Origin of the sequence: Serratia sp. Ser99, from assembly GCF_024519545.1 — a bacterium.
GTDB classification, from domain to species: Bacteria; Pseudomonadota; Gammaproteobacteria; order Enterobacterales; family Enterobacteriaceae; genus Serratia; species Serratia liquefaciens.
In genome coordinates this window covers 139,108-196,564 of the sequence record NZ_JALJRT010000005.1, presented here as the reverse complement: position 1 = coordinate 196,564, position 57,457 = coordinate 139,108, and the positions used below count along the sequence as shown (strand labels likewise).

The window sequence follows — 57,457 nt, the reverse complement described above, 5'->3', positions numbered from 1 at the left end:
CACCGGCCACATCGGTGGTATCAAGCAAGCGACCTTTGAAGAGATGATTGCCCGCCGTCCTGAGCGCGTGATTGAAATCGCGGTTAAAGGCATGCTGCCAAAGGGTCCGTTGGGTCGTGCAATGTTCCGTAAACTGAAAGTTTACGCGGGCAACGAGCACACTCATGCGGCACAGCAACCGCAAGTTCTTGACATCTAATCGGGATTATAGGCAATGGCTGAAAATCAATACTACGGCACTGGTCGCCGCAAAAGCTCCGCCGCTCGCGTTTTCATCAAGCCGGGCAGTGGTAACATCGTAATTAACCAGCGCAGCCTGGAACAGTACTTCGGTCGCGAAACTGCCCGCATGGTAGTTCGTCAACCGCTGGAACTGACTGACATGGTTGGTAAATTTGACCTGTACATCACCGTTAAAGGTGGTGGTATCTCTGGTCAAGCTGGTGCTATCCGTCACGGTATCACCCGTGCACTGATGGAGTACGACGAGACTCTGCGTGCAGAATTGCGTAAAGCTGGCTTCGTCACTCGTGACGCCCGTCAGGTTGAACGTAAGAAAGTCGGTCTGCGTAAAGCACGTCGCCGTCCGCAGTTCTCCAAGCGTTAATTTTTTACTGCTTCGGCAGTGGAATTTACGCAAAAAACCCGGTGCTTCACCGGGTTTTTTTATGCCTGAAAATCACGTTGCTGCTACTAAAATCTTTGGTATATCAGACAATTCAATACGAATTCGCCGCACAGCCCCCACAAAACAAGCAAAATCTGGTAAACTATCATCCACTTTTGCGCCTGTTCGCCATGCAGCAGTTATCAGTTTACCTCCGAGGCCGGTTTTTAAGACCTAAGGTTTAGCTGCGAGTTGCTGGCCTGCGGTCAAGATCATTCAGGATAGCAGCCTGTCAGTGGGCTATTCGCAGTATTTTCTAGATAACTTGGAGGTTTTCATGGCTGTCGCTGCCAACAAACGTTCGGTAATGACGCTGTTCTCTGGCCCGACCGACATTTTTAGCCATCAAGTACGTATCGTACTGGCGGAGAAAGGTGTCAGCGTCGAGATTGAGCAGGTTGAGTTGGATAACCTGCCGCAGGATCTGATTGACCTCAACCCGTACCAGACGGTGCCTACGCTGGTCGATCGCGAACTGACCCTGTATGAATCCCGTATCATCATGGAATACCTTGATGAACGCTTCCCGCACCCGCCGTTGATGCCGGTTTATCCGGTCGCGCGCGGCGAGAGCCGCCTGATGATGCTGCGTATCGAGAAAAACTGGTATTCGCTGATGTACAAAATCGAGCAGAGCAACGGTCAGGAAGCTGAATCAGCTCGCCGTCAACTGCGCGAAGAGCTGCTGGCGATTGCCCCTATCTTTGGTCAGACGCCGTATTTCATGAGCGAAGAGTTCAGCCTGGTGGATTGCTACCTGGCGCCGCTGCTGTGGCGTTTGCCGCAGTTAGGCATTGAGCTGAGCGGTGCTGGCTCCAAAGAGCTGAAAGGCTACATGACCCGCGTGTTCGAACGCGATGCCTTCCTGGCCTCCTTGACCGAAGCCGAGCGCGAAATGCGCCTGCAGACTCGGGGCTAAGCGTCATGGATATGTCTCAGATGACACCACGCCGTCCGTACTTGCTGCGGGCGTTCTATGACTGGTTGCTGGACAATCAGCTAACACCGCATCTGGTGGTAGATGTGACGCGTCCTGATGTGCAAGTGCCGATGGAATTCGCCCGCGATGGACAGATTGTTCTGAACATTGCGCCGCGTGCGGTGGGCAATCTGGAACTGGGCAACGACGAAGTGCATTTCAACGCACGTTTCGGCGGTGTGCCGCGTCAGGTTTCTGTGCCAATGGCAGCCGTGCTGGCGATCTATGCGCGTGAGAACGGTGCAGGCACCATGTTCGAACCGGAAGCCGCTTATGAAGCGGAAGGCGCGTTTGAAGGCCTGGACAATGAGACGATCCCATCGGAAAGCCTGATGTCGGTGATTGATGGCGATCGGCCGGATCTGAGTGAAGATAACGATTCGGACGATGAACCGCCTCCGCCGCCACGTGGTGGCCGCCCGGCACTGCGCGTGGTGAAATAACCTCGCGGTAGTGAACACCAAAGGTCGCTTCGGCGACCTTTTTTATTGCCTGCGGTCCAGCTTGGCTTAGCTTTTCAATGAGGCGATACAGGCGTCACGCGGTGCACTGAGATCGCCGATACGGACGGTGGTGAGTGCATGGGTGGCGCGCTGCTTGAACGTGGTGATAGCGGTATCACCTTGCACTTCCGGCGGCGCGGTACAGATATCGTTGATCGGTAAGTTATTGCCTTTGTCGAGGGCATGCAGCACCGCCGCGGGGTTATAGACCAACGCGGAAGACAGGGCTGACTTCACGCCGGCAGTAAATGAGGCGTTACCGCCATTGGCCAGTTTAGGGGCCAGCGCGATCCAGTTATCGTCGCCCAGTTTGATGTTTTTTTCTACCGCGGCAAGCTGGCCTGCTTTAGCCAGTTGTGCGACCACCGACGCCGCACCGCGTGCCTCAATGTTATAACCCACTTCCTGAGAGTCGAGCGACATGGCCAGTGAATTGAAGCTGACAACCAGCAGTGCGCCAGTCAGCAAGGCAAAGGAGAATTTCATGGTTAGCTATCCTTATCAAGATATCAGACGCAGCAGCGCCCCTGAGTGATGCTAACTCAATACTATAGCGCGTTGGGCAAAAGGGGGGGTTACAAAGCGTGTGGGCTGCGGTGAAAAAACAAAGGCCCGGCAGTTTTGGCTGCGGGCCCTTGGGGGGAAGTCAGCGAAAAATTACACTTCCAGATAGCTCATTATGCCATCGGCGGCTTTACGCCCTTCGGCAATCGCCGTCACCACCAGGTCAGAACCGCGTACCGCATCGCCACCGGCGAAGATTTTCGGGTTGCTGGTCTGGAAGGCGTTATCGGTGCTTTCCGGTGCCACGATACGACCTTGCTTGTCGAGCTCGACGTCGTGGGCAGCCAGCCAGTCCATCTGGTGCGGGCGGAAACCAAACGCCATGACCACGGCATCGGCATCGATAACGTGCTCGGAGCCTGGCACCTGTTCTGCAACCTGACGACCATTGGCGTCTGGCGCGCCCAGCTGGGTACGAACCATTTTCACACCGGCGACGCGGCCGGCGCTGTTCAGTTCGATGCTCAGCGGCTGCAGGTTGAATTTGAAATCAACCCCTTCCTCACGCGCGTTTTTCACTTCGCGCTTGGAGCCTGGCATGTTGGCTTCATCACGACGGTAGGCGCAGATAACCTCGGTGGCGCCCTGACGGATAGAGGTGCGTACACAGTCCATCGCGGTATCACCACCGCCCAGTACCACCACGCGCTTGCCTTCCATGCTGACATAGGGCTCATGCTGCTCGGCTTGATAACCCATCAGTTGTTTGGTGTTAGCGATCAGGAACGGCAGTGCGTCGTAGACGCCCGGCGCGTCTTCATTCTCCAGGCCACCGCGCATCGACTGGTAGGTACCGACGCCGAGGAACACCGCGTCAAACTCACTCAGCAGCGTTTCCATGGTGATGTCTTTACCCACTTCGGTATTGAGCTGGAACTCAATGCCCATCTCGCTGAAGATGCCGCGACGCTTCACCATCACTTCTTTTTCCAGCTTGAAGGCCGGAATACCGAAGGTCAGCAGGCCACCGATCTCGGGATGACGATCGTAAACCACCGCTTTCACGCCGTTGCGGGTCAGCACATCGGCACAGGCCAGGCCGGCAGGACCGGCACCGATCACCGCCACCCGTTTGCCGGTAGGCAGCACATGGGACATGTCCGGCTTCCAGCCCATTTCGATCGCTTTGTCGCTGATATAGCGCTCGATGTTACCGATGGTCACCGCACCGAACTCATCGTTGAGAGTACAAGAGCCTTCACACAGGCGATCCTGTGGGCAAACGCGGCCGCAGACTTCCGGCAGGCTGTTGGTCTGGTGCGCCAGATCCGCCGCCTCCATGATGCGGCCTTCATTCGCCAGCTTCAGCCAGTTCGGGATGTAGTTGTGAACCGGGCATTTCCATTCGCAATAAGGGTTACCGCACGACAGGCAGCGGTCCGCCTGCGCTTTCGCCTGAGTTTCCGAAAACGGCTCGTAAATCTCTACAAACTCAATTTTACGGATCTTCAGCGGTTTCTTTGGCGGATCAACGCGCTGCAGGTCGATAAATTGATAAACATTCTGACTCATTTAATGACCTCTTACTGCGCCTGAACCCGCAGCTCGGCTGCGGAACGACTACGGTGACCCAACAATGCTTTGACATCACTGGACTTCGGCTTGACCAGAGCAAACTTCGGTGCCCATTCCGGCCAGTTGGCCAGGATCTCTTCCGCACGCGAAGAACCGGTCGCCTGCACGTGCTCGGTAATCAATCCGCGCAGGTGCTCTTCATGAATTGCCAGTTGGTCGACATCCAACACTTCCACCAGTTCTGGGTTCACACGTTTACGGAACTCGCCGTCTTCATCCAGCACGTAGGCGAAACCGCCGGTCATGCCCGCACCAAAGTTGATGCCGGTTTTGCCCAGCACGCAGACGATGCCGCCGGTCATGTATTCACAACCGTTGTCGCCGATGCCTTCTACCACGGTGATGGCACCGGAGTTACGTACGGCGAAGCGTTCCCCCGCACGGCCCGCAGCGAACAGCTTGCCGCCGGTAGCGCCGTACAGGCAGGTGTTGCCGATAATGCTGGCTTCATGACTGCGGAACGCGGAGCCAATCGGTGGACGCACGGCGATACGGCCGCCTGCCATGCCTTTGCCAACGTAGTCGTTGGCGTCGCCGGTCAGGGTCAGTTCTACGCCGCCCGCATTCCATACGCCGAAGCTCTGGCCGGCGGTACCGGAGAAGTAGGCCTTGATCGGATCGGCCGCCATGCCCTGGTCACCGTGCACGGTAGCGATGGCTCCGGACAGGGTAGCGCCCACTGAACGGTCGGTGTTGCGGATATCGAAGTAGAAGGCTTTGCTGCTTTTCGCTTCAATATGCGGTTCCGCCTGCGCCAGCAGATCCTTGTTCATCAACCCTTGGTCGAACGGCGGGTTGCTGCTTTCGGTGCAATACAGCGCCTTGCCCGGATGCGGCGTGGCGGTTTTCAGCAACGGCGACAGATCCAGCTTGTTCTGCTTGGCGGAGATACCGTCCAGTTCGGTCAGGAAATCGGTACGACCAATCAGATCCACCAGTTGGCTAACCCCTAACTGCGCCATGATCTCGCGGGTTTCGCGCGCGATAAACTGGAAGTAGTTGGTCACGCGTTCCGGCAGGCCGTGGTAATGATCGCGGCGCAGTTTTTCATCCTGAGTTGCCACGCCGGTAGCGCAGTTGTTCAGGTGACAGATACGCAAGTACTTACAACCCAGCGCCACCATTGGACCGGTGCCGAAGCCGAAGCTTTCCGCACCCAGAATTGCCGCTTTCACGATATCCACGCCGGTTTTCAGGCCGCCATCCACCTGCAGGCGAATTTTATGGCGCAGGCCGTTGGCCACCAACGCTTGCTGGGTTTCCACCAGGCCCAATTCCCACGGACAGCCGGCGTATTTCACTGAAGACAGCGGGCTGGCGCCGGTACCGCCGTCGTAGCCGGCGATGGTGATCAGATCGGCATAGGCTTTCGCCACGCCGGTGGCGATGGTGCCCACGCCCGGTTCGGAAACCAGCTTCACCGAGATCATGGCCTTCGGGTTGACCTGTTTCAGGTCGAAAATCAGCTGTGCCAGATCTTCAATCGAGTAGATGTCGTGGTGCGGTGGTGGCGAAATCAGCGTCACGCCCGGTACCGAATAACGCAGCTTGGCGATATAAGGGGTAACCTTATCCCCCGGCAACTGGCCGCCTTCACCCGGCTTGGCTCCTTGCGCCACTTTAATTTGGATCACATCGGCATTCACCAGGTAAGCCGGCGTCACGCCGAAACGGCCGGATGCCACCTGCTTGATGCGCGACACTTTGTTGGTGCCGTAACGGGCCGGATCTTCACCGCCTTCGCCGGAGTTGGAGAAACCGCCAAGGCTGTTCATGGCGATTGCCAACGACTCGTGCGCTTCCGGGCTCAGGGCACCGATGGACATCGCTGCGGTATCGAAACGTTTGAACAGCGATTCAGCAGGTTCAACCTGATCAACCGGAATTGGCGTGCCCTTCGGCGTGATGGCCAACAGGTCGCGCAGCATGGCCACCGGGCGCTCGTTCACCAGCTTGGCGTAAGCCTGATAGTCGCTGTATTTGCCGCTGTGCACTGCCGTTTGCAACGTGCTTACCACGTCAGGGTTGTACGCATGGTACTCGCCGTCGTGGACGAACTTCAGCAGGCCACCCTGTTCCAGCGGTTTACGTTTCAACCACGCACGCTTGGACAGGTTCTGCAGATCCTGTTGGATGTCGCTGAAGCTGGCGCCGCCGATGCGGCTGACCACGCCCTGGAAACACAAATCGGACAGATCGCGGTGCAGGCCGACGGCTTCGAACAGCTTGGCGCAGCGGTAAGAGGCGATAGTAGAGATGCCCATTTTGGACATGATCTTGTACAAGCCTTTATTGATGCCGTTACGGTAGTTCAGCATCACTTCACGGTATTTCTTGTCGATTGCCTGGGTATCTACCAATTTGGCCAGCGTTTCGTAAGCCAGGTAGGGGTAGACCGCCGTCGCGCCAAAGCCTAACAGCACGGCGAAATGGTGCGGGTCACGGGCACTGGCGGTTTCAACAATGATGTTGGCATCGCAGCGCAGGCTTTTCTCGACCAGACGGGTCTGGATCGCACCAACGGCCATTGGCGCAGGCACCGGCAGACGTTGGGGGGTGATGGCACGGTCTGACAGCACCAGCAGCACGGCACCGTCGCGGACTTTACGTTCCGCTTCGTCGCACAGCGAACGGATGGTCTGCTCCAGATCCTGCTCCGCTGGATCAAAGGTCAGATCGAGCGTGTCGGCCCGATAGTATTCGCCTTCCAGCGTAGTGAGCTGTTTGAAATCGGAGTACAGCAGGATCGGCGATTTAAAGCTTAAACGGTGCGCCTGGCCTTCGGCCTCGCAAAACACGTTCATTTCGCGGCCGATGCTGGTGGCCAGCGACATGACGTGCGCTTCGCGCAGCGGATCGATAGGCGGGTTGGTCACCTGAGCGAACTGCTGACGGAAATAGTCATAGATGATGCGTGGGCGGCTGGACAGCACGGCAAACGGGGTATCGTCACCCATTGAGCCGGTAGCTTCCTGGCCAATCTCGCCCAGTACGCGGATCACCTGATCCAGTTCTTCGCTGCTGTAGCCGAACTGTTTCTGGTAAGTCTCGAGCTGCGAGTCGTCAAGCTCACGACTGCCGACCTGATCGGCCGGCAGGTCTTCGAACGGCACCAGCCGCTTGACGTTCTTTTCCATCCACTCTTTATACGGGTGGCGGCTTTTCAGATCGTCGTCGGTTTCGGCAGAGTGCAGGATCTTGCCGCTGCGGGTATCGATCACCATCAGCTCGCCAGGGCCCACGCGGCCTTTCTCTACCACTTCATCCGGCTGGTAATCCCAGATGCCGACTTCAGAGGCACAGGTAATCAGCTTATCTTTGGTGATGACGTAGCGTGCCGGACGCAGACCGTTACGGTCCAGGTTACAGGCGGCGTAGCGGCCGTCGGACATCACGATACCGGCAGGGCCGTCCCACGGCTCCATGTGCATCGAGTTGAAGTCGAAGAAGGCGCGCAGATCGGTATCCATATCCGGGTTGTTCTGCCAGGCTGGCGGAACCAGCAGGCGCATGGCGCGGATCAAGTCCATACCGCCTGCCAGCAACAGCTCCAGCATGTTATCCAGCGAGCTGGAGTCGGAACCGGTTTCGTTAACGAAAGGCGCTGCCGTTTGCAGATCCGGGATCAGCGGCGTCTGGAATTTATAAGTACGTGCGCGCGCCCATTGGCGGTTGCCGGTGATGGTGTTGATTTCGCCGTTGTGCGCCAGGTAGCGGAACGGCTGCGCCAGCGGCCAGCGTGGCACGGTGTTGGTGGAAAAACGCTGGTGGAACAGGCAGATGGCCGATTCCAGACGCAGATCCGCCAAATCAAGATAGAAACGGGGCAGATCCGCAGGCATGCACAGGCCTTTATAGATCGTCACCAGATTCGAGAAGCTGCATACATAGAAGCTGTCGTCCTGGACGCGCTTCTCGATACGGCGGCGCGCGATAAACAGGCGGCGTTCCATATCGCGTGGGCGCCAACCGGCCGGGGCGTTAACGAAAATCTGTTCAATACGCGGCAGGGAGGAGAGGGCAATTTCACCCAAAACGTCCGGGTTGGTCGGCACTTCACGCCAGCCAACAACCGACAGCGTTTCGTTCTGCAGCTCTTCTTCTACAATGCGGCGGCTGGCACGGGCTTCCTCTTCGTTCTGGCTGAGGAACATCATGCCAACGGCGTAGTTCTTGGCTAAGCGCCAGCTGCGCTCTTCCGCGACCATGCGGAAAAAGCGGTCGGGCTTTTGTAATAACAGGCCGCAACCGTCGCCAGTCTTGCCGTCAGCAAGGATTGCGCCACGGTGCTGCATGCGGGCCAGTGCGTGAATCGCGGTACGCACGACCTTATGGCTAGGTTCGCCTTCTATGTGGGCGATCAGGCCGAAACCACAGTTGTCCCGCTCTTGGGATTTATCGTACAACATATCAGTGAACCTCCCCAGGCTCTGCGTGACTCTCACAACCGACTCACAAGCGGGCTTCTCAACGTCAGGCAGAAGTCCAATCAGCAAGCTGAATATCGCCGATCTGCTTTTCCGCCCTCCGTCAATGGCCTCTCGTGATGGTGCTCACAAGTGGTAAATGACTTGTTTTAAGAGGGAGTCTTAAATTACTGCATAAATATGACGAGACGTTTGCCCGTCCAGAAAGCTTCCAGCGGACTTCCAACTTAGCGAGAAAGAATACGCAGGTCAAATATAGGCCTAAGGGGGTTTTTTAATGAAATAACTGTATTTAATTATTTGATATTAATTGTTTTTTGGCGTTTTTTAAGCTTGCATGGAGGAGTGTCATCCCCCGAAGAAATGTGAGCTGTCTCACTATAGTGCAACGCCTGAATCTCTGCACCATGCTAGTGCGGGTGGGAATGTCAGAGTTTTATTCTAATAACTTATTCTTTTTTGTTTTTTACAACTATTTTTCATCGCTTTGTCATACTGGCGTTAACGGTTGCGTGGAAATAAGAAAAATTCATCTCGGCCAAGATGATTTTATTTGCATTTATAATGAATAGTTATGCTTGGTGAAGCCTTGCGGAGAAAGCGTTGATCTCTGTCATCGCGGGAAAAGCCGTTTTTTATTAGCATCACGGGCTTTGAGCACAGAGACCTCCAAGATTATGCAGTTGCCGCAATTAGTCAATATGTTTGGTGCCGACCTTCAGCGGCGATACGGCGAAAAGATCCATAAACTCACCCTGCACGGCGGGTTCAGTTGCCCGAATCGCGACGGCACGTTGGGGCGTGGTGGCTGTACCTTCTGCAATGTCGCTTCTTTTGCCGATGAACAGATGCAGCATCAAAGCATCGCCGAACAGTTGGCGCTGCAGGCCGGCAGGGTGAATCGCGCAAAACGCTACCTGGCCTATTTCCAGGCCTATACCAGTACTTATGCAGAAGTGAATCTGCTGGCGGAGATGTACCGCCAGGCGCTGGGACAGGCGGATATGGTCGGCATTTGTGTTGGAACCCGGCCGGACTGCGTGCCACCTGCCGCCCTGGATCTGCTGGCGAGTTACCGCGAAAAAGGCTACGAAGTGTGGCTGGAACTCGGGTTGCAGACGGCGCACGATAAAACGCTAAAGCGCATTAACCGCGGCCACAATTTCTCCTGTTATCAGCACACCGCCCGGCTGGCGCGCGAACGCGGGCTGAAGGTGTGCAGCCATCTGATTGTTGGGCTGCCGGGGGAAAGCGCCGCCGAACATCTGACCACGTTACAACGGGTGGTGGACAGCGGCGTGGATGGCATCAAGCTGCATCCGCTGCACATCGTGACCGGCAGCACGCTGGCGCGGGCCTGGCAGGCGGGTCGGTTGCCTGAACTGTCGCTTGAGGCATACGCCGCCAGCGCCGGAGAGGTGATCCGCCACACGCCGAAGGAGGTGGTATATCACCGTATTTCCGCCAGCGCGCGTCGGCCGACGCTGTTGGCACCGTTATGGTGCGAAAACCGCTGGAACGGCATGCAGGCGGTCGGCGGCTATTTGCAACGCCATGGCGGGCAGGGCAGCCGATTGGATGAAAAGCAGCAATATCGCCCTTGATCGCTGTTTTGATTTGCAATCTTTCCCACACTTCGACGTTTGCTTCCTTATCTCCTCGGTGTTTTACGGTATGATTTAGACGATTCTGTCTGATGGGAGCGGCTATGAAGCAAATCCGGGTGTTAGCCCAGTACTACGTTGATTTAATGGTAAAACTGGGGCTGGTACGCTTTTCGCTGCTGCTGGCGTCGGCGCTGGTGGTGCTGGCGATGGTGGTGCAGATGGCGGTGACCATGCTGCTGCGCGGCGAAGTGGAAAGCATCGACGTGGTGCGCTCAATCTTCTTCGGCCTGTTGATTACGCCCTGGGCAGTCTACTTTCTGTCGGTGGTGGTCGAACAGCTTGAAGAATCACGCCAGCGCCTGGCGCGGCTGGTAGATAAGCTGGAAGAGATGCGCCACCGCGATCTGGAGCTGAACCAGCAGCTTAAGGACAACATCAGCCAGCTGAATCAGGAAATTGCCGATCGTATCAAGGCGGAAGAAGAACGCCAGCAGGTGATGGACAAGCTGACGGAAGAAATGGAACAGCGCGAACTGGCGCAAATCGAACTGGGCCAGCAGTCGGCGCTGTTGCGTTCTTTCCTCGATGCCTCGCCGGATCTGGTGTATTACCGTAACGAAGACAAAGAATTCTCCGGCTGTAACCGGGCGATGGAGCTGCTGACCGGCAAAAGCGAAAAACAGCTGATTGGCCTTACGCCGTATGACGTTTACGGGCAGGAAATCGCCGAAAAGGTGATAGAAACCGATGAGAAAGTGTTCCGCCACAACGTTTCGCTGACCTACGAACAGTGGCTGGTTTATCCGGATGGGCGCAAGGCCTGTTTTGAGCTGCGCAAAGTGCCGTTTTACGATCGCGTTGGCAAACGGCATGGGCTGATGGGCTTCGGCCGCGATATAACCGAGCGTAAGCGCTATCAGGACGCGCTGGAGAACGCCAGCAGGGACAAGACCACCTTCATCTCCACGATCAGCCACGAGCTTCGTACGCCGCTTAACGGCATTGTCGGGCTGAGCCGCATTCTGCTCGATACCGAGTTAAACGACGAACAGCTGAAATACCTCAAAACCATCCATGTCAGCGCCATTACCCTGGGCAATATCTTCAACGACATTATCGAGATGGACAAGCTTGAGCGGCGCAAAGTGCAGCTCGACAATCAACCGGTAGATTTCACCGGCTTCCTGGCGGACCTGGAAAACCTCTCCGGCCTGTTGGCTCAGCCGAAAGGCCTGCAGTTTGTGATGGAGCCGCAGCAACCGCTGCCGCAGCAAATCATCACCGATGGTACCCGCCTGCGTCAGATCTTGTGGAATCTGATCGGCAATGCGGTGAAGTTCACGCCGCAGGGGCAAATCGTGGTCCGCGTACGCCGCGAAGAGCAGGATCGGTTGGTGTTTGAGGTGGAAGACTCCGGCATGGGGATTCCGAAGGATGAGCAGGACAAAATCTTCGCCATGTATTATCAGGTCAAGGACCAGCACGGCGGCCGTCCGGCGACCGGCACCGGCATTGGGCTGGCGGTTTCCAAGCGCTTGGCGCAGAGCATGGGCGGCGATATCACAGTCAACAGCGTGCAAGGGCACGGTTCTTGCTTCACTTTGACCATCCAGGCGCCGGCGGTGAAGGAAGCGGAAAGTGAAACGCAGGCGGAGGAGGCCCTGCCATTACCGGCGCTGCATATTCTGCTGGTCGAAGATATCGAGCTGAACGTGATTGTGGCGCGTTCGGTGCTGGAGAAGCTGGGCAACAGCGTCGAAGTAGCGATGAACGGCAAGGATGCGCTTGCGATGTTTGATCCTGACGAGTTCGATCTGGTGTTGCTGGATATCCAATTGCCGGACATGACCGGGCTGGATATCGCCCGGTTGCTGCGAGAGCGCTATGCCGGACAGGCGCTGCCGCCGCTGGTTGCATTGACTGCCAACGTGCTGAAAGACAAAAAAGAGTATCTCGACGCGGGGATGGACGACGTGCTGAGCAAGCCGCTGTCGGTGCCGGCGCTGACCAAGGTGATTAAACATTACTGGGATCATCAACCCTCTCACACCACAAAGAAAATGGAGCAAAAGACGATGCAGATTAATGAGTCTTTACTGGATACCACCATGCTGGAACAGTACATGGACCTGGTGGGGCCGCAGTTGATCCATCAGAGCCTGGAGATGTTTGAGCAAATGATGCCGGGCTATCTGGCGGTGTTGGATTCCAATATGACCGCGCGTGATCAGAAAGGCATCACGGAAGAAGGGCACAAAATTAAAGGTGCAGCGGGTTCGGTGGGTCTGCGCCATCTGCAACAGCTGGCACAGCAAATTCAAACCCCGACGTTGCCAGCGTGGTGGGATAACGTGCAGGACTGGGTGGATGAGCTGAAGCAGGAATGGCGTAACGACGTGCAGGTACTGCGGGCGTGGGTAGCGGAAGCTGAAAAAAAATGACCCCGACCTAGGCCGGGGTGCGCGAATATTGCGCCAACACCAGGGAAATTGTGAACCTGCGTATTGGATTTAGTGTTCTGGTCGAGCAGGTTGTAGAGAATTCCTAAACATCATACAGCCAACAACATAGCAAATGTAAGCGCTCTTGTTAGAAGATTCATTAAAATGTGTGATGTAGATTAGTGTTTGACTACTCCGAGCACTAACCAGTTGACAGTATCAACAGGAGGAAGGGTGATGAAAAACGTGGGTGTAGTGCTGAGTGGCTGCGGGGTTTATGACGGTACGGAGATCCATGAGGCCGTCCTGACGCTGCTGGCGTTGGACCGGGCAGGCGCACAGGCGGTGTGCTTTGCGCCTGATAAACCTCAACTTCATGTTATTAATCACTTATCTGGCGATGAAATGCCAGAGGCGCGCAATGTTTTGCTGGAGTCCGCACGCATTGCCAGAGGCAAGATCCAGCCGCTTTCACAGGCCGATGCCGACCAACTGGACGCCCTGATTGTCCCCGGTGGGTTTGGCGCTGCGAAGAACCTCAGCAGTTTTGCCAGCGAAGGGGCGGAATGCTGGATTGATAAAGATTTAGCGAAGCTAACGCAACAAATGCATAAGGCAAATAAACCAATTGGTTTTATGTGCATCGCGCCGGCGCTGCTGCCAAAGTTGCTGGATCAACAAGTGCGGCTGACCATTGGCAACGATCCTGACCTCGGTGAAGTGATTGATGCCATGGGCGGTGAGCCGGTCATTTGCCCGGTTGACGATATCGTGGTGGATATTGAGAACAAAGTGGTGACCACGCCGGCCTATATGTTGGCGAAATCGATCGGTGAGGCCGCCCGCGGGATTGATAAGCTGGTTTCACGGGTGCTGGATTTGGCTGAATGAGAAAATCTGTGGGCAAATCGATGCTATCCCGGCCATGGTTTTGGCTGAAACGCGGATTGATCGCAGTGGTTGGCGCCTGGCTGCTGGGTATCCTGGTATTTGCTTTTTTACCGGTGCCTTTTTCTGCGGTGATGGTCGAGCGGCAGATCGGTGCCTGGCTGAGAGGCGATTTTGGCTATGTGGCGCACTCCGACTGGGTGTCGATGGACGATATTTCCCCGCAGATGGCGCTGGCGGTGATGGCGGCGGAGGATCAGAAGTTCCCGGATCACTGGGGTTTTGACGTGGCGGCGATAGAAAAGGCGTTCAGCCACAATGAACGTCGGCCCACGCGCATTCGTGGCGCTTCTACGCTGTCGCAGCAAACCGCGAAGAACCTGTTCCTGTGGGACGGCCGCAGTTGGTTGCGCAAAGGGTTAGAGGCCGGTTTGACCTCCGGCATCGAACTGGTGTGGACCAAGCGCCGGATCCTGACGGTATACCTGAATATCGTGGAGTTCGGCGACGGCGTATTCGGCGTAGAGGAAGCGTCACGGCGCTACTTCAATAAACCGGCCAAGCGTCTGACTGCATCGGAGGCCGCACTGCTGGCGGCGGTGTTGCCCAATCCACATCGCTTCAAGGCCAATGCGCCTTCCGGCTATGTCATACAGCGACAGCAGTGGATCATGCGCCAGATGCGCCAGTTGGGTGGGGAAGGCTTCCTGAAAGAGAATAAGCTCGATTAACCTGTTGCTCCCCTACCGTCAGGCAGGGGAGCCGTCTCTTTGGCAGTGAATTTTGTATCAGGGTTTTTGACTGATAAACGCACTCAGGTCTGCATGCATCTTTTTGAGCGACGGTTCATCCACGTACGGCATATGCCCGGTGTCATACCAATAGAAACGGATATTGTCGCGTAGTTTGGGCGACACGGGCAGATGGCTCATCTCATATTTGGCGACGAAATAAGGCGTGGCCAGATCGTAAACCCCGCCTATCACCATCACTCTCATTGCCGGGTTCATTTTCATCACCCGCGACAGGCTCGGCAACACGTTAAACGATCTGTCCCGGCTGTTGCTGGACATGTTCCAGTCATAGATCTCATCGGAAAATGCGCGATAGTTTTGGTCGGCGCTAAAATGCAGCGTCTTGCCAAGATAATCGTGGAATTGCGCGACGTAGGCGGAAGTAATTGCACTGATGTTGGGATCGTAATTGGACGTTTCGGCGATACTATCCAGCGATGGCCCACGATAGCGGGTATCGATTCTGCCAATGGTCTCGTCCTGGCCGCTCAACAGTTGTTTGGCGAAAACCGGCCCACTCAGGCGCAGATTGGCCTTGAGCCAATAATCGGCCGAAATGCCGGTAAATTGGTAAAGTTGCTCGGCGAGCGTTTGGCGATCTTTTTCAGGCAGATTGGCACCTTGCAGCAATGCCTGGGCATAAGTTCCCAGTGCAAACTTCTCGGCCTGGTCTAACAAGGTTTGCAGGCTCTGGTGTTTGCCCGGCAGCCGCTGGTGGTACCACGCGCTGGCCGCGTAGGTGGGTAGTGCCAGGTAGTAAGGCTGATCGACGCCGGGGTTTTGATTGGGATCGTCGACATTGTTGTCATAGTTCAGAAACTGCGAAATCAGAATAATGCCGTTAAGATCGATATTCTGATTTTTTAGCGTCTCGGCCAATACCACCGAGCGGGTAGTGCCGTAGCTTTCACCCAATAAATATTTAGGTGAGTTCCAGCGTTGGTAATGCGTTAGAAACTGAACGATAAACTGAGAAAAAGCCTGAGCATCGCCGTTGACGCCATAAACGTTGCTGGCACTCTGTGATTTTTGCTGCGCTCTCTCCGGTTGGCTGGCGGCACTGCTGGAAAAGTGGCTGTAACCCGTTCCGGGGGCATCGATAAACACCAGATCGCTGACGTTGAGCAGGCTGTATTGGTTATCGGTTAGTTGGTAAGGCGCCAGCTGTGTTTTCTCTGGCTGAGTAGCGATAACCCGTTTAGGCCCGAGTGCCCCCATATGCAGCCAAAGCGAGGCGGAGCCCGGCCCGCCGTTGTAGATAAAGGTAATTGGCCTGTTCTCGTTCTTATTCTCATTCTTTTTGAAATACGCGACATAGAACATGCCGGTCACGGGATCTTCTGGGTCGTCTTTACTCAATTCCAGCACCCCGGTTTGCGCCTGATAATTGATTTTTACCTGGTTGACCGTGATCGCGCCTTCGGTAGCAACGGTTTGATCGGCCATCGGGGCTGGGGCGTGCTCGGCGCGGGGCGCTTCCTGTGGCGGATTGGCGGCGGAAACTCCGGCGGTGAATAAAGAAGCGGCAGTGAGAAAACCGATTAAAATTCTGTCCATTTGAATTTTATCCGTAATGAAGTGAGAGATGACTTTAAACGCGACTCATTAAACCAGGGTACAACAGCGGGGAGCGTGCAGAAAAGCGGCAAGGGGAAGGCCCCTTGCCGAAGGATCATTTAACGAAGGTGAAGGCGGTGGTGACGTGTTTCACGCCGCTCACCTGGCTGGCGATCTGCGCCGCAGACTGGCCTTCCTGTTGGGTGACCAGGCCCAGCAAGAACACTTCGCCATTTTCAGTGGTCACTTTCACGTTGGATGACTTCACCGTATCGCTGGTGAGCAGCTGTGAACGGACCTTGGTGGTGATCCAGGTATCGGAGGAGGCGGTGCTCAGGCTAACCGGCGTTCCCTGACGGATCTCGTTATACACTTCGGTGGTGCCTTCAACACCCATGGCGATTTGCTTGGCACGAGCCGCCAGATCGGTGCTTGGCGATTGGCCAGTCAGCAGGACTTTACCCTGATAGGCGGTTGCGACCACTCGGGCTTCTTTCTTCAACTGCTGATCTTTGCTCAGGGCATTTTCAACCCGGGCTTCCAGCGTCCCATCGTCTACCTGAGTCCCCACGCTGCGTGGGTCGGTGGCCGTTTTAGTGGCGACGGCGGCGCTGCCAACGACAACGCCTGCAATACAACCTTGTAACAGCAGGGCGCTGGACAGCACTGCAAATGTGGCTTTTAGCTTCATCTCAGTTCCTTAATCGTCCTGGTGGGGAAACAACGTATTATCTATCAGGTCGCATAGGCAATTTACAGTCAGCATATGCATTTCCTGAATGCGTGCACTGCGGTGGGAAGGGATGCGGATCTCGACATCCTGCTGACCGAGCAAGCCGGCCAGTTCCCCACCGTCGTAACCGGTAAGTGCGACAATCGTCATGTCACGCGTCACGGCGGCTTCGACCGCTTTCACAATATCACGGCTATTGCCGCGGGTGGAAATTGCCAGCAGTACGTCGCCGGCGTGTCCGAGCGCACGAACCTGTTTGGCATAGACTTCATCGTGCAGGCGATCGTTGGTGATCGCGGTCAGCACCACGTTATCGGCATTCAGGGCAATGGCCGGTAGGCTTGGGCGCTCGGTTTCAAAGCGGTTGATCATGCTGGCGGCGAAATGCTGAGCATTGGCTGCCGAGGTGCCGTTACCGCAGCACAGAATTTTATTACCGTTAAGTAAGGATTGAACCAGCGTCATTGCTGCACGCGAGATGGCGTCGGGCAAAGCTTCCGCCGCCGCAATCTGGGTTTGGATGCTTTCGGTAAAACAGGCTTTAATTCTATCCAGCACGTTGTATTAATCCACTAAGTCAAAGGGCCGGTCTGCACCGGTAAACCGCGTTTAATCCGCATTGAAGGCATTGGGTATCCATTCTAACTGGCTACCGGTAATGGCCAAAACATCAAAACGGCAAGACGATGTGTCAAAACTGGCTCCGCGCCCCGCCAGCCAAACGGCGGCGGCATGCAGCAACCGCTGTTGCTTGCGATAGGTAACGCTGGCGGCTGCACCGCCAAACGCATCGCTGCGTCGGTAGCGTACTTCAACGAACACCCAGGTTTGGCCATCGCGCATGATCAGGTCGAGCTCACCGCCGCGCAGCGTAACATTGGCGGCGAAGAAGGTGAGCCCGGCGCGTTCCAGATAGTGGCGGGCCTGTAATTCATAGCCCGCCCCTGTGGCGCGTTGACTCAAGAGACCGGAACGACCATGCCCTGGCGGTATTGCAACCAAGGCAGTTTTCTGTTGATGACGCAACCCGGTGAGGCGGTCAGCATGCCAGTGGTGCCGGAGACCTGGAAGCCGGGCAACTGGCGCATTTCAGCAAAGTGGTTGGACAATGTCCAGGCATCCATCCCCATGGCGTACAGACGCACCAGCGAGTAGTCGTTGCGGAACTGGCTGCTTGCCTGCTGCAACAGCTGCGGGTTGGCACCGGCCAGCAACGGGATATCGCTGAACTGCAGGCCTTCCATTTCCAGACGGAAGTCCGGACCGGCACCGGCCTGGTAGCTGCGTGAACTGGCGTACATCGCCGGCTTGCTGCGCGAGTTGGTGGCCATGTCGATCATCGGTTTGATCAAGGTCAGCTGGGACTGGGTCGCGACGATATAGACCGAGTCTACGCTGCCGCCGCTGGCTGCTGGCGTATCGCTCGGTGGCGCAGGGATGGTCAGCCCAGCAATGGTAACGGCCTGCGGTGCCGGCGCGGTGGAGATTGGCGTACCCGACATGCGAATGCCGCCGCTGTTCACCATTTGGCGCAGTTCACCGGCGGAGCCGATATTTTGCTGCAGCACCGTTTGGCCGCCCAGTTTTTGCCACTCCTGATTAAAGGCTTTGGCAACGCGATCGCCGAAGGCACCGCGCGGGATCAGCAACAGCGGCTGCCGTTTCTGCTGTTCCCAAATGTGGCGGGCAGCATCGCGGGCTTCATCTTCCGGTGAAAGCGCGAAGTAACAAATGTTCGGATTGTCTTTCGGCGTTTCCGGCTGGTTAAGCGCCAAGACATTCAGGGTGGTGGTGCTGCCGGCCAGTTGATCGACATTTTCTTTCAGCAGCGGGCCGACCACCAGGGTGGCACCATCCTGCTGGGCCTGCGTCAGCAGCGCGGCCAGTGGCTGACTGGAGGTATCATACACCTTAATTTGCGCGTTAGCGGCCTGCGGCGGCGTAATTGGCGCGGTAGACGGAGCAGAAGGCTGAGCGGCAGTGACCGGGGCAGCATCTGCTGACGGCGCCGAGGTGCTTACTGCGCCGTTGGCATTGGGATCCGTCGAGGCAGGAGCCTGTACCGGCTCGCTGGTAGGCTGTTGCTGCTGTTGTTGTTGCACCGGAGCGGAAGGCGTCACGCCGTTTTTCGCCGCTTCAAACCCTTTTTGGATCGCGTCGGCGAACACTTTTGCCTGGCCGTTCAACGGCAGCAGTAGTGCGATTTTTGAAGTAGAAGCCTGGGTAAAGTTCAGCACCTGGTTTAACTGAGTGGGCAGTGTTTTCGCCGCCGGATTCTGCGGGTAGCGATTCTGCCAATCTTTAATACCGGCCTTCAGCAGATCGGGATCCTGTTTGTTGTCCTGATAAACGCGCAGCAGATCCAACCAGCCCTGCAGTACATTCTCATTGGCGTTGATCACCAGACTGTTCATGTCCTGCGGTGTCAGCTGCAGCAGGGCCAGCCAGGTCTGGTCCAGATTGGTTTGGTGCGCTTTGCCGGTCACCAGCGGTTCTTGTGCGATGTAAGCGCGGATCAGCGGTAGGGAAGGTTTACCCTGATTGGCAGCGATCTGCGCCTGGTAGAAGCGCACCAGTTGGTTGGCCGACAACGAGCCGGTATCCAGATGGCTCAGGGTGGTGCGGGCAGCGACGTAGCTTTTGTTCGCCACCTGCAGCTCGGCGCTCAGTAACTGGCGCTCCACCAGTTGAACGCTGCTGAGGTTTTTCGGCAGCTGGTTCAGTTGTTCACTGGCCTGCGGCAGTTTCCCTTCGCGCAGTAACGCGCGAATAGCAAGTAATTGCCAGTCAGCCTTGTTATCATTGCTGCTTTGCTGTAGCTGCTGCAGATAGTAATCGGAACTGGCGCTCGCTTCGTCCTGTATATTAGCGGGCGGCGTCTGCGGGGCCTGACTCGGGCAACCTGCAAGGAAAAGGGCTGCCGCGATAACTGCGGTAAGTCGGACAGGCTTTGAACGCCCTGCTTTGGTACGAACGAATGTTGAGGAAAGCATACTGTATCCAGTGATGTTTTTTTCAAGATGCTTAATATTAAATCGGCAATCCGGATGAAACAATGAATCAACACCAACAATCAGTCATTTCTGCATCAACGCTGTATGTGGTGCCCACCCCAATCGGCAATTTAGGGGACATTACCCACCGTGCGTTAGAGGTACTGAAAAGCGTTGATCTGATTGCGGCGGAGGACACGCGCCACACCGGGTTGCTGTTGCAACACTTTGCGATTAGCGCGCGGTTGTTTGCGCTGCACGACCATAACGAACAGCAAAAGGCCGATCAACTGCTGGCGAAATTGCAGGAAGGCCAGAGCATTGCGCTGGTTTCCGACGCAGGTACGCCTTTGATTAACGATCCTGGCTATCACCTGGTACGCCGCTGCCGTGAAGCCGGTATCCGCGTCGTACCCTTACCCGGCGCCTGTGCGGCAACCACCGCGCTGTGTGCTGCCGGTCTGGCTTCAGACCGCTTCTGTTACGAAGGGTTCCTTCCGGCGAAAACCAAGGGGCGTAAGGATACGCTGATGGCGCTGGCAGAGGAACCGCGCACGCTGATTTTCTACGAATCAACCCACCGTCTGCTGGAAAGTTTGCAGGACATGGTGACCGTGTGGGGGCCGCACCGTTACGTGGTGCTGGCGCGCGAACTGACCAAGACCTGGGAATCCATTACCGGTGCGCCGGTCGGCGAATTGCTGGCCTGGGTGCAGGAAGATGAAGTGCGTCGTCGCGGTGAGATGGTGTTGATCGTTGAAGGCCACAAAGTACAGGAAGATGCACTGCCGCTGGAGGCGTTGCGGACGCTGGCGCTGTTGCAAAAAGAATTGCCGTTGAAAAAGGCGGCGGCGCTGGCGGCGGAGATCCACGGCGTGAAGAAAAATGCGTTGTATAAACACGCATTGGAGCAACAAGAACAGTAAAGCGGTTGACCTGCCGTGAGCGCAACGCTACTATCCGCGCCGGAGTTGACCAGACAGTCGCCGCTTCACTGCCGTCCCTTTCGGGGGAGACAGGTGGAGGGGAGGAAAGTCCGGGCTCCATAGGGCAGGGTGCCAGGTAACGCCTGGGAGGCGCAAGCCTACGACTAGTGCAACAGAGAGCAAACCGCCGATGGCCCGCGCAAGCGGGATCAGGTAAGGGTGAAAGGGTGCGGTAAGAGCGCACCGCGCGACTGGCAACAGTTCGTGGCACGGTAAACTCCACCCGGAGCAAGGCCAAATAGGGGTTCACATGGTACGGCCCGTACTGAACCCGGGTAGGCTGCTTGAGCCAGTGAGCGATTGCTGGCCTAGAGGAATGACTGTCCACGACAGAACCCGGCTTACCGGTCAGCTCCCTCTATAAAGAAAACCCCGCGTGACGCAAGTTACGCGGGGTTTTTTCCTTTCAGGATGTGACTCACACCGGCAAGTCGATCAGCAGCGCACGCAGCGGCGTGGCGGCGCGTATCGTCAGGCGGTTTTCATCATGGATAAATGCGCCGTCACCGCACGTCAGGTTCTGGCTGTCCTGATGGTTGCCCTGGGCTTCAATGGTACCGTGGATCGACTGCAAGTAAGCACGGGGCCCATTCAATGCCAGCGTCTGCTGCTCGCCTTCCTGTAAATCCAGGTGATGGATCCACACCTGTTGGCGCAGTTGCAGGCTACCCTGAGCGCCGTCCGGCGATGCCAGTAGCGTCACACCCTTCGCCGGTAGCGTCAGGCGCTGCACACGTTCGTTATTGGTGTCTGGACAGGCATCCAACCACAGCTGCAGACGGGTTAGCGGCGTATCGCTGCTGGCGTTTTGTTCGCTGTAACTCATCCCTGGCTGGGTGGCCAGCAGCAAAGCCTCACCGGCCTTGGCGCTCATCGTGTTACCGTCGCTGTCGCGGTATTCGGCCTGGCCTTGCAGGATCACATTCAGAATGTCCACGCTCGGATAAGTACGCGGCTGCAAGGCTGCGCCCGGCGCCAGGACTTCCTGATTGAGCACCCGCAGCGAGGCGTAACCCATCAGCTTGGGATCGAAGTAATGTCCAAAAGAAAAGGTGTAGCGAGCCTGCAGCCAACCAAAGTCAGCTTGCCCGCATTGTTTTGCTGTTCTGCATGTAATCATGGCAATTGGCTCTCTAAATTCATTATCTAGATGGTAAGCATCTGGACGCCGGATTGTTAGCCAGTTAATCTGGTCGGCATATTCAAATTTCCTGACAGAGAGATTCGATGGCCAGAGATCGGGCGTTAACGCTTGAAGCGTTAAGGGTTATGGATGCGATCGACCGACGTGGCAGCTTTGCTGCGGCAGCCGATGAGTTGGGGCGTGTGCCTTCGGCGCTCAGCTACACCATGCAAAAATTGGAAGAAGAATTGGACGTGGTGCTGTTCGACCGCTCCGGCCACCGCACCAAATTCACCAACGTCGGCCGCATGTTGCTGGATCGTGGACGGGTGCTGCTGGAGGCGGCGGATAAGTTGACCACCGACGCCGAGGCACTGGCGCGCGGCTGGGAAACCCATCTGACTATCGTCAGCGAGGCGTTGTCGCCGCCAAGCAAGCTGTTTCCGCTGGTTGATAAGCTGGCGCTGAAAGCCAATACCCAGGTGTCTATTTTCACTGAGGTGCTGGCCGGAGCCTGGGAGCGGCTGGAGCAGGGGCGCGCCGATATCGTTATCGCCCCGGACATGCATTTTCGCGCCTCGTCTGAAATCAACACGCGCAAACTGTACAAAGTGACGAGCATGTATGTGGCCGCGCCGGACCATCCGATCCATCTGGAGCCAGAGCCGCTGGCTGAGGCCACGCGGGTGAAATACCGTGGTATTGCGGTAGCGGATACCGCCAGGGAGCGTCCGGTATTGACCGTACAATTGCTGGATAAGCAGCAGCGCCTGACGGTGAGCACCATTGAAGATAAACGTCTGGCTCTGTTGGCCGGTCTGGGCGTGGCGACCATGCCTTACCCGATGGTCGAGAAAGATATCGAAGAAGGGCGCTTGCGGGTGGTGGGGCCGGAATACAGCCGTGAAGTTGACATTATCATGGCCTGGCGGCGCGACAGCATGGGCGAGGCGAAAGCCTGGTTCCTGCGCGAGATCCCAAGGCTGTTCACCCAGTTGGAGCGTCAGTAAGCGCTCCCCCTTGCCGCAGGCAAAGGGGAGCTTGCCGTTAACCGAAACGCGTGTCGCGACCGTGTGGTTCGTCGAGATCCTGCGCCGGCCCAATCGAAATGATGCCGTGCGGATTGATGGTGGCGTGGCTGCGATAATAGTGATTGCGGATGTGCGGCAAACTGACCGTTTCGGCAATGCCTGGCATCTGGTAGATATCACGCAGGAAGCCGTACAGGTTGAGGTAATCGCTGATGCGGTGTTTGTCGCACTTAAAGTGGGTAACATACACCGGATCGAAGCGTATCAACGTGGTCCACAGGCGCAGGTCAGCCTCAGTCAGGCGATCGCCCGTCAGATAACGCTGTTGTCCCAGAATTTGCTCCAGCCGTGCCAGGGCGTCGAATACCCCGTGTACCGCTTCGTCATAGGCCTCCTGGCTGGTGGCAAAACCGGCCTTATACACTCCGTTGTTCACCAGGTCGTAAATCCAGCCGTTCAGCTCATCAATTTTCCCGCGTAGCTCTGCAGGATAATAATCGCCGGCGCGTGCGCCAACGCCATCGAATGCGCTGTTGAACATGCGAATGATATCGGCGGATTCATTGCTGACGATGGTTTGCTGCTGCTTGTCCCACAGCACCGGAACAGTCACACGACCGGTGTAGTGCGGGTCGGCGCGCAGGTAAAGCTGGTAGAGGAAGTCTGAGTGATAGAGATCATCGCCGGTCGCTTCAGGGAAATCGGTGCCGAAGGTCCAGCCGTTTTCCAGCATCAGCGGATGTACCACCGAAACAGGAATGATCTGCTCCAGCCCTTTCAATTTACGCATCAGCAGAGTGCGGTGCGCCCAAGGGCAGGCAAGTGAAACGTACAGGTGATAACGATCTTTCTCCGCTTTAAAACCTCCGACGCCGTGTTCGCCCGGCTGGCCGTCGGCGGTCACCCAGTTGCGGAACTGAGAGGTTGAACGTTTGAAACGGCCTCCGGTAGATGAGGTGTCATACCAGATGTCTTGCCAAACGCCATCGACGAGTTGTCCCATGGGAATCTCCTTCGTGTCCGAGTGAAAAAGCAGAAGGGCCCGCTTACCGGGCCCCGTTTCGCTATTAAAAACTTACCACTTCTTGTTCAGCAAACGGTCGATACTGAAACCGCCCGGGCCGGCAACAGCCAGTACCAGGAAGCCGCCGGCGATGGCCAGGTTCTTCATGAACATCAGCTGGTTTACGCCTTCCGCAAAGTTAGTATGGAACAATAACGCGGTCAGCACAGTAAAACCGGCGGTGAACAGCGCTACGGTACGAGTCAGGAAACCGAACATGATTGCCAGACCGCCGCCAAATTCCAGCAGGATGGTCAGCGGCAACAAGAAGCCAGGCACGCCCATTGATTGCATGTACTGTTGGGTTCCGGCATAGGCATCGCCCATTTTGCCGTAGCCTGCCACGATAAACAGGATTGTCATCAAAATACGCGCAACCAGCAAACCTGTATCTTCTAATTTTTTCATCATTTACTCCAAAGTGATTTTTGTTTGCCAGTCTTGGCGTTTTCATGTCGGTGGGCGGTATGCCGGGTATTTAGCCCCGTGCGGCCCGTCTCGTGTCGATGGAGTGAATGTTAATCGGGAAGCGTACGCTTTGTTAGCAAGTAAAACTGTCGTATTTTTTCAAAAAAACTGAATCTTTAGCCTGCTAACAAAGAGAGGGGAATCAGAATGTTGCCCAGCCTTCACCGACAGAAAAGGGAATTTTCTGCGAAAAGGCGGGCTTAACAACGGAAGAATTGAAGGAACTGCGAAAGGTTATTTGTTGGAAAAGGTTTTCTGGATCAAACGGATAGTGCCAAAGACACCAAAAGCGCGACGAGACCAGCGAATCAGCTTGCTCGGATGGCGTATACCGTAGATGGCCATCACGCTGGAGCCGACCACCAGGTATTTACGCAAGCCGAAAACCGTTTGCCAGCCGCGGTCGATACGCTCGGTCTTTTCCAACCACAGGGTTTTGTTTTCCGCAAGATCCAGCCTTTGCTGCTGGATCTTGCGGACGAGCTTCTCTTTTCTCCATTCCAGATAGCGGCGACGATTCATTTTTCGTCCTCCAGCTCGGAACGGTCGATCTCCAACTGTTTGCGCGTGGCACCCAGCAACGTGGAGCGGCGAGCCTTGACCAGTGTCCAAATGGCACCGAACACGGCCAGGAACAGCAGCACCCCGGTAGTGGCCCCTAACGCCATCAGGCGGTAGATAGGATCGATGGCCCAGAAAATCAGGATCAACAGGCTCATCAGGCCAAATGCGGTGAACAACAGCGTCATGCCGGCCATGATCAGCAACTGAATGAGGTTGGCTTTCTCCTCTTCCAACTCGACCACTGCCAGACGGACACGGGTCTCCACCATACCGACCAGAATAGTAATGATGCGCTGGGCGACATCCAGGACCCCCTTGGCGGGGCCCTGTGCACGAACTTGCGGTTGTTGTTCAGCCATAATTAGCGGCGAGCTAACAGAACGCCCAGAACCACACCGACTGCGGCGCCGATACCGATACCAGTCCACGGATTATCACGAACATATTCGTCCGCCTGGCCGGCGATCTGTTTGGTTTGAGAAGCCAGTTTGTCCCCGGCATCGCTCAGGCGAGCACGGGTATCCTTCAGTGCGCCTTCAGCTTTGGAGCGCAGCTTTTCCAGTTCGGCTTTTGGCTTATCGGTGGAAGAGTTCAACACTTCTTCCAGCGTATCGGCTAAGGATTTAAGTTCAGCGCGTAAGTTTTCTGCATTTGAATCATGTGCCATGTGATAATTCCTTAACGTTAACTGAGACAGACTTTTAACATAGCGGATTTTTTCGCCGGAGCAAAGGGGGGATGAGTAGTTGATATCACTAAGCATCCATTTCAAATACGGTAAAAATCCCGCATGGTGCGGCTCTCAGCGATAAATCCGCTAGTGTAAAAAAATTATTCCGCTTGGGCTTGCTTAAGCTCGGCTTGAGCTTCAGTCAGCTTTTTCTGTTTCTTGGCAATTTTATCCAGATTGCCGGCCTGCTGAGCTTCTTTCAGCTCCTGCTGACGTTCGGCTACCTTGCTTTGTTTCTCATCGATTTTTTTCTGGCGATCGGCTTTCAGGCCGGCTTCGGTGCAATGCGTTTGCACTTCGCTCAGTGCCGTTTTCAGCCCAGCAACACGGTGAGTGTTGCCATGCTGGGTGGCGTAATCGATCTGTTTTTGAATCTCTTGTGCTTTGGCTGCACAACCGCCCTCAGCCGCAAACGACAGGGCCGGGAAGACGAAGAATGGGAGAGCCAGTAACATCGATTGGCGTAATTTCATGCTATCAATTCCTTGTTAATGGGAGGCGCTAGAACGCATCCACTGTTCCTGACTGCCAACAGGGGCAGTGCGACAGGAGTCTTACGTGGCTGACTGACGCTAACTTTGAGCATAGCCATAAATCGTGAAGACCCCAAAGAATCCGCCACAGTTCGGTGGTGATTGATGCTTAATTGAACAGGGCGGTGTTATGAAAGGAAACCCTTTCATATGAAAGGGTATTATCCCAGATTAAGGGGAGAGCGTGCAAATTCACGTACCCAATGGGTAGGTACTGGGGATTCGCTCAGGGCAATGATGTACCCCGGCGGCAGAATGGTTTGCAAGGCCTCGCGCGCCAGCAACTGCTGTTCCGGCGAGTCCAGGCGGATCACCAGACCGTCGCCTTCCGGAGTAATGCTTTTGATGCGAATACCGCGTTGATCCAGCCGCTGATAGACATAAAAACCGTCAGGCAGCGAAAGGCCTTGCTGCCCTGCGCGAATGCGTAGCTCGCTCTCGGTGCGCACCATGCAGGGCACCAACAGCGTGGCGAGTGCCAGCAAAGCGAGCGCAATCAGCAAAACATATTGCCAGCGCGGGCGCTTGATCATCACGCCCCTTTCCCCTGGTCCTGGCTGTCGGCGCGTTTCTTGCGCCACAAGACGATCAGCGAGCCGACTAACCCGACAACCAGCAGCACCAGCGGCAACAGCATCAGGCAGAACATCAGCTGGTCTTCATACTTACGAAATACCGGGGTTTTGCCCAGCGCAAAGCCCAGTGAGGTGAGGATCACGACCCACAGCAGGCCGCTCATCCAGTTAAAGAACTGGAAGCGGGCATTGCTCAGGCCAGACAGGCCGGCAATGGTCGGCAGCAGGGTGCGGACAAACGCCAGGAAACGACCGACCAGCAGGGCGGAAAGCCCGTGGCGGTGGAACAACTGGTGTGCCCGTTGATGATAGTGAGCCGGCAGATGCGACAGCCAGCCCTGTACCGTTCGGGTATTGCCGAGCCACTTGCCCTGTATGTAGCTGACCCAGCACCCCAGGCTGGCGGCGACGGTCAGGATCAGGATGGTGAGCGGGAAATTCATGGTGCCTTTGGCGATCAGGACGCCGACCAGGATCAACAGGCTATCCCCTGGCAGAAAGGCTGCCGGCAGCAGACCGTTTTCCAAAAACAGGATCATAAACAGCAGCACGTAGAGGGTCCAGACCAGCGAAGGGTTCGCCAGCGTCTCAAAATCCTGCTGCCATAAGGCATGTAACAGTTCTTTAATGATGTCCATCCGGTGTTCCTAAAACGTCATTGTTTATTTTATTTCAGCGGCTGATCGAGTGTGGGCCGAAAGCGCGCGGGCGATGCTGGCTGCTGATAATGATGAAACGGCGTTGCTTTTTAGTAGATTCTAGTCGGTGCGACACCGGTCATGAGTGGTAAGTCAGCGTGCCACGGTAAAGCATATTACTTTCTTTCCAGCCGCCTAGCCTGTTTTGCTGCTGCGGGGTGTGCAGCGTCCAGTTGACCTGGGCAAGCCGGTTGAGCGCAGGTGAGTTCTGGCGCGGGAGTTTGGTGCGGTGGCCCAGCTCTGCGGCCAGGGTATAGACCGGCGGTAATTGGGCGCAGGTCGACAGCGAGCCGGAGAAGGAATGCAACCGCGGCAATAACAACGGCAATTTACCCGGCTTTTTTCGCTGCAGCTCTGCCGGTGACCGATAAACCTGGTCGTAAGGGGAAAGCAGCGGATCGGAGAGCGAGGGTAAACTGCTCAGCGATGTAGGGGTTGCTTTGGAAGGTGCCGCGCATAGCTTTTGGCCGGAGACCGAACCGGTCCAGCAAAAAAGAGCAATAAGCATGGCAAACAACCAGCGCATGTATTCGCGTCCCGCCCCGTAGCAGAGGGTAAAAAAGTGGCTCAACTTTACCAAAATAGCACGATTGGCAACAGGGAAATCTACGTTGCCAGCGGTGAAATACTACACGGCAAATCGCCGTTCAGGCATCGATTCAGCGGATTTTACAATACCTGACATAACCCGACGATTTTTGACCGCCTGGGCTATTTATTTTCGGCGGCTACGCCATCGAGATGCACTACCGGATTATCGGCGAACAGGTAGCGGTCGGCATTATATTCAAAATCGTCGCTGGTGGCGTTGAACAGCATCTGCTTGGTGTTTTCCAGGTGCTGCCACATGGCCAACTTGGCGGCGTAAGGATCTTTACGTATCAATGCCTTGAGGATCTGATCGTGGTCGTCGCACCAGCTGGCGATGGAGCGATCGTCGATATGCTCATGCAGCTTGATCCAGTACGGGTTATTCACCCGCTGAACCCACATTTTTTCCACGATGGTAGCCATGGCCGTGTTCTGAGTGGCCAGCGCCACCTGCACGTGGAATTTCAGATCCCACTGCGAGTCGCGGAAGCGATCTTCCTTGCGCGCCTGTTCCTGGATCTCCATCAGTTGGACGATGTCCTGCTTGGTAACCTGGGTCGCGGCGAATTCGGCGATGTTGCTCTCAATCAGTTGGCGTGCCTGCAGCAGCTCGAACGGCCCGGCGGTGGCAAATTCAATGCTGTCGCCCGGCACCACCAGATGCTTTTGCTGGTTGGACATCACGTGGATCCCGGAGCCTTTGCGTACGTCGACGTAGCCTTCCACTTCCAGCATGATGATCGCTTCGCGCACCACGGTACGGCTGACGTTCATCTCTTCGGCAATGTAGCGCTCGGCCGGCAGCTTATCGCCCACCGGGTATCGGCCGCTTTCGATACGCTGTTTAAGCTCGGCGGCCAGTTGCTGATACAGGCGTCTGGTTTCAGTGAATTCCATAGTGAATGCTCTTTGGATAGGGAGGGGCGCATGGCCATGGATTTGTTATACCACTTATCCGGCAGAGCTGCCAGTGGACTCCGGGGAGCGCCCGGCGCGATGGCCGGGCTGCGGGATTAATGGCGCGCGGGGGAGGGTTCCAATACTGCCTCTTCGGATTGCGTAGCGGGGCGATTTTGCAGGACGGTCCAGATAACGATGGCGCCGAGAATATCGAATACCGACAGTGCGGCAAACAGCGGGCTGAAGCCCAGGGTGTCCGCCAGGGCGCCGACCACCAGGGCAAACAGGGTACTGGCGGTCCAGGCCGCCATGCCGGTCAGGCCGTTGGCGGTGGCCACCTCGTTGCGACCGAAGACGTCAGAAGACAGGGTAATCAGTGCACCAGACAGCGCCTGATGGGCAAAGCCACCGACGCACAGTAGTGCAATAGCCGCATAGGGGCTGGTAAACAGGCCTATCATGCCAGGGCCAATCATCAGCACAGCACCCAAGGTAACCACCAGCTTACGTGAAACAATCAGGTTCACTTTAAAGTGTTTCTGGAAAAACGGTGGCAGGTAACCGCCGACGATACAGCCCAGATCGGCGAACAGCATCGGCATCCAGGCGAACATGGCGATCTCTTTCAGGTTGAAGCCGTAGGCTTTGAACATGAATAACGGGATCCAGGCATTGAAGGTGCCCCAGGCCGGTTCTGCCAGAAAGCGCGGCAGCGCGATGCCCCAGAACTGGCGGTTGCGAACAATCTGCCAGGCGGACATTTTCTTGGCGTTGCCGGTTTGGTGCTGTGCTTCCTGCCCACCCAGAATGTACTCGCGCTCTTCGTCGCTGAGTTTCTTCTGGTCTTTCGGGTGTTTATAGAAAATCAGCCAGCAGACAGCCCAGATCAGGCTCAGCACGCCGGTGATGATGAACGCCATTTCCCAACTGTGCGCGACAATCGCCCAGACCACCAGCGGTGGCGCCAGCATGCCGCCTATTGACGAGCCGACGTTGAAGTAACCCACGGCGATGGAACGTTCTTTGGCTGGGAACCACTCGCTGCTGGCCTTCAGCCCGGCGGGGATCATTGCCGCCTCCGCCATGCCCACAGCCCCGCGCGCCAATGCCAGCCCGCCCCAACTGTTGGCCAGAGCCGTGCCCATGCAAAACAGCGCCCACAGGATGGCGAACATGGCGTATCCGACCTTGGTACCCAAGACGTCCAGCACATATCCCGCCACCGGTTGCATCAGGGTATAGCAGGCAGAATAAGCCGCGACGATGTAAGAATACTGCTGCGTGGTGATGTGTAAGGTGTCTTCCAGCGTGGGCGCGGCGACGGCGATGGCGTTACGCGTCAGGTAACCCAGCACGGTGCCGATGGTCACCAGCCCGATCATGTACCAGCGTAACCCTTTAATTTTACGCATCCGAAATATCTCCCAGTCTTGAATTGGCGGCGCCCTGTCGGCGACAGCGTTTTAAGGGGTTATCCCTTTATCGTTGATTTGCGCCGGCCTGTTCATGACCGGCGTATTCCCGCCGCAAGCACGACTGGGTGGCGAGACAATAACTTGTCATACAGATTTAAAAGTTGAGTGATATCACAAAAGCCATTTTTCAATTCGGCAATACTGTTTGCCGCATTATTGGGCTGTTTAGGCGCTATCTGGCCGCAAAAATGCCGGTAAACGGCCTTTTCTGGGTCATGGCAGCCTGGCTGAAGGCGATATTTTGCTGGACGCCCAATAAAATTGGTGTGATAACTTTGTCGCATTGAACACTGTGTCGAACGGCAAGCAAGGTGAGGAGCCAGCTATGGCGACGTTTTTAAACGAAGATTTCTTGCTGGGCAGCGAATTCGCCCGGCGTTTGTATCATGACTATGCGGCGGAGCAACCGATCTTTGACTATCACTGTCATCTGCCGCCGGAACAGATCGCCGAGAACACCCGTTTTAAAAATTTATACGAAATCTGGCTTAAGGGTGACCACTACAAATGGCGGGCGATGCGCACCAACGGGGTGGCAGAACGGCTGTGTACCGGCGATGCCGGCGATCGTGAAAAATTCGATGCCTGGGCTGCCACCGTACCGCATACCCTAGGTAACCCGCTTTATCACTGGACCCACCTGGAGCTGCGTCGTCCGTTCGGTATCACCGACACGCTGCTTTCCCCGATGACGGCGGACGATATCTGGCAGCGCGGCAATGCCCTGTTGGCGCAGGACGATTTCAGGGCGCGCGGCATCATGCAGCAGATGAATGTGAAGATGGTTGGCACCACTGACGATCCTGTCGACGATCTGCGCCACCATAAAGCCATTGCCGCCGACAGCAGTTTCGATATCAAGGTGTTGCCAAGTTGGCGACCGGACAAGGCGTTTAATATCGATGCGCCGGGCTTCAATGACTATCTGCAAAAGCTGCAAGCGGCAGCCGATATTCATATCGGTCGATTCAGCGCGCTGTGTGACGCGTTGAAAAAGCGCATGGATCATTTTGCCGCCCATGGCTGCAAGGTGGCTGACCATGCGTTGGACGTGGTGGTTTATGGAGAGGCGGATGAAGCTGCACTGGATGCGATTTTAACGGCGCGCCTGAGCGGCAAGCTACCTGCGGCAGAGCAGAGTGCCCAATTCAAAAGTGCGGTGCTGCTGTTCCTGGCGGCAGAATATCAACGCCGTGAATGGGTGCAGCAATATCACATCGGCGCGCTGCGCAATAATAACAGCCGCATGCTGGCCAGTGTCGGCCCGGATATCGGCTTTGATTCGATAAATGACCGACCGTTGGCGGAGCCACTTTCACGCCTGCTGGATGCCCAGGCGCGTCAGGGGGGCCTGCCGAAGACCATCCTGTACTGCCTCAACCCGCGTGACAATGAAGTGATCGCCACCATGGTCGGTAACTTCCAGGGAGAGGGCACGCCGGGCAAGATGCAGTTCGGTTCCGGCTGGTGGTTCAACGATCAGAAAGACGGCATGCAACGTCAGATGACGCAATTGGCGCAGCTCGGCTTGTTGAGCCGCTTTGTCGGTATGCTGACCGACAGTCGTAGCTTCCTGTCTTATACCCGCCATGAATATTTCCGCCGCATCCTTTGCCAGATGATGGGGCGTTGGGTGGCAGACGGCGAGGCACCGGCAGATATTGCGCTGCTGGGCGAGATGGTGAAAAACATCTGCTTCGACAATGCCAAGAACTATTTCGCCATTGAATTGGCGTAGCCGTTGCCCGAGGTGGGTTTATGCAAAGCATGGTAAAAATTCATTCGCTGGATAATGTCGCGGTGGCACTGCGCGATCTGGCGGCCGATGAAACATTGATGCTGGACGGCACGGCAATTCGGCTTGCGCAGCCGGTAGCGCGCGGGCATAAGTTTGCGCTACGGCCGATTGCCGCCGGTGAGGCAATCATCAAATATGGTCTGCCGATCGGCCATGCGCTGGAGACGATTGCTTCCGGTGTACATATTCACTCGCAAAATGCCAAAACCAACCTGAGTGACCTGGACAGCTATCAGTATCAGCCGCAATTTCCCGTATTACCGCCGCAGGCTGCGGATCGGGAAGTGCAGCTTTATCGCCGCAGCAGCGGGGAAGTGGGGATCCGCAACGAGCTGTGGATCATACCGACCGTTGGCTGTGTCAACGGCATTGCCCGACAGATCCAGCAGCGCTTTTTGAAGGAAACCCAGGATGCGCAGGAGATCGACGGCGTGCACCTGTTCAGTCATCCGTTTGGCTGCTCCCAACTGGGGCAAGATCATGAGAACACCCGCACTATGCTGCAAAACATGGTGCGCCATCCCAATGCCGGCGCGGTGTTGGTGATTGGCCTGGGGTGCGAGAATAATCAGGTGGATGTTTTCCGCAGTACCTTGGGAGCGGTTGATGATCAGCGGGTGCGCTTTATGGTCTGTCAGCAACAGGACGATGAGGTAGAGGCTGGGTTGGAGCAGCTACATGCGCTGTACCAGGTGATGCGCGATGATCGCCGTCAACCGGGCAAGCTGAGTGAATTGAAATTCGGGCTGGAGTGCGGCGGGTCTGACGGGCTGTCCGGCATCACTGCCAATCCGCTGTTGGGGCGTTTTTCCGACTATCTGATTGCCAACGGCGGCACGACGGTACTGACTGAAGTGCCGGAGATGTTTGGCGCCGAACGGATCCTGATGAGCCGCTGTCGCGATCGTGCGACGTTCGACAAGACCGTCAGCATGGTTAACGACTTTAAACAGTATTTTATTGCCCATAACCAGCCGATTTATGAAAACCCTTCGCCGGGCAACAAAGCCGGTGGGATCACTACGCTGGAGGAGAAATCGCTCGGCTGCACGCAGAAAGCCGGGCACAGCCAGGTGGTGGACGTGCTCAAATATGGCGAACGGCTGCGGCAACCCGGTTTAAACCTGCTGAGTGCGCCAGGCAATGACGCGGTAGCGACCAGCGCGCTGGCCGGTGCCGGCTGCCATATAGTGTTGTTTAGCACCGGGCGCGGTACGCCCTATGGCGGTTTCGTACCGACGGTGAAGCTGGCGACCAACAGCGAACTGGCGGCGAAGAAGCCGCACTGGATCGACTTCGATGCCGGTCGACTGATCCACGGCACCCCGATGGAAAGTCTGCTGGAGCAGTTTGTCGATCTGATTGTGGCGATTGCCAATGGTCAGCCAGCACGCAACGAAACCAATGATTTCCGTGAGTTGGCGATTTTTAAGAGTGGAGTGACATTGTAAGGCTACAGTCGTAAAAAAGGCGCCCGATCACGAGCGCCTTCTGGAACATTTTGGGGATTAACGTACTTTCAGCGGGTCTTCATCCGCTAAACGCTGATCTTCCGCCTGACAGGCAGCTGCGGTGAACAGCACGTCGGTCGAGGAGTTCAGCGCGGTTTCGGCGGAGTCTTGCAGTACGCCGATGATAAAGCCGACTGCCACCACCTGCATTGCCACGTCGTTCGGAATGCCGAACATGTTGCAGGCTAATGGGATCAGCAGCAGTGAACCGCCTGCCACGCCGGAAGCGCCGCAGGCACAGATAGCCGCGACGACGCTGAGCAGCAACGCCGTGGGCACATCAACCGGGATCCCCAGAGTATGCACCGCCGCCAGCGTCAGCACGGTAATGGTGATGGCGGCGCCGGCCATGTTGATGGTGGCACCCAGCGGGATGGAAACCGAATAGGTGTCTTCGTTCAGATTCAGCTTTTTGCACAGCTCCATATTCACCGGGATGTTGGCAGCTGAGCTGCGGGTGAAGAAGGCGGTCACGCCGCTTTCGCGCAGGCAGGCAAACACCAGCGGATAAGGGTTGCGACGGATTTTCCAGTAAACGATCAGCGGGTTCAGCACCAGCGCCACCAGCAACATACAGCCGATCAGCACCACCAGCAGTTGCGCATAGCCCCAAAGCGCCCCAAAACCGGTATCCGCCAGCGTCGAGGCCACCAGACCGAAAATACCGAGTGGAGCGCAGCGGATCACCGCGCGTACCACCAGGGTGACCGCATGTGACATATCGTTAATCAGCGATTTGGTGGTTTCAGAGGCGTGGCGCAGCGCCAGCCCCAGACCCACGGCCCAGGCCAGAATGCCGATATAGTTGGCGTTAATCAGCGCATGGAACGGGTTGGCGACCACGCTCATCAGCAGGCCTTTCAGCACCTCAATAATGCCGCCCGGCGGGTTGATATCCGCATTGCCGGTCACCAGCGCCAGGTTGGACGGGAACATAAAGCTGACCACTACCGCCACCAGCGCCGCGGCGAAGGTCCCCAGCAGGTAGAGGAACAGGATCGGGCGGATATTGGTTTTTTGCCCGTGCTTGTGGTTGGCGATTGAGGCCATGACCAACACCAACACCAATACCGGCGCTACCGCTTTTAGTGCCCCGACGAACAGGGCGCCAAGCAGGCCCACCGCAGAAGCTGCTGCCGGTGAGATTAACGCCACGATAATCCCGGCCACCAGGCCGATCATGATTTGTTTAACCAGGCTGCCCTGTACGATCCTGTGTAGTAAGTTTTGCATAATGCTTTTTCCCGATGATGTTGCGTACAGACTTTGTCACCTCGGTGGGAACGCCACCGGACAACTTTATAGGGATCTGTAACCAAGTGTGTTTGCCGAATCAGTATTCAGTAAAGCCTGGGTATTGGAAAGGGGAGAGGGTGAAATTCTGAGCGCGGATCAACTCTTTATAACATACTGATTACATTTGTGTGATCGCAATAACATTTGGCGTTTGGGGGGAATTGCCAAACAATCGCGGGGCGGCAAGCCGCCCCGACTAACAGATTATGGTGCTTTATGATTGGCCAGACGGTCGTTACGACGGTTAACCCAGGCGTTGATCACCAACGTTAACGTCAGGATACCGGCCACCACGCCGAGCGAAACGCCGATCGGGATATGGAAGAAGTCGATAATCAACATCTTGACGCCGATAAACATCAGGATAATCGACAGGCCGTATTTCAGCATCGAGAAGCGCTCTGCCACGTTAGCCAGCAAGAAGTACATGGCGCGCAGGCCCATGATGGCGAACAGGTTAGAGGTCAGAACGATAAACGGATCCGTGGTCACAGCGAAAATTGCCGGGATGCTATCGACCGCAAAGATCACGTCACTCAGTTCGACCAGGATCAGCACCAGCACCAGCGGCGTAGCGAACAGCAGGCCGTTGCGGCGCACGAAGAAACGTTCACCTTCCAGGTTGTCGGTCATACGCAGGTGGCTGCGCAGCCATTTCACCAGCGGCTTGTCACCAATCGCCGAGTCATCTTCTTTTGCCAGCGCCATCTTGATACCGGTAAACAGCAGAAACGCACCGAACAGGTACAGCAACCACTGGAACTGGGTCACCAGCCAGCTGCCGGCGAAAATCATGATAGTACGCAGCACGATCGCGCCCAGTACGCCAAAGATCAGCACCCGACGCTGCAGGTTGGCCGGAACGGCAAAGTAGCTGAACAGCATCAGCCAGACGAAGACGTTATCGACCGCCAGCGCTTTTTCGATCAGATAACCGGTGAGGAAGGCCAACGCCTGGGTGTCGGCGACGGCGCGCCCGGCGGTTTGGTTCAGGTAGTACCAGAAGCCCAGGTTGAACAGCAAAGAGAGGCTGACCCACACCAGCGACCAACTGGCGGCCTGCTTGAGCGTCATGGTGTGTGCGCCTTTGCGGCCTTGCAGCAGTAAGTCGATTGCGAGCATCACAACTATGATGGCGGCAAAGCTGCCCCATAACCAAGGTGTGCCAACGGTATTCATCATCAGAGGTATCCTTCAAAAACAAAAACGGCCAACGTCGGAAGACGCTAGCCGCTCTTATGAACGCTGCAAGCAAACCTCGCCTTCCGGCAAGGTCTCACTTACAACGTTGATGAAGGTGCACTGATCGTGCCCGTTACATCATGTTGCCCGGTAACCGGATGCTTGCGCATCGTAATGACGATTGACCGGCAATGAAGTTACTCCCCTTTGCACGGCAGAAAGTAATGCAAAATATGTCAGCGGTCAACGTTTATTAAGTTACCCGGCCAGGGCTTTTTGCGCGCCGAGGCTGACGACAAATCCCTGCAGCAGCAGCCGACTGAACGGCGTATCGCTAACCTGCTGTTGCTTAAGCTGATACGCTGCCTGCTGCTCTGGATACAGCTCACCGAGCCAGCTCAGATACTGGTGCATCACCGCGCCGTTAAATTCCGGATGGAACTGGGTCGTCAGCACGCGATCGCCATAACTGAGGATCTGATAGGCATCCTGTTGCGACCGGGCCAGCACGACTGCGCCGGCGGGGGGCGTCAACACGCTCTGTGAGTGGATCAGATTGGCTTTGAAGCGCGGCGGTAACATCGCCATTCGCCGGTCGTTGGCGGCGGCGGGCAGCAATTCGACGTCCAATGTGCCGACTTCCATACCCTGCGGGTGATAACCGACTTCACCGCCAAGCGCATAGGCCAACAGCTGGTGCCCGTAGCAGGCACCGAAGATCGGCAGTTGGATCTGCATCGCCTGGCGCAGCCACTCGGCGGCTTGCTCGCTCCACGGCAGCCGTTCGGTCACCATCGCCGGTGAACCGGTGATCACCACGCCGGCGTAATTTTGCGGCGGCAGCGGCTGCTCGCCTGCGGGAAGGTGCACGATCTGCACGCGATCGGCATCAATGTTCCCCTGTTGCAAGAACATGCCGTCGAAGTTGGCCTTTTCCCGACGGATAACCTCTGGGGCATCGCCGGTTTGCATCAGTAATAAGGGTTTCATGTCACTCTCCGTCGGCAGGGAAGACCACGCCGGTCTGGCGGCGAATTTCGGTCAGCAGGCGGGCGATAACCAGTGAATTCTCCAGCCCCGGGTGTTCCACCTGCCGTTTTTCCACCAGATCGGCGAACACCTGTGCCTCATACAACATGGTATTGATGTGCTGAGGACGGGTCAGATCCTGACGATGGCCGCCGCGTGGGGTCAGCACCACGCCCTGACACTCAGAAATTTTCTCAATCACCAGCGTTCCTTCTTCGCCCTGGATCTCACTGGGAATGTCCGAGTTGCTGACTTTGGAGTGGGAGAGGGTGACGTCGAAATCGCCGTAGTTGAGGCAAGCGGTACCGTGGGCATCCACACCGGTATCCAGCAGCGCCGCGCTGGCAATCACCGATTTCGGTTCGCCGAACAGGGCTACGGCGCTGGCCAGGCAGTAATAGCCAATGTCCATGATTGAGCCGTTGGAAAACTGCGGATTGAAGGTGTTCGGATTCTCGCCGGCCAGATAGCGCGGGTAGCGTGACGAGTATTGGCAGTAGTTGAGGAAGGCTTTGCGCAACCTGCCGATTTGCGGCAACGCCTGTTGCAGGGCCAGGAAATTCGGCAGATGAGCGCTTTTGAAAGCTTCGAACAGCACCACCTGATTTTCACGCGCGCAGGCCACCAGCTTTTCGGCTTCACGCAGGTTGGACACCAGCGGCTTTTCGCAAATCACATGCTTTTTATGGCTGAGGAACAGCAGCGATTGTTGGCAGTGAAGGGCGTTGGGGCTGGCGATGTAAACCGCATCGATGGCATCAGATTGGGCCAATGCTTCAAGGGAATCGAAAAACAGGCTGACGTGGTAGTTGGCGCCAAATTCCTGCGCTTTTTCCAGCCTGCGCGAATAGACGGCGGTCAATTTCAGCTTGCCGCTTTCGTGCGCGGCGTCGATAAAGCGTTCCGTAATCCAGTTGGTGCCCACAACGGCAAAGCGAATCATAGATATCTCCGGTTCCCAGGCGCTGTACCCTATGCGCTTCACGCGTCGCACAGGGTAGAAAGAATCAGATTATCACGGCATTTACAGAAGGCGAATCTCGCTATGCATACAGATCGCCAAACACGGAGAGGTGGGTCAGATACAGCCGGGTGTCGAACTCCAACTGATGGTAATTGGGTTCCATATGGCAGCACAGGCTGTAGAAGGCCTTGTTGTGGTCTTTCTCTTTCAGATGCGCCAACTCATGTACCACGATCATGCGCAAAAACGGCTCAGGCGCCAGCTTGAAGACCGTCGCCACGCGGATTTCCGCCTTGGCCTTCAGTTTGCCACCCTGCACGCGGGAAATGGCGGTGTGCATGCCCAGCGCGTGTTTCATCACCTGAATTTTACCGTCGTAAGCCACCTTGCTCAGCGGTTGAGCGTTGCGCAAATACTGGTTTTTCAGATCGACGGTAAACTGATAAAGCGACTTGTCGGTAGTGCAGTCATGCACTTGCGGATAGCGCTGCAACAGCACATCCCCCAGGCGTCGTTGGTCGATCAACTGTTGCACCTGGCTTTGCAGATGTTCAGGGTAGCCCTGCAGGTAGGTCAGTTCGATTTCACGCATGAGTAATATTACGCCCCAATATTTCCATAATCGGACGCAGACGCTCGCGCTGTACATTGGCCTGTCGGGCTTCCCAACGGTCGTGGGCCGCTTGCAGGTTTAGCCAGAAATCGGCGGTGGTTTCGAACAGATCGGCGAACAAGTTCGCTTCCGCAACGCTTAGGCGACGATGTCCATTGCACAAGCGATTTACCGTGGCACGGGTGACACCCAAGACCTTTGCAAGATCCTCCTGCCCAATGCCCAGCGGTGTTAAATACTCCTCTTGCAGCACTTCCCCCACCGTAGTGGGTTTCCGGCTTGTAGTCTCTAACATAGGTTCTCCGTTGCTAGGTATCTTGGTGCGGATCCAAATAAATCTGCTCAGCCGCATCGTGGCGCCATTGAAACATTAATCGCCATTGAAGATTCACCCGCATGCTGGACCAGCCTTGAAAGGGGCCGGACAGACGTTTGTAATCATTACCGGTCGGGTTATGTAAATCACATTCTTTTTGCGCAGCAGCCAGCATATCGAGTTTTCTGGCCAGTTGGCGCTCAATGGTCGAGGGGATCAAACGATCGCGCCGACCCTCCCTATAGAATTGCGCCAGGTATCCGTCTCGGAACGAGGAAATCATTTTCATTCCCATTCCATTGGGTGAATGAGTGTAACATTTAAAGTTACATCAAGTCAGATTAAAAATTGTCCAGTTCAGAATAAGCGGAATGAATGCTATAGCTTTGAGGAGTGAAAAGCGGGATTGGCTTTCCACGATGCGAGTTAATGCGCAATTTATCCGAAAAAACATTTTACTGCCGGACGTTTTTAGGGGATAAACAGCCCAAATTTTATCAGTCAGGAGGGGCAATGAGCCAACTCGATCTGGGAACACAGCAACTTGAGCTGGAACGTTATCCCCAACAGGAAGAATCCACCCAACTGCAGGCGTGGGAAGCGGCGGACGAATATCTGCTGCAACAGCTTGAAAATATAAACATTGGCGATCGTCCGGTGCTGATTTTCAACGACAACTTCGGCACGTTGGCCTGCGCATTGCACGCTTATCAGCCTTACAGCATCAGCGATTCCTACATGAGTCAGTTGGCAACGCGCCATAACCTGAAACTCAATGAACTGGATCCGGAGCAGGTGACGCTGCTGGACAGCCTGGCCGAACTGCCTGCATCACCGGCAGTGGTGCTGATCCGCATTCCTAAAGCGCTGGCACTGCTGGAACAGCAACTGCGCTCGTTGCGCAACGTGGTGGCACCGGATACGGTCATTATCGCCGGAGCCAAGGCGCGTGACGTTCACACCTCGACCATGCAGCTGTTTGAAAAGGTGCTTGGCCCAACGCGCACCAGCCTGGCATGGAAGAAAGCGCGTCTGATCCACTGCGAAGTGACGGACATTGTGCCGCCGGCGGCACCGGAAACCACCAACTGGACGCTGGACGGCACGGATTGGCTTATCCACAACCATGCCAACGTGTTCTCGCGCAGCAATCTGGACATCGGCGCGCGCCTGTTCCTGGAACATCTGCCGAAGGATCTGGAAGGGCATATTGTCGATCTCGGCTGTGGTAATGGCGTGATTGGCCTGACGGCACTGGCGCAGAATCCGCAGGCTCAGGTGACGTTTGTCGATGAGTCTTATATGGCGGTGGCCTCCAGCGAGTTGAACGTAGAGCACAACCTGCCGCAGGATCTGGATCGTTGTCAGTTTGAGGTGAACAACTCACTGGCGGGGATTGAGCGTGAAAGCGTGCAGGCGGTACTGTGCAACCCACCGTTCCACCAACAGCATGCGATCACCGATCACACCGCCTGGCAGATGTTCTGCGACGCCAAGCGTTGCCTGCAGGTGGGTGGCGAGTTGCGCATCGTCGGCAACCGTCATCTGGATTACCACCATAAGCTGAAGCGTCTGTTTGGCAACTGCACCGTTGTGGCATCCAACAAGAAATTTGTGATCCTCAGAGCGGTGAAATCCGGCGCACGTTACTGATTGACCGAGGGGCGCGGTGAATGCGCCCCTCCATGATTAGCGAATTAAAGTGCCATTGCCAGCCGCGTGCCCTGATCGATAGCGCGGCGGGCATCCAGCTCGGCGGCGACGTCCGCACCCCCAATCAAATGCACGGTTTTTCCCATCTCCAGCAGCGGTTGCTGCAGTTCGCGTCTGGGTTCCTGTCCGGCGCAGATAATCACCGTATCCACCGGTAGGCAGCTTTCCTGTTCGGCGCGTGAAATATGCAGGCCTTCATCATCAATGCGTTGGTAGTTCACGCTGTTGAGCATTTTTACACCGCGCATCGCCAGGCTGGTGCGGTGGATCCAACCGGTGGTTTTTCCCAGGCCTTCGCCCACTTTGCTGGTTTTGCGTTGCAGCAGGTAGATCTGCCGAGCAGGGCGGGCAACCACTGGCCCCTGCACCGCCAGCCCGCCGCGTTGGCTAAGCTGGTCATCGATACCCCATTCACGGTTAAATTCCGCCGGATCCAGACTGCTCGACACCCCGTGTTGGCTGAGGTATTCGGCGGTATCGAAGCCGATGCCGCCGGCACCGATAATCGCCACGCGCTGGCCGACCGGCTTTTTATCGCGTAGCACATCCAGATAGGTCAACACTTTGGCGTTGTCGATGCCGGGGATTGCCGAGGTGCGCGGCACAATACCGCAGGCAAGGATCACTTCGTCGAACTCCGCCAGATCGGCCGCCGTCACCCAGGTGCCGAGCTTCACATCGACCTCTTGCAGCGTCAATTGGCGACGGAAATAACGCAGCGTTTCATGGAACTCCTCTTTACCGGGGATCTGCTTGGCGATATTGAACTGGCCACCAATCTGATCGGCGGCATCGAACAGCGTCACCCGGTGGCCGCGGCTGGCTGCGGTGGTGGCAAAGGCCAATCCGGCCGGCCCGGCTCCGACCACCGCCAGCTTTTTCGGCTTCTCCGTTGCCACCAGCGGCATCTCGGTTTCGCGACAGGCTCGAGGGTTCACCAGGCAGGAGGTGAGTTTGCCTTCAAAAATCTGGTCGAGGCAAGCCTGGTTACAACCAATGCAGGTATTGATCTCATCGGCACGCCCTTCGGCGGCTTTCTGCACAAAAGCGGCGTCGGCCAGGAACGGACGCGCCATTGATACCATGTCGGCGCAGCCGTCGGCCAAGACCTGCTCGGCTACCGCCGGGTCGTTGATGCGGTTGGTCGTGATCAGCGGAATGCGTACCTTACCCATTAGCTTGCGGGTCACCCAACTGAATCCTGCTCGTGGCACCATGGTGGCGATGGTGGGGATACGCGCCTCATGCCAGCCAATGCCGGTGTTGATAATAGTGGCCCCGGCTTGCTCAACGGCCAGCGCCAACTGTTCGATTTCCTGCCAACTGGAGCCATCCTCAACCAGATCGAGCATCGAAAGGCGATAAATCAGGATAAATTCGTGGCCGACCGCCTGGCGTACCGCCCGGACGATCTCCACGGCAAAACGCATGCGGTTGCTGAAGCTGCCGCCCCATTGATCATCACGCTGGTTGGTGCGTGCGACCAGGAACTGGTTGATCAGATAGCCTTCGGAACCCATCACTTCGACGCCGTCGTAGCCAGCCTGCTGTGCCAAAGCCGCGCACTGCGCGAAGTCTGCGATAGTTTGCAGAATGTCCGCTTCGCTCAGTGCGGTAGGGATAAAGGGATTGATCGGCGCCTGTAGCGCGGAGGGGGCTACCGGCTGCGGCTGGTAGCTGTAGCGACCGGCATGCAGGATCTGCAGCGCAATTTTACCGCCGGCCTTGTGGACGGCGTCGGTGACGATGCGGTGATGGTCGACCTGCTCCGGGCGGCTCAGGGTTGAACCGCCGCGATAGACCACACCTTTTTCATTGGGGGCGATGCCGCCGGTGACGATCAACGCCACGCCGGCTGCAGCGCGCTCGGCATAGAAAGCGGCCATGCGCTCGGGGCCATTCGGCAGTTCTTCCAGGCCGGTGTGCATCGATCCCATCAGCACCCGATTTTTCAGGGTGGTGAAGCCGAGATCCAGCGGCGCCAGCAGGTGTGGGTAATTGCTCATTGCAGTCTCCATCATTCATCCCCTTCATCTTTCAAGCTGCAGCGTTGTTGGCTGCATTCGCTCACCCCAGTCACCTACCTGAGTAAGCTCCTGGAGACTCGCGAACTTGCTGCCTCGTGAAAGCTATTGGGTATGATCTGTCGTTATTATTATGTGCGACCTCAAGTGGTCGGATGAGATAAATCTAGCCGTTGTCTCTGTCGTTGGGAATCTGCGTTGCGCTGAATGTGATAGATGTCATGAATCTGTGCCTCTGTTTGCATGGTGAACAACAAATGGGTTAGCATTTGTTCGTCATAAATTTCCTCTCTCTACGGAGCCATCACCGAAAATGAACACACACGCCTGCTGATATCTTGTCCCACGTTGCGCACACCGGTGCCTTGTGGGGATATTTTGATTTCATTCAGGAGTGCTTATGGCTCATTTTGCGCAATCCCCTCATTTTGTTTTACATCACCTGATCTGCCAGTTCGCTGACGGCGAAACGCTGTTCGGTCCCTTGGATTTGACTTTCGATCAGCAACGCTGCGGCCTGGTTGGGCGCAATGGCGTCGGCAAAACGCGCTTGCTGCGTTTGATCGCCGGACTGGATCATCCCGGTGGCGGGCATGTTGAATCCCATGCATCGCTGGCTTACGTCGCGCAACAGCCGGAGCTCTCCCCACAGACTACGCTGGCCCAACTGCTGGGCTACGGTGAGATATTTGCCGCATTGGCCCGCCTTGAGCAGGGGCAACCGCTGGCGGACGATCTCGATCTTTTGGAAGGTCAGTGGGATCTGCGCGATCGTCTGCAGGCTGCCTTTGTCGCCGCCGGGTTACCGGCGTTCGATGCGCAACGCCCTGTGAGCGATTTGAGCGGCGGTGAACGAATGCGTGCCGCGCTGTGTGGGGCGATACTGAGCAACGCGGATTTTTTGTTGCTCGACGAACCGACCAACCATCTCGACGGCCGGGGCCGCGACTGGCTGTATCAACAGGTGGAACAGTGGCGTGGGGGCTTGCTGGTGGCCAGCCACGATCGGCAGCTGTTGGCGCGTATGCAGCGCATTGTCGAACTGACGCCGGGCGCATTGCACAGCTACGGCGGCAACTACGACGACTATCGCCGCCAGCGTGATTTGGAGCAGCAGGCCGCACGAGCCGGGCTGGAGCACGCGCGCCAGGAACGGCGGCGCACCCGGGCTCGGCAGCAGAAAGAACACGACATCAGCCAACGGCGCTCTGCGCAAACGCTGAAAACCGTCGATACGCTCAATATCGCGTCTTTTGAGCGTGTGGCCTACAAAGCGGCGGCCAAAGAAAGCCTCGGCACGCTGCGCAAGCAGCATCAGGACCAGAAGGATGCCCTCGATGCCGCCGTACGCGATGCCTATCAGCGGGTGGAAGACGACTGCCCGGTGATGCTCACCCTGCCGGGCAGCGCCGTGGTAGCGGGCAAACAGGTGCTGGTACTCGAACAGTTGGAACTGCCTTTTATCACCATGCCGCCGCTGAATTTTCGCATTGATGGCCCGATGCGCGTGGCGCTGACCGGCCCGAACGGCTGCGGAAAATCCACGTTGCTGAAGGTGATCCTGGGGCAGTTGGCGGCCAAAGCGGGGAGTTGTCACTGCCCACTGTCGACGGCTTACCTCGATCAAACCCTTTCACAGCTCGATCTTTCGCTGTCTGTGGTTGAGCATCTGGGGCTGCAGGATTCACCGCTCAATGAGGGTACGGTACGCAGTCAATTGGCGCAGTTGCAGCTAAACGCCGAACGCGTGCTGTTGCCGATGGCGGTGCTGAGCGGCGGCGAACGACTGAAGGCGGCGCTGGCCTGCATGCTGTGGCGTCGAGAGCCGGCGCAGTTGTTGTTGCTGGATGAGCCGACTAACCATTTGGATCTGGCGTCGTCACTGGCAATCGAGGCTTCGCTGGCCAGCTTCCCCGGCGCGATGCTGGTGGTTTCTCATGATGAAAACTTCCTGCAGGCGCTGAAATTGACCCATCGTTTGCAGTGGCAGGCGGGGGAATGGCACCTTCAGAGCTTATGAAGCTCATTCATGCCTTAGGGCTGCCTTCTGTTTTCAGGGTGGATGCACTCCAACAGCAGGGTAAAAGCGGCGGCCATCTGCTCTTCCGGTACGCAGGCAAAGCCCATCAGCAGGCCGCGGCGATGGTTGGGCAACATGTAGTAACGCGACAGCGGCCGTACCAGTACGCCACGCGTATTGGCTGCGGCGGCAATTGCCACATCGTCCGCCTGGTCCGGCAGGTTGAGGATCAGGTGCAGCCCGGCATTGTTATTGAATTCACTCAGGGCCTGCTTACCCAGATGCTGCTCGATAAGACCGGTGAGGAAGGCGCGCCGCCGGGCATACAGCAGGCGCATGCGGCGGATATGTGCGCTGTAGTGGCCTTCCTGAATAAACTGCGCCAGCGCGGTCTGGATCAGCAAATGGCCGCCTCGATACAGTTCCGCGTGGGCAGTTTTCAGCGCCGCCATCAGCGGTTTCGGCAACACCACATAACCCAGTCGCAGCGCCGGATACAGCGTTTTGCTGAAGGTGCCGATATAGATCACCGGCGCGTCGGCTTCCAACCCCTGCAACGCCGGGATCGGCTGACCGGAAAAGCGAAACTCGCTGTCGTAGTCATCTTCAACAATCCAGCTGCCGGCGTTGCGCGCCAAGGCCAATAACCGTTGCCGACGCGCCAGGCTCATCACCGATCCCAGTGGGTACTGGTGCGACGGCGTGACGAAAATCAGCCGCGGCGCCTCGGTAGGCTGTTCCGGTGGCACCATACCGGCTTCATCCACCGCCAACGGGCAGATATTCACGTCGTTCATCCGCAGGATATTGCGGATCCCCCAATAGCCCGGTTCTTCAATCCATGCGTCGTCGCCCGGATTACACAGCAGGCGCGTCACCAGATCTATCGCCTGATGGATGCCTTCGGTAATCAGAATTTGCTCTGGCGAACAGCGTACCGAGCGCGCTACGCGCAGATAGTCCACTAGCGCATGCTGCAGCTCCGGACTGCCGCCCTGGTTGCTGTAGGTCAACTTCTGCGGGGCCGGACGACGGCTGATACGCGCCTGGATCTTGCTGAATAACTGGTGTGGGAAAGCATTGACGTCAGGCACGCCGGGGATAAAGGCGCCCCACTGTTTGGGGCTGGCGCTGGCGTGGTGCAGCAGGGTGGCACCGCGCGCTGACAGTTCAATCCGTCGCTGTTCCCCGTCACTGCCTGCTGGCGTGCTGACGGTGGATAAACAGCTGTCCGGGACGGTTTCAGCGACAAATGTGCCGCTTCCGGCGCGCGCCAGGATATAGCCTTCCGCCAAGAGTTGTTCATAAACGGTTAACACGGTGTTACGAGAGAGGCTGAGCTCCTGGGCTAAATCCCGTGAGGCGGGCAGGCGGCTGGAGGGCGGCAGGCTACCGTCCAAAATGCTGGTGCGGATCGCATTATACAGCCGCTTATGCAGCTTATCATCCGGCTGTTCGCCAAGACGTTGCAACAGCAGGTCACCACTCAGTGAGCGCAATTGGATCCCTCAATTAATCGTAACTGGCTCTCGATTATAGGGCCACATCCTGTGTAAATAAACGTCATTGTTTCACGAATGTGAACAAACCGTTTAGCTGGCACCGACTACCGACTGGAGAGAACAACATGAAAAACGCAGAATTGAATCAACGTCGTCAGGATGCCACCCCACGTGGGATCGGCGTGATGTGCGGCTTTTACGCCGAACGCGCCGAGAACGCCACGCTGTGGGATGTCGAAGGGAATGAAGTTATCGATTTTGCCTCCGGTATCGCCGTGTTGAATACCGGACACCGTCACCCGAAGGTGATCGCTGCCATTGAGAAGCAGCTGAAGGCCTTCACCCATACCGCTTACCAGATTGTCCCTTACGAAAGCTACGTTTCGCTGGCCGAGCGCATCAACCAGCGTGCGCCGATCGAAGGACCATGTAAAACCGCGTTCTTCACCACGGGGGCGGAAGCGGTAGAGAACGCCGTCAAAATTGCCCGCGCCCACACTGGCCGTCCGGGTCTGATCACCTTCGGCGGCGGCTTCCACGGCCGCACCTACATGACCATGGCGCTGACCGGCAAAGTGGCGCCTTACAAACTGGGCTTCGGGCCATTCCCGGGCTCGGTGTTCCACGGCCAGTATCCGAATGCGCTGTACGGCGTGACCACCGAAGATGCGATGAACAGCCTGGAGCGTATCTTTAAAGCGGATATCGATCCCAAGCAGGTTGCGGCCATCGTGCTGGAGCCGGTGCAAGGTGAAGGTGGTTTCAACGTCGCACCGGCCGAGTTTATGCAGGCGTTGCGCACCTTGTGCGACGAACACGGCATTTTGCTGATTGCCGACGAAGTGCAAACCGGTTTTGCCCGTACCGGCAAGCTGTTTGCCATGGATCATTACAACGTCAAACCCGATCTGATCACCATGGCGAAAAGCCTGGCGGGCGGCATGCCGTTGTCGGCCGTAGCCGGTCGTGCAGAGGTGATGGATGCCCCGGCACCGGGCGGGCTGGGTGGCACCTATGCCGGTAACCCGCTGGCGGTGGCGGCAGCGCTGGCGGTGCTGGATGTGATTGAAGAAGAGCAGCTATGCCAACGTTCTCAACGCCTGGGCCAGCATCTGGTGGAGGTGCTGCAGCAGGCACGCCAGAGCAGCCCGGCGATTGCGGATATTCGTGCGCAGGGTTCGATGGTGGCGGTAGAGTTCAACGATCCCAAAACCGGCAAACCCTCGGCTGAGATCACCCGCCAGGTGCAACAGAAAGCGCTGGAAGAAGGCCTGCTGCTGCTGAGCTGCGGTGTTAACGGCAACGTGATCCGCTTCCTGTACCCACTGACCATTCCTGAAGACCAGTTCACCAAGGCGCTGGGCATTCTTTCCCGCGCACTGGCTCAATAAGGAGTGACCGGTATGAAATTGAATAACCCCGAGCTGCTGCGCAGCCAGTGCCTGATTAACGGTGAGTGGTGCGATGCGCTGAGCGGTAAACGTGAAGCGGTCATCAATCCGGCGACCGGCGTTGAGCTGGCCAGTATTCCGTTAGTCAGCGGCGAAGAAACTCAACAGGCGATTAACGCTGCGCAGGTTGCGCAGCAAGGTTGGAAACAACTGACCGCCAAACAGCGTTCCGCTCTGATGCTGACCTGGGCCGACAAGGTGCTGGCGGCGCAGGAAGATCTGGCCCAGTTGATGACCGCGGAGCAGGGCAAATCGCTGGCGGAAGCGCGTGGTGAAGTGGCTTATGCCGCATCGTTTATCACCTGGTTTGCCGAAGAAGCCAAGCGAGTGGACGGCGCGGTACTGCAAGCGCCGCAGGCTTCACAACGTCTGGTGGTGGTAAAACAGCCCATCGGCGTTTGTGCGGCGATCACGCCGTGGAACTTCCCGGCGGCGATGATCACCCGCAAGGTGGCGCCGGCGCTGGCGGCAGGTTGCGCAATTATTGTTAAACCGGCCGAACAAACGCCGCTGACCGCGCTGGCGTTGGGCAAGCTGGCGCAGGACGCCGGCATTCCGGCGGGGGTGCTGCAGATCGTGACCGGCGATGCCGCTCAGGTGGGCAAAGTATTGTGTGACAGCCCGGTGGTGCGCAAGTTGAGCTTTACCGGTTCGACCGAGGTCGGCCGCATTCTGATGGCGCAGTGCGCGCCAACCATCAAAAAGCTGTCGCTGGAGCTGGGTGGCAATGCGCCGGTGATCGTTTTCGACGACGCCAATCTGGACGCGGCCGTGGCGGGCATTATGGCCTCCAAATTCCGCAATAGCGGCCAGACCTGCGTCTGCGCCAACCGTATCTACGTGCAGGACGGCATCTATGACCGGCTGGTGGATAAGCTGGTAGCGGCGGTTGAGCAACTGAAGGTCGGTGACGGCAGTCAGGCGGGCACCACTCAGGGCCCGTTAATTGACCAGGATGCGGTGGAAAAAGTGCAGAGCCATATCGACGATGCATTGATCAAGGGCGCGCAAATCGCTATCGGCGGTCAGCCGCATGAGCTGGGTCGTACCTTCTTCCAGCCTACGGTGGTGACCGGCGTGACGCAGAAAATGCGCTTCGCCAAAGAGGAAACCTTTGGCCCGGTGGCGCCGCTGTTCCGTTTCCATGACGAAGCGGAAGCTATTGCCATGGCCAACGATACCGAGTTCGGTTTGGCCGCCTATCTGTTCACGCAGAACGCCTCGCGTCAATGGCGAGTGTCGGAGGCGTTGGAATACGGCATGGTCGGCATCAATACCGGTCTGATTTCCAATGAAGTGGCACCTTTTGGCGGCGTGAAGCAGTCAGGGCTCGGACGTGAAGGATCGCGTTACGGGATTGAAGAATATCTGGAGCTGAAATACCTGTGTATCGATGTGAGCTGTTAACCCCTGGGAAATTAACCAACCCCGGTGGCCAGCGCCGCCGGGAGCCAAAGGATGCTGCATGTCTTCTGAAAACATCTCTATGTCTCCGGCGCTTGCCGCCGGGGTGCGAACGCCTGCACCCGCCAAATCACTGAGTTTCCTTGAAGGGGTGGCGATGATTGTCGGCACCAACATTGGTGCCGGCGTGCTGTCCATCGCCTACGCCTCCAGCAAGGCCGGTTTTCTGCCGCTGTTGTTTTGGCTGGTGGTGGTGGGCAGTCTGACCACTATCACCATGCTGTATGTTGCTGAATCTACCCTGCGTACCCGTGCCCATCTGCAATTGAGCGGACTGGCGAAACGTTATGTCGGCGGTATCGGTGCCTGGCTGATGTTTGCTTCGGTTTGCGTTAACAGCATTGGGGCGTTGACCGCCTACATGAGCGGCAGCGGCAAACTGTTGCAGTCCCTGTTCGGCATTTCCCCGGCAATAGGCAGCCTGCTGTTTTTCGTACCCGCCGCGGGGGTCTTGTACCTGGGATTAAAGGCGATTGGCCGCGGGGAGAAGTTTATCAGCATCGGCATGGTGGTCATGCTGAGTGCGCTGGTGGCGGCCACGCTGCTCAAAGACACCACCCAGATGCGCAACCTGCTGGACGGTGACTGGCGCTTTATGGTGCCGGTATTCAACGTGGTGGTGTTCTGTTTCTCTGCGCAGTATATCGTGCCGGAAATGGCGCGCGGTTTTTCGGACAAGCCGGAACAACTGCCCAAGGCGATTATGGTCGGAATGGCCGTGACCTTTGTGCTGCTGGCGGCGGTGCCGATGTCGGTGATTGCGCTCAGCGGGCTGAATAACATTTCTGACGTGGCGACCATTTCATGGGGCCAGGCGTTAGGGCAGTGGGCCTTCTTCTCCGCCAATATTTTTGCCCTGTGCGCGATGCTGACTTCTTACTGGGGCCTCGGCGGCAGCTTCCTGACCAATATTTTCGACCAGTTCAGGCTGGGCAACGACGAACAGCCACTGCGCCGTTTCGGCGTGCTGATGCTGGTGGTGCTGCCGCCGTTCGCGCTGGCCTACAGCGGGTTGGTGTCATTCGTTAACGCGCTCTATTTCGCCGGGGTTTTCAGCGGGGTGATTTTGTCGATTATGCCAATGCTGATCCTGCGTGGGGCGCGCAAGCATGGCGACCAGACACCGCGTTGGCAGTGTAACTGGATAACCCACCCGCTGTTGCAGATCAGCATCGTGTTGCTGTATCTGGCCAGTGCGGTGTATGCCATCGCGTCGCTGTTAGGCTATCTGCCCGCGGGATGGTGATTTGCCTTCCCTCAAGAAGTGATGTTATTTCTCAGTTGAGAACGGCGGCGTCGTGGCCGCCGATTTTTTATCACCCGCGCATTTTCTCTGGCAGCGCCAACCAGGCCTGCACGGAAGGACGTTGCCACTGTTTGTGAGCGTAGTGGCGAATATTTTCCGGTACCGGATCGCCATGTATCACCAGTCGATTCAGCATCAAAGCCAAATCGGTGTCGGCAATGCACCATTCCCTGAACAGATTATCCTGGCCGTGACTCAGCAGCTTTTCGACGGCGGCAATCAACTTGTTGGCGGCACCCTGCGCGGCGTTGGACAGCGGAGGAAATTTGCCGTTAATGAATACCGCTTCGGTCGGCCGCTCGGCGCGTAGCTGTAGCAGATCGCTGCGCAGCCATGCCTGAACTTCGCGGGCTTTGGCACGGTGTTTTACATCGCGTGGGTACACCGGATGGGCAGGATGGATCTCATCCAGGTACTCATCAATCGCCGAGGACTCCGAAAGCTGAAACTCACCGACCACCAGCGTTGGCACCCGGCGTGTCAATGACAGGGCCGCGTAGGCCGGCTCATGGTTTTTCCCCTGCGATAAATCGACCGGCTTCACGGTGAAGGGAATGCCTTTTTCCGTCAGGGTGATAAACGCCGACATGGCATAAGGGCTGAAAAATTCGGCGTCGGTATAGAGTTCGGCAATCGGCTGAGACATTGGGTTTTCCTCAAGGCAAAGGGAGGCGAACTTTGATAATTGACGAGGAGTGACTAAAGATCAATCTGTTAGCCGAAAGTTATTTTCGCAGTGAAAAGCGCGGCGAGCGGCGACGCCTGGCGTTGTGATATATTTGTTGCCATTAAGTTGAATTTGGCAGCACGAAGTAACATGAAAATGCCGTTGTGGGAAAGAGTGAAAGTAGGGTGCGCACGTTTGTGGCCGCATCCATTGGCGGTGGGCAAAAAAGAGATTTTGCTTTCCAGCGTCGGTGCCGGGCTGGGGCTGATGATTGCCGGCTGGATCAGCCATTTTGTTTTGGGCGAGGTGAACCTGTGGTTTATCGCCCCGATGGGAGCATCGGCCGTATTGCTGTTTGGCGTGCCGAATAGCCCGTTGGCGCAGCCCTGGTCGATCGTGGGCGGCAATATGTCGGCGGCGGCAGTGGGGGTCAGCACCAGTTTGCTGATTGCCGACCCGGGGCTGGCTTGCGGGGTGGCGGCCGCACTGGCGATTGGCTTGATGTTTAAGCTGCGCTGCCTGCACCCGCCCGGTGGCGCGGTGGCGCTGACCGCTATTCTCGGTGGCCCGGGTATTCATCAACTGGGCTATAGCTTTGTGCTGTACCCGGTGCTACTGAACTCGGTGCTATTGGCGCTGCTGGCTATAGTATTCAATAACCTGGCCGGGCGACGCTACCCGCACCCTTTGGCGCCGACCGAGGCGAAGCCGGCTAATCTGCCGATTGATGCTGTTTCTATCACCCGCGCCGATCTGCACGAGGCGCTGATGCAGGGCGAACTGTTTGATATCGACGAGGACGATTTGCAGGAAATCCTGCTGCGTGCCGAACAACTAGCGCATCAACGCCAGAGCGGCACCGGCTGATTAAGCCAGTGTTTGCGATAGAACACCACGCGCTCCGTTTCGCCAAAGCCCAACGCCGCATGCTGGCGCTGGGCTTTGAGATTGGCGATGTCGGTATTGGGCGCCAGCTCACCGCCCGCTGTTTGGCTCCGATTGGCAATGGAGTTCATATCTCTATTTTTAGCATGGTATTAGCTGGGGATATTATTGAGTGAAACGGAATTGAAAGGTGAGTTTTATTCCAGTGTCTCTGTTTTTTATCCATTACTTTATGTGAATAGTGATTTCTGCTCATCTTGGTTGTTGTATTGAATGAGAAGCGAATTGATAAAGTTTTATAGATCAAAAAATATGTACTAGCAGAGCATGAAATAATACTTAATTAAAATAAATATTGATCTACATGCCAAGAGTTTTATCGAGCCGTTGTTGCGAGCCATTTTTTGATGTAAGAGTGTTGTCACAATAGATAAGTTAAAGGCCGTGCCATGGATGGATTGGTTTTTATCGCGGGGTTGGCGTTGTTATTGTGTCTGATAGTCTTGCCTATTTCGGTGGTTATATCGCTGGGACGAGGTAAGCGTAACCAATATGACATAGAGCAACTGACACTCACCGTAACTGAACTACGACAGCAGGTAGATTGCTTCACAAGCGCCAAAACTGAGCACCTACGACCGGACGGTGCACCTTTGAATCACCCCGTGTCGGCGGAGAAAATGGATTATGTTTATCCGAAGACTCCAGGTGCCATTGCTGATGTTGGTATTGCAGTACAAGAAATATCTCTTCCGACTGGTCAGGAACGTATTGAACCTGAAGCTCAGACCGCATCTTGGCTTCAGTCAAAGCCAATTCAGATCCTTGATGAGCCTGAAGCTCAGACCACAGCTTGGCTTCAGTCAAAGCCAATAGAGTCAACACCTAAGGTTGATAACTATGAGGAGATAAAAGACCGTTTGTTCGGTGGACTATTTGCTTGGTTCATGCAGGGTAATCCGCTAGCAAAACTAGGGATCATGCTGCTGTTCTTTGGGGTGGCTTATTTGCTGAAATACACCGTTGAACGAGACATGTTACCCATAGAGTTCAGACTGATAGGGGCAGCCGCGACAAGCGGGATACTACTATGGTTTGGTTGGCGCCTACGTCTTAAACGAAACTTGTATGCGTTGATCTTGCAAGGGGGAGCCATTGGGACCCTCTATATCACCGTGTTTGGCGCATTTCGGCTTTACCAGCTTTTGCCGCATATGTTGGCATTTGGGCTGATGTTGGCCATCTGTGCTGCTAGCGTGGGTTTAGCTGTATTACAACGCGCACCTAGCCTAGCGATACTTGCCAGTTTCGGTGGCTATCTTTCACCTCTGCTGCTTTCCACCGGTAGTGCAAATTATATCGCGCTATTCTCTTATTATTTGTTGCTCTCACTGGGTATTTTAGCCATCAGCATTTGGCAGTCGTGGCGGCCGCTTAACCTTCTGGGTTTTATTTTCACATTTGGCATTGCCGGGGTTCGGGGTGTTAATCATTACTCTCATGAATATTATCTGGTGTGTCAACTTCTCCTAATTGCCAATATTATGATTTTTGGCGTGCTTTGCCTTGCTTTAGCCCTACGCTCAAAATTATCTGACAAAGACGAGATGGTTATTGATAGTGTGCTGTTGTTTGGCACACCGCTGATAGGTTTTGGTATTCAGTATTGGATCACTCGCCAGTGGGAGTTTGGCCCGGCATTTTCTGCGCTTGGCTTTGGTTTATTATATTTGCTTCTGGCTTGGGTTGCATTGAAACGCCATTTATCTACAGGAAAGGTGTTGGCGATTTCTTGGTTAGCGTTGGGGTGTGTGTTTACCACACTGGCTATCCCACTAGCGTTGTCAGCGCAGTGGACATCAATGGCCTGGGCTTTGGAAGGGGTTGGAATTCTATGGCTCGGCCGTATGCAGCAGCAAATCCGCGTAAGCCTCAGTGGTTCCGGATTATTGGTACTGGCGTTGGTTTCTGCTGTAGTAGCTTGTCATGCCGGCGTGTCGACACTGTCCTTCACCCTGGTATTCGCTGTATTAGCCTTCACCTGGCTCGTAGTGGCATTTATTTGGCGTGAATGGGAGTCGGCAGCAGAAGTCGGATCGAGTATCAGCTGGATTTTCCTGTTCGGAGGGATCTGTCTCTGGTTAGTCTGTCTTTTGGGTTTTGTCGCACGCTTGCTCTTGGTAGCCGATCAAACTGCTCTCCTGGCATTGGTATTAGTGACGTTATCTGTGGCGGCTTGGCGTTACGCGGCGCAAAGAATGGCGTGGTTTGAATTGGGCTACAACGTCTGGCTGCTGTGGCCAGCAATGTTGGCCACGTTGTTTTTCCAAATGAGGTCTTGGGATTCATTGTTGGCATCCGGTTGGTTAAACCTTGTATGGCTGATGGCCTTGCCATTGGCGTATTGGTTGTTGAAACGAGATGCCAGTTCCTTGCGGTTACCTTATCTGGAGCAAGGTTTGCATCTTTCGCTGTTCTGGATGGTGTTGTTAGCTCTGGGTTATGAGGTATTTTGGCGTACTGCGCGTTTGCCATGGGGAATGGATGAATGGCGTTTTGGCCTGCAGGTGAGCGTTATCTCACTGATCATTTTGGCCACACATAGCGCGCTTCGCAGACAATATTGGCCGTTTGTAGCACACCGGCGACTTTATGGCGGTATTGCCCTTGCCCCACTAATCATATTAACCCTCTTGTTCTTATTTATAGGCAACATGTCTGATGGTGTTAGTGCCGATTGGCTGTATTTACCTTTGTTAAATCCATTAGAGGAAGGAGCTGGTTTCGCGTTTTTGGCAATGGTTACCCAAGGGATGTTTGTCCGTACGGAATTCCCCGAATACCGTTCCAGAATGAGGCTTGCACTGTTGCTATTTATCGTTGCCGTTTTGTTTTGGTGGGGCAATGGCATCCTGCTTCGGATATTGGCTTTTTACGCAAAAATTGCCTGGCGGGGGGATGCACTCTGGGCTTCTCACCTGGTTCAGACATCGTTCTCGTTAATCTGGATGCTAGCTGCGTTGATTACTATGCTGTGGTCAACTCGCCATCAACGGCGTGAGGTGTGGTTCAGTGGGGCCGGTTTGTTAGGTGTTGTTATCCTTAAACTGATCTTTGTGGACAGTGCGCAGCACGGGGGATTGGCTCGTGCGGTTTCGTTTATCGGTGTAGCGATACTGGTTTTGATCGTGGGATATTTTTCTCCACTTCCCCCAAAAACGAAGAACAAGAAGGGATTCAATATGGATAGTGAGCGAGGGAATGTATGAATATAAAAATAACTAGCCGGTTATTTTGTGTTTTTTTTTGCCTGGCCGGGACGGCACAGGCTCAACAGAGCCCGATTAGCGAAAAAACTCAAGATTTCGCATATGGTTTGCCGTTAACGACCGAAAGTCGGGATCCGTTTTTCCGAATTGAACTGCCAGAGGCGGTTTATACCGAAACGGTGTGGCCGGATATGCGTGACGTTCGGGTGTTCAATAGCCAGGGGCAATCAGTAGCGTTTGCGCTGACAGCGAATACGATTACTCAGAGTGACAGTCAGACTTACTCTCTTAGGCTGTTTCCGATGAAGAGTAAAAAGACGACTCTGCTGGAGCAAGAGGTAATTTCGTTAAAATCGGTCGGGGGGGTAGAAATTATATTGCCGATTGATAGCGACCAACAAATGGGTAACGCCTATTTGTTGGAGGTGCCTCAGTACGATGGTAGCAGTCCATCCCTTACCCAGTTAAAGCTGACCTGGGAGCGTCAGCCTGAAAATTGGCAGTCACGTGTGAGTATTATGTACAGCCATGATTTAAATGAATGGATGAGTGGTGTTGATGATGCGCCTTTGATGGATTTAGTATCCAGTACCGATCGGCTGTTGCTGAATACTATTGATCTTGATAATGGCAGGTATTATTCCCAAATTCGTTACTTATTATTGGTGTTCAACGATGATCAAATGGCTCCGGGCCTGAAAATCCTTTCCGCGGAGGGGATTGCTGCTTCTCATCGAACGGATCAACAAAGGATCACCTTGCCGTTCAGCTCGAAAGCCATTTCGACGAGCGAAGCTGAATATACCTGGTCAAATCCTCAACCGCTTAACAATATCAGCGTGCGGCCTACACAAAGCAATACTGTATTACCACTTGAGATTGAATACCGTAGTAAAGCGAATGACCGTTGGCAGCCTTTGGTTAAGCGGGTCGTTTACTCGGTGAATGATCGCACTGCTGAAGCGATCCCACTGAAGGATTTGTTGGTGCAAGGCATCCGCTTGAAGGGGATCAACCAACAATGGAATGATCATATGCCAGAGGTTGTAGCGGAACGAGACAGAAAAACGATAGTGTTCAATGCTCAAGGAACGCCTCCTTTCCTGCTGGCGTGGGGAAATAAAGCGGCTCAGCATCAGGCTATCTCGTTAGATGAGCTGATCCCTGCTGCATTACGAAAATCAGTGTCTGTTAACGACCTGCCATTGGTGGGGTTTCAATCCAGGGTCATTCTGGGGGGAAACGAGCGTTTGAATGCGATGGATGCCAGTGAGGTTATCAGCGTGTGGAAAAAAGGCCTGCTTTGGTTACTGTTAGTGTTTGGGGCCGGGGCGCTGCTGTTGCTCGCCTTGCAGGTGTGGAAAGAGGTACGGCATACCCCTGAGTAAGGAGATGGTTCGCCCATTTTTAAATGGCGAATTTCAATGTTAATTAACCTCCAGAGAGTGATGTGGAACGAGCGTTACTCTCTGGCGATTTATCTGGCGCAAGTCTGAAGCCTATTTCGCCGATTATTTTTTTCTGAAACCACAAAACAAAAAAGGACTTAGTCAGTTTCCTGTCTAAGCCCTTCTGAATTTGGTGGCCCCTACTGGACTTGAACCAGTGACCAAGCGATTATGAGTCGCGTGCTCTAACCAACTGAGCTAAGGGGCCAAGCGGCGAGATTATACGGCAATCCTTCGACGCAGGTCTACAGTTAACCATCCGTATGTTGCTTTTATGCGCAGTTCTAGCCTGTTGTAATTACTGGCGGATTTTGCGATAACCGCTGTAAATCCCCTTTAATGGACTCCCGACCCCTATGGAACTCCTGGCGCCAAACCTGCGGGTGGTGTTTTGCGGCATCAACCCCGGCCTCTCCTCCGCCCACCAAGGCTACCCTTTTGCCAACGGCAGCAACCGCTTCTGGAAGGTGGTGCATCAGGCCGGCTTTACCGAACGTCAACTGGCGCCCGAACAGTGGCAACAGCTGCAGGATA

The 57,457-nt window shown here is 56.0% G+C and carries 52 protein-coding genes, 1 tRNA gene and 1 other RNA gene (2 of these 54 running past the window's edge); 22 read left to right on the top strand and 32 right to left on the bottom strand.

Annotated elements, in window-relative coordinates; all coding sequences use genetic code 11:
* The 4 genes from rplM to sspB all read left to right on the top strand — a co-directional run.
* Positions 1–199, top strand: the 3' portion of a protein-coding gene (gene rplM, locus NR114_RS12585; protein WP_020831840.1) for a 50S ribosomal protein L13. 230 nt of this gene lie to the left of the window's left edge; 199 of the gene's 429 nt are visible here — the last part of the coding sequence; its start codon lies off the left edge, out of view; its stop codon occupies positions 197–199.
* 15 nt (positions 200–214) lie between these two features.
* Entirely contained in the window at positions 215–607 is a 393-nt protein-coding gene (rpsI, locus tag NR114_RS12580; protein ID WP_020831838.1) for a 30S ribosomal protein S9, read from the top strand.
* A 337-nt stretch (positions 608–944) separates the two neighbouring features.
* Positions 945–1,586 (top strand): stringent starvation protein SspA, encoded by a 642-nt coding sequence (gene sspA, locus NR114_RS12575; protein ID WP_012147043.1) that lies wholly within the window; start codon positions 945–947, stop codon positions 1,584–1,586.
* A 5-nt stretch (positions 1,587–1,591) separates the two neighbouring features.
* Complete coding sequence (sspB, locus tag NR114_RS12570) at positions 1,592–2,089, top strand: ClpXP protease specificity-enhancing factor (protein WP_046372555.1); 498 nt, start codon at positions 1,592–1,594, stop codon at positions 2,087–2,089.
* Positions 2,090–2,155: 66 nt separating this feature from the next.
* Here sspB and NR114_RS12565 read toward each other — a convergent pair whose 3' ends face one another.
* From NR114_RS12565 to gltB, 3 genes are all read right to left on the bottom strand, one after another.
* On the bottom strand, positions 2,156–2,635 hold the full coding sequence (locus NR114_RS12565; RefSeq protein ID WP_020831834.1) for a hypothetical protein: 480 nt from the start codon (positions 2,633–2,635) through the stop codon (positions 2,156–2,158).
* 171 nt (positions 2,636–2,806) lie between these two features.
* Positions 2,807–4,225 (bottom strand): glutamate synthase small subunit, encoded by a 1,419-nt coding sequence (locus NR114_RS12560; RefSeq protein ID WP_048759882.1) that lies wholly within the window; start codon positions 4,223–4,225, stop codon positions 2,807–2,809.
* A gap of 11 nt (positions 4,226–4,236) precedes the next feature.
* Positions 4,237–8,697: a glutamate synthase large subunit gene (gene gltB, locus NR114_RS12555; protein WP_116691670.1), complete on the bottom strand. Its 4,461-nt coding sequence runs from the start codon at positions 8,695–8,697 to the stop codon at positions 4,237–4,239.
* 695 nt (positions 8,698–9,392) lie between these two features.
* Between gltB and NR114_RS12550 the strand changes: the two genes are divergently transcribed.
* The 4 genes from NR114_RS12550 to mtgA all read left to right on the top strand — a co-directional run bounded on the left by NR114_RS12550 (position 9,393) and on the right by mtgA (position 14,382).
* Complete coding sequence (locus NR114_RS12550; RefSeq protein WP_234529785.1) at positions 9,393–10,319, top strand: TIGR01212 family radical SAM protein; 927 nt, start codon at positions 9,393–9,395, stop codon at positions 10,317–10,319.
* Between the two features lie 104 nt (positions 10,320–10,423).
* Positions 10,424–12,763 carry an aerobic respiration two-component sensor histidine kinase ArcB gene (arcB, locus tag NR114_RS12545; RefSeq protein ID WP_020831830.1) on the top strand — a complete coding sequence of 780 codons (2,340 nt, stop codon included), beginning with the start codon at positions 10,424–10,426 and terminating at the stop codon, positions 12,761–12,763.
* Positions 12,764–13,000: 237 nt separating this feature from the next.
* Positions 13,001–13,654 carry an isoprenoid biosynthesis glyoxalase ElbB gene (gene elbB / locus NR114_RS12540; RefSeq protein ID WP_020831829.1) on the top strand — a complete coding sequence of 218 codons (654 nt, stop codon included), beginning with the start codon at positions 13,001–13,003 and terminating at the stop codon, positions 13,652–13,654.
* Positions 13,651–14,382 carry a monofunctional biosynthetic peptidoglycan transglycosylase gene (gene mtgA, locus NR114_RS12535; protein WP_046372559.1) on the top strand — a complete coding sequence of 244 codons (732 nt, stop codon included), beginning with the start codon at positions 13,651–13,653 and terminating at the stop codon, positions 14,380–14,382. Before elbB ends, mtgA begins: the two co-directional genes overlap by 4 nt.
* Before the next feature lie 57 nt (positions 14,383–14,439).
* Here the strand turns inward: mtgA and NR114_RS12530 are convergent, their stop codons facing one another.
* The 5 genes from NR114_RS12530 to NR114_RS12510 all read right to left on the bottom strand — a co-directional run bounded on the left by NR114_RS12530 (position 14,440) and on the right by NR114_RS12510 (position 19,728).
* Positions 14,440–16,002 (bottom strand): S10 family peptidase, encoded by a 1,563-nt coding sequence (locus tag NR114_RS12530; protein ID WP_256814129.1) that lies wholly within the window; start codon positions 16,000–16,002, stop codon positions 14,440–14,442.
* A gap of 115 nt (positions 16,003–16,117) precedes the next feature.
* Complete coding sequence (dolP, locus tag NR114_RS12525) at positions 16,118–16,693, bottom strand: division/outer membrane stress-associated lipid-binding lipoprotein (RefSeq protein WP_020831822.1); 576 nt, start codon at positions 16,691–16,693, stop codon at positions 16,118–16,120.
* A 9-nt stretch (positions 16,694–16,702) separates the two neighbouring features.
* Complete coding sequence (gene diaA / locus NR114_RS12520) at positions 16,703–17,293, bottom strand: DnaA initiator-associating protein DiaA (protein ID WP_020831820.1); 591 nt, start codon at positions 17,291–17,293, stop codon at positions 16,703–16,705.
* A 51-nt stretch (positions 17,294–17,344) separates the two neighbouring features.
* Positions 17,345–17,698, bottom strand: coding sequence for a YraN family protein (locus NR114_RS12515; protein ID WP_020831818.1), 354 nt, complete (start codon positions 17,696–17,698; stop codon positions 17,345–17,347).
* Positions 17,695–19,728, bottom strand: a complete 2,034-nt coding sequence (locus tag NR114_RS12510) for a penicillin-binding protein activator (RefSeq protein ID WP_048759875.1) — start codon at positions 19,726–19,728, stop codon at positions 17,695–17,697. Before NR114_RS12510 ends, NR114_RS12515 begins: the two co-directional genes overlap by 4 nt.
* A gap of 62 nt (positions 19,729–19,790) precedes the next feature.
* Here NR114_RS12510 and rsmI point away from each other — a divergent pair, with 62 nt between their 5' ends.
* Positions 19,791–20,654 carry a 16S rRNA (cytidine(1402)-2'-O)-methyltransferase gene (gene rsmI, locus NR114_RS12505; RefSeq protein WP_020831815.1) on the top strand — a complete coding sequence of 288 codons (864 nt, stop codon included), beginning with the start codon at positions 19,791–19,793 and terminating at the stop codon, positions 20,652–20,654.
* A 41-nt stretch (positions 20,655–20,695) separates the two neighbouring features.
* Positions 20,696–21,074: RNase P RNA component class A (gene rnpB / locus NR114_RS12500), an RNA gene on the top strand.
* Positions 21,075–21,132: 58 nt separating this feature from the next.
* Here the strand turns inward: rnpB and NR114_RS12495 are convergent.
* A complete protein-coding gene (locus NR114_RS12495) occupies positions 21,133–21,834 on the bottom strand; it encodes a pirin family protein (protein ID WP_197821281.1) in 702 nt (233 codons plus the stop codon).
* A gap of 107 nt (positions 21,835–21,941) precedes the next feature.
* On the opposite strand from NR114_RS12495, the gene NR114_RS12490 reads away from it, so the two are divergent.
* Positions 21,942–22,847, top strand: coding sequence for a LysR family transcriptional regulator (locus NR114_RS12490; protein ID WP_041414994.1), 906 nt, complete (start codon positions 21,942–21,944; stop codon positions 22,845–22,847).
* Between the two features lie 37 nt (positions 22,848–22,884).
* On the opposite strand, the gene NR114_RS12485 is transcribed toward NR114_RS12490, so the two are convergent.
* The 11 genes from NR114_RS12485 to NR114_RS12435 all read right to left on the bottom strand — a co-directional run bounded on the left by NR114_RS12485 (position 22,885) and on the right by NR114_RS12435 (position 30,402).
* On the bottom strand, positions 22,885–23,871 hold the full coding sequence (locus tag NR114_RS12485) for a glutathione S-transferase family protein (RefSeq protein ID WP_020831810.1): 987 nt from the start codon (positions 23,869–23,871) through the stop codon (positions 22,885–22,887).
* A 72-nt stretch (positions 23,872–23,943) separates the two neighbouring features.
* Positions 23,944–24,339 (bottom strand): DoxX family protein, encoded by a 396-nt coding sequence (locus NR114_RS12480; protein ID WP_020831809.1) that lies wholly within the window; start codon positions 24,337–24,339, stop codon positions 23,944–23,946.
* 294 nt (positions 24,340–24,633) lie between these two features.
* On the bottom strand, positions 24,634–24,921 hold the full coding sequence (locus NR114_RS12475) for a YqjK-like family protein (protein ID WP_048759871.1): 288 nt from the start codon (positions 24,919–24,921) through the stop codon (positions 24,634–24,636).
* Entirely contained in the window at positions 24,918–25,322 is a 405-nt protein-coding gene (locus tag NR114_RS12470) for a phage holin family protein (RefSeq protein WP_020831806.1), read from the bottom strand. The genes NR114_RS12475 and NR114_RS12470 overlap by 4 nt, the downstream gene beginning before the upstream one ends.
* Before the next feature lie 2 nt (positions 25,323–25,324).
* Positions 25,325–25,630: a YqjD family protein gene (locus NR114_RS12465; RefSeq protein WP_020831805.1), complete on the bottom strand. Its 306-nt coding sequence runs from the start codon at positions 25,628–25,630 to the stop codon at positions 25,325–25,327.
* A 164-nt stretch (positions 25,631–25,794) separates the two neighbouring features.
* Complete coding sequence (locus NR114_RS12460; RefSeq protein ID WP_046372566.1) at positions 25,795–26,166, bottom strand: DUF1090 domain-containing protein; 372 nt, start codon at positions 26,164–26,166, stop codon at positions 25,795–25,797.
* 221 nt (positions 26,167–26,387) lie between these two features.
* Positions 26,388–26,759, bottom strand: a complete 372-nt coding sequence (gene mzrA / locus NR114_RS12455) for an EnvZ/OmpR regulon moderator MzrA (RefSeq protein ID WP_020831802.1) — start codon at positions 26,757–26,759, stop codon at positions 26,388–26,390.
* Positions 26,759–27,439 (bottom strand): DedA family protein, encoded by a 681-nt coding sequence (locus NR114_RS12450; protein WP_020831800.1) that lies wholly within the window; start codon positions 27,437–27,439, stop codon positions 26,759–26,761. The genes mzrA and NR114_RS12450 overlap by 1 nt, the downstream gene beginning before the upstream one ends.
* Positions 27,440–27,578: 139 nt before the next feature.
* Positions 27,579–28,025 (bottom strand): hypothetical protein, encoded by a 447-nt coding sequence (locus tag NR114_RS12445; protein WP_020831799.1) that lies wholly within the window; start codon positions 28,023–28,025, stop codon positions 27,579–27,581.
* 185 nt (positions 28,026–28,210) lie between these two features.
* Positions 28,211–28,987: a transcriptional regulator ExuR gene (gene exuR, locus NR114_RS12440; protein ID WP_020831798.1), complete on the bottom strand. Its 777-nt coding sequence runs from the start codon at positions 28,985–28,987 to the stop codon at positions 28,211–28,213.
* Between the two features lie 116 nt (positions 28,988–29,103).
* The gene (locus NR114_RS12435; protein WP_048759868.1) at positions 29,104–30,402 is read right to left on the bottom strand and encodes an MFS transporter; all 1,299 of its coding nucleotides are present in this window, start codon (positions 30,400–30,402) and stop codon (positions 29,104–29,106) included.
* Positions 30,403–30,790: 388 nt separating this feature from the next.
* Between NR114_RS12435 and uxaC the strand changes: the two genes are divergently transcribed.
* The gene (gene uxaC, locus NR114_RS12430) at positions 30,791–32,203 is read left to right on the top strand and encodes a glucuronate isomerase (protein ID WP_234529782.1); all 1,413 of its coding nucleotides are present in this window, start codon (positions 30,791–30,793) and stop codon (positions 32,201–32,203) included.
* 20 nt (positions 32,204–32,223) lie between these two features.
* A complete protein-coding gene (locus NR114_RS12425) occupies positions 32,224–33,714 on the top strand; it encodes a UxaA family hydrolase (protein ID WP_256814122.1) in 1,491 nt (496 codons plus the stop codon).
* A gap of 57 nt (positions 33,715–33,771) precedes the next feature.
* On the opposite strand, the gene sstT is transcribed toward NR114_RS12425, so the two are convergent.
* The 7 genes from sstT to NR114_RS12390 all read right to left on the bottom strand — a co-directional run bounded on the left by sstT (position 33,772) and on the right by NR114_RS12390 (position 39,463).
* The gene (gene sstT / locus NR114_RS12420) at positions 33,772–35,007 is read right to left on the bottom strand and encodes a serine/threonine transporter SstT (protein ID WP_020831792.1); all 1,236 of its coding nucleotides are present in this window, start codon (positions 35,005–35,007) and stop codon (positions 33,772–33,774) included.
* A 267-nt stretch (positions 35,008–35,274) separates the two neighbouring features.
* Positions 35,275–36,252, bottom strand: coding sequence for a TerC family protein (locus NR114_RS12415; protein WP_020831791.1), 978 nt, complete (start codon positions 36,250–36,252; stop codon positions 35,275–35,277).
* A 258-nt stretch (positions 36,253–36,510) separates the two neighbouring features.
* Entirely contained in the window at positions 36,511–37,242 is a 732-nt protein-coding gene (locus NR114_RS12410; RefSeq protein ID WP_122080279.1) for a glutamine amidotransferase, read from the bottom strand.
* A gap of 1 nt (position 37,243) precedes the next feature.
* A complete protein-coding gene (locus tag NR114_RS12405) occupies positions 37,244–38,224 on the bottom strand; it encodes a Gfo/Idh/MocA family protein (RefSeq protein ID WP_256814121.1) in 981 nt (326 codons plus the stop codon).
* 100 nt (positions 38,225–38,324) lie between these two features.
* Positions 38,325–38,837: a M48 family metallopeptidase gene (locus NR114_RS12400; protein ID WP_020831788.1), complete on the bottom strand. Its 513-nt coding sequence runs from the start codon at positions 38,835–38,837 to the stop codon at positions 38,325–38,327.
* Entirely contained in the window at positions 38,830–39,153 is a 324-nt protein-coding gene (locus tag NR114_RS12395; protein ID WP_041414990.1) for a HigA family addiction module antitoxin, read from the bottom strand. The genes NR114_RS12400 and NR114_RS12395 overlap by 8 nt, the downstream gene beginning before the upstream one ends.
* Before the next feature lie 13 nt (positions 39,154–39,166).
* Positions 39,167–39,463 (bottom strand): type II toxin-antitoxin system RelE/ParE family toxin, encoded by a 297-nt coding sequence (locus NR114_RS12390; protein ID WP_256814120.1) that lies wholly within the window; start codon positions 39,461–39,463, stop codon positions 39,167–39,169.
* Positions 39,464–39,687: 224 nt separating this feature from the next.
* On the opposite strand from NR114_RS12390, the gene rlmG reads away from it, so the two are divergent.
* On the top strand, positions 39,688–40,827 hold the full coding sequence (gene rlmG / locus NR114_RS12385) for a 23S rRNA (guanine(1835)-N(2))-methyltransferase RlmG (RefSeq protein ID WP_020831785.1): 1,140 nt from the start codon (positions 39,688–39,690) through the stop codon (positions 40,825–40,827).
* Between the two features lie 44 nt (positions 40,828–40,871).
* Here the strand turns inward: rlmG and NR114_RS12380 are convergent, their stop codons facing one another.
* Positions 40,872–42,893: an FAD-dependent oxidoreductase gene (locus tag NR114_RS12380; protein WP_256814119.1), complete on the bottom strand. Its 2,022-nt coding sequence runs from the start codon at positions 42,891–42,893 to the stop codon at positions 40,872–40,874.
* Positions 42,894–43,311: 418 nt separating this feature from the next.
* Between NR114_RS12380 and NR114_RS12375 the strand changes: the two genes are divergently transcribed.
* Positions 43,312–44,931: an ABC-F family ATP-binding cassette domain-containing protein gene (locus NR114_RS12375; protein ID WP_020831783.1), complete on the top strand. Its 1,620-nt coding sequence runs from the start codon at positions 43,312–43,314 to the stop codon at positions 44,929–44,931.
* Between the two features lie 14 nt (positions 44,932–44,945).
* Here NR114_RS12375 and NR114_RS12370 read toward each other — a convergent pair whose 3' ends face one another.
* Positions 44,946–46,430: a PLP-dependent aminotransferase family protein gene (locus tag NR114_RS12370; RefSeq protein WP_174574810.1), complete on the bottom strand. Its 1,485-nt coding sequence runs from the start codon at positions 46,428–46,430 to the stop codon at positions 44,946–44,948.
* A gap of 128 nt (positions 46,431–46,558) precedes the next feature.
* Between NR114_RS12370 and NR114_RS12365 the strand changes: the two genes are divergently transcribed.
* From NR114_RS12365 to NR114_RS12355, 3 genes are read left to right on the top strand one after another with little or no spacing between them, the layout of a single operon-like run.
* Positions 46,559–47,824 carry a 4-aminobutyrate--2-oxoglutarate transaminase gene (locus tag NR114_RS12365; protein WP_256814118.1) on the top strand — a complete coding sequence of 422 codons (1,266 nt, stop codon included), beginning with the start codon at positions 46,559–46,561 and terminating at the stop codon, positions 47,822–47,824.
* A 12-nt stretch (positions 47,825–47,836) separates the two neighbouring features.
* Positions 47,837–49,291 (top strand): NAD-dependent succinate-semialdehyde dehydrogenase, encoded by a 1,455-nt coding sequence (locus NR114_RS12360; protein ID WP_256814117.1) that lies wholly within the window; start codon positions 47,837–47,839, stop codon positions 49,289–49,291.
* 58 nt (positions 49,292–49,349) lie between these two features.
* Entirely contained in the window at positions 49,350–50,594 is a 1,245-nt protein-coding gene (locus NR114_RS12355; protein ID WP_372907091.1) for an aromatic amino acid transport family protein, read from the top strand.
* Between the two features lie 70 nt (positions 50,595–50,664).
* Here the strand turns inward: NR114_RS12355 and yfcF are convergent, their stop codons facing one another.
* Positions 50,665–51,300, bottom strand: coding sequence for a glutathione transferase (gene yfcF / locus NR114_RS12350; protein WP_020831776.1), 636 nt, complete (start codon positions 51,298–51,300; stop codon positions 50,665–50,667).
* A 171-nt stretch (positions 51,301–51,471) separates the two neighbouring features.
* Between yfcF and NR114_RS12345 the strand changes: the two genes are divergently transcribed.
* Positions 51,472–52,188, top strand: a complete 717-nt coding sequence (locus tag NR114_RS12345) for an HPP family protein (RefSeq protein WP_256814116.1) — start codon at positions 51,472–51,474, stop codon at positions 52,186–52,188.
* On the opposite strand, the gene NR114_RS12340 is transcribed toward NR114_RS12345, so the two are convergent.
* On the bottom strand, positions 52,164–52,337 hold the full coding sequence (locus NR114_RS12340; RefSeq protein WP_256814201.1) for a hypothetical protein: 174 nt from the start codon (positions 52,335–52,337) through the stop codon (positions 52,164–52,166). The two genes, NR114_RS12345 and NR114_RS12340, sit on opposite strands and share 25 nt — an antisense overlap.
* A 318-nt stretch (positions 52,338–52,655) precedes the next feature.
* Here NR114_RS12340 and NR114_RS12335 point away from each other — a divergent pair, with 318 nt between their 5' ends.
* On the top strand, positions 52,656–55,475 hold the full coding sequence (locus NR114_RS12335; protein ID WP_256814115.1) for a DUF2339 domain-containing protein: 2,820 nt from the start codon (positions 52,656–52,658) through the stop codon (positions 55,473–55,475).
* A complete protein-coding gene (locus NR114_RS12330) occupies positions 55,472–56,863 on the top strand; it encodes a DUF3999 family protein (RefSeq protein WP_256814114.1) in 1,392 nt (463 codons plus the stop codon). Before NR114_RS12335 ends, NR114_RS12330 begins: the two co-directional genes overlap by 4 nt.
* Before the next feature lie 191 nt (positions 56,864–57,054).
* Here NR114_RS12330 and NR114_RS12325 read toward each other — a convergent pair.
* Positions 57,055–57,131, bottom strand: a tRNA-Ile gene (locus tag NR114_RS12325).
* A 148-nt stretch (positions 57,132–57,279) separates the two neighbouring features.
* Between NR114_RS12325 and mug the strand changes: the two genes are divergently transcribed.
* Positions 57,280–57,457, top strand: the 5' portion of a protein-coding gene (gene mug, locus NR114_RS12320; protein ID WP_116691708.1) for a G/U mismatch-specific DNA glycosylase. It continues 311 nt past the right edge of the window; the window shows 178 of its 489 coding nt (coding positions 1–178); the start codon lies at positions 57,280–57,282; its stop codon lies off the right edge, out of view.

Coding starts and splice junctions, on each gene's coding strand:
- rpsI (WP_020831838.1), top strand. CDS start 215: ATGGCTGAAAATCAATACTACGGCACTGGTCGCCGCAAAAGCTCCGCC.
- sspA (WP_012147043.1), top strand. CDS start 945: ATGGCTGTCGCTGCCAACAAACGTTCGGTAATGACGCTGTTCTCTGGC.
- sspB (WP_046372555.1), top strand. CDS start 1,592: ATGGATATGTCTCAGATGACACCACGCCGTCCGTACTTGCTGCGGGCG.
- NR114_RS12565 (WP_020831834.1), bottom strand. CDS start 2,635: ATGAAATTCTCCTTTGCCTTGCTGACTGGCGCACTGCTGGTTGTCAGC.
- NR114_RS12560 (WP_048759882.1), bottom strand. CDS start 4,225: ATGAGTCAGAATGTTTATCAATTTATCGACCTGCAGCGCGTTGATCCG.
- gltB (WP_116691670.1), bottom strand. CDS start 8,697: ATGTTGTACGATAAATCCCAAGAGCGGGACAACTGTGGTTTCGGCCTG.
- NR114_RS12550 (WP_234529785.1), top strand. CDS start 9,393: ATGCAGTTGCCGCAATTAGTCAATATGTTTGGTGCCGACCTTCAGCGG.
- arcB (WP_020831830.1), top strand. CDS start 10,424: ATGAAGCAAATCCGGGTGTTAGCCCAGTACTACGTTGATTTAATGGTA.
- elbB (WP_020831829.1), top strand. CDS start 13,001: ATGAAAAACGTGGGTGTAGTGCTGAGTGGCTGCGGGGTTTATGACGGT.
- mtgA (WP_046372559.1), top strand. CDS start 13,651: ATGAGAAAATCTGTGGGCAAATCGATGCTATCCCGGCCATGGTTTTGG.
- NR114_RS12530 (WP_256814129.1), bottom strand. CDS start 16,002: ATGGACAGAATTTTAATCGGTTTTCTCACTGCCGCTTCTTTATTCACC.
- dolP (WP_020831822.1), bottom strand. CDS start 16,693: ATGAAGCTAAAAGCCACATTTGCAGTGCTGTCCAGCGCCCTGCTGTTA.
- NR114_RS12510 (WP_048759875.1), bottom strand. CDS start 19,728: ATGCTTTCCTCAACATTCGTTCGTACCAAAGCAGGGCGTTCAAAGCCT.
- rsmI (WP_020831815.1), top strand. CDS start 19,791: ATGAATCAACACCAACAATCAGTCATTTCTGCATCAACGCTGTATGTG.
- NR114_RS12495 (WP_197821281.1), bottom strand. CDS start 21,834: ATGATTACATGCAGAACAGCAAAACAATGCGGGCAAGCTGACTTTGGT.
- NR114_RS12490 (WP_041414994.1), top strand. CDS start 21,942: ATGGCCAGAGATCGGGCGTTAACGCTTGAAGCGTTAAGGGTTATGGAT.
- NR114_RS12485 (WP_020831810.1), bottom strand. CDS start 23,871: ATGGGACAACTCGTCGATGGCGTTTGGCAAGACATCTGGTATGACACC.
- NR114_RS12480 (WP_020831809.1), bottom strand. CDS start 24,339: ATGAAAAAATTAGAAGATACAGGTTTGCTGGTTGCGCGTATTTTGATG.
- NR114_RS12475 (WP_048759871.1), bottom strand. CDS start 24,921: ATGAATCGTCGCCGCTATCTGGAATGGAGAAAAGAGAAGCTCGTCCGC.
- NR114_RS12470 (WP_020831806.1), bottom strand. CDS start 25,322: ATGGCTGAACAACAACCGCAAGTTCGTGCACAGGGCCCCGCCAAGGGG.
- NR114_RS12465 (WP_020831805.1), bottom strand. CDS start 25,630: ATGGCACATGATTCAAATGCAGAAAACTTACGCGCTGAACTTAAATCC.
- NR114_RS12460 (WP_046372566.1), bottom strand. CDS start 26,166: ATGAAATTACGCCAATCGATGTTACTGGCTCTCCCATTCTTCGTCTTC.
- mzrA (WP_020831802.1), bottom strand. CDS start 26,759: ATGATCAAGCGCCCGCGCTGGCAATATGTTTTGCTGATTGCGCTCGCT.
- NR114_RS12450 (WP_020831800.1), bottom strand. CDS start 27,439: ATGGACATCATTAAAGAACTGTTACATGCCTTATGGCAGCAGGATTTT.
- NR114_RS12445 (WP_020831799.1), bottom strand. CDS start 28,025: ATGCGCTGGTTGTTTGCCATGCTTATTGCTCTTTTTTGCTGGACCGGT.
- exuR (WP_020831798.1), bottom strand. CDS start 28,987: ATGGAATTCACTGAAACCAGACGCCTGTATCAGCAACTGGCCGCCGAG.
- NR114_RS12435 (WP_048759868.1), bottom strand. CDS start 30,402: ATGCGTAAAATTAAAGGGTTACGCTGGTACATGATCGGGCTGGTGACC.
- uxaC (WP_234529782.1), top strand. CDS start 30,791: ATGGCGACGTTTTTAAACGAAGATTTCTTGCTGGGCAGCGAATTCGCC.
- NR114_RS12425 (WP_256814122.1), top strand. CDS start 32,224: ATGCAAAGCATGGTAAAAATTCATTCGCTGGATAATGTCGCGGTGGCA.
- sstT (WP_020831792.1), bottom strand. CDS start 35,007: ATGCAAAACTTACTACACAGGATCGTACAGGGCAGCCTGGTTAAACAA.
- NR114_RS12415 (WP_020831791.1), bottom strand. CDS start 36,252: ATGATGAATACCGTTGGCACACCTTGGTTATGGGGCAGCTTTGCCGCC.
- NR114_RS12410 (WP_122080279.1), bottom strand. CDS start 37,242: ATGAAACCCTTATTACTGATGCAAACCGGCGATGCCCCAGAGGTTATC.
- NR114_RS12405 (WP_256814121.1), bottom strand. CDS start 38,224: ATGATTCGCTTTGCCGTTGTGGGCACCAACTGGATTACGGAACGCTTT.
- NR114_RS12400 (WP_020831788.1), bottom strand. CDS start 38,837: ATGCGTGAAATCGAACTGACCTACCTGCAGGGCTACCCTGAACATCTG.
- NR114_RS12395 (WP_041414990.1), bottom strand. CDS start 39,153: ATGTTAGAGACTACAAGCCGGAAACCCACTACGGTGGGGGAAGTGCTG.
- NR114_RS12390 (WP_256814120.1), bottom strand. CDS start 39,463: ATGAAAATGATTTCCTCGTTCCGAGACGGATACCTGGCGCAATTCTAT.
- rlmG (WP_020831785.1), top strand. CDS start 39,688: ATGAGCCAACTCGATCTGGGAACACAGCAACTTGAGCTGGAACGTTAT.
- NR114_RS12380 (WP_256814119.1), bottom strand. CDS start 42,893: ATGAGCAATTACCCACACCTGCTGGCGCCGCTGGATCTCGGCTTCACC.
- NR114_RS12375 (WP_020831783.1), top strand. CDS start 43,312: ATGGCTCATTTTGCGCAATCCCCTCATTTTGTTTTACATCACCTGATC.
- NR114_RS12365 (WP_256814118.1), top strand. CDS start 46,559: ATGAAAAACGCAGAATTGAATCAACGTCGTCAGGATGCCACCCCACGT.
- NR114_RS12360 (WP_256814117.1), top strand. CDS start 47,837: ATGAAATTGAATAACCCCGAGCTGCTGCGCAGCCAGTGCCTGATTAAC.
- NR114_RS12355 (WP_372907091.1), top strand. CDS start 49,350: ATGTCTTCTGAAAACATCTCTATGTCTCCGGCGCTTGCCGCCGGGGTG.
- yfcF (WP_020831776.1), bottom strand. CDS start 51,300: ATGTCTCAGCCGATTGCCGAACTCTATACCGACGCCGAATTTTTCAGC.
- NR114_RS12345 (WP_256814116.1), top strand. CDS start 51,472: ATGAAAATGCCGTTGTGGGAAAGAGTGAAAGTAGGGTGCGCACGTTTG.
- NR114_RS12340 (WP_256814201.1), bottom strand. CDS start 52,337: ATGAACTCCATTGCCAATCGGAGCCAAACAGCGGGCGGTGAGCTGGCG.
- NR114_RS12335 (WP_256814115.1), top strand. CDS start 52,656: ATGGATGGATTGGTTTTTATCGCGGGGTTGGCGTTGTTATTGTGTCTG.
- NR114_RS12330 (WP_256814114.1), top strand. CDS start 55,472: ATGAATATAAAAATAACTAGCCGGTTATTTTGTGTTTTTTTTTGCCTG.